The organism is Lacrimispora struthionigena, assembly GCF_048627165.1.
GTDB lineage: Bacteria > Bacillota > Clostridia > Lachnospirales > Lachnospiraceae > Lacrimispora.
The window spans coordinates 2,990,515-3,048,185 of the sequence record NZ_JBMBWP010000002.1; the positions used below are offsets into that span (position 1 = coordinate 2,990,515).

Annotated in this window: 58 protein-coding genes (1 of these 58 running past the window's edge); 40 read left to right on the top strand and 18 right to left on the bottom strand. The window is 41.9% G+C overall.

Annotated features, from left to right (window positions below):
- From ACOAOT_RS22975 to ACOAOT_RS23010, 8 genes are all read left to right on the top strand, one after another.
- Nucleotides 1–505: the final stretch of a carbon starvation CstA family protein gene (locus ACOAOT_RS22975; protein WP_420219071.1), read on the top strand. 1,202 nt of this gene lie to the left of the window's left edge; only the last 505 of its 1,707 coding nucleotides appear in the window; its start codon lies beyond the left edge, outside the window; it ends in the stop codon at nt 503–505.
- A gap of 182 nt (nt 506–687) precedes the next feature.
- Complete coding sequence (locus ACOAOT_RS22980; RefSeq protein WP_420219072.1) at nt 688–1,923, top strand: ammonium transporter; 1,236 nt, start codon at nt 688–690, stop codon at nt 1,921–1,923.
- 17 nt (nt 1,924–1,940) lie between these two features.
- A complete protein-coding gene (locus ACOAOT_RS22985; RefSeq protein ID WP_104437808.1) occupies nt 1,941–2,282 on the top strand; it encodes a P-II family nitrogen regulator in 342 nt (113 codons plus the stop codon).
- Between the two features lie 189 nt (nt 2,283–2,471).
- On the top strand, nt 2,472–2,876 hold the full coding sequence (locus tag ACOAOT_RS22990; protein ID WP_420219073.1) for a LytR/AlgR family response regulator transcription factor: 405 nt from the start codon (nt 2,472–2,474) through the stop codon (nt 2,874–2,876).
- A 112-nt stretch (nt 2,877–2,988) separates the two neighbouring features.
- Entirely contained in the window at nt 2,989–5,049 is a 2,061-nt protein-coding gene (locus ACOAOT_RS22995; RefSeq protein WP_420219074.1) for a DHH family phosphoesterase, read from the top strand.
- Nucleotides 5,049–5,495, top strand: coding sequence for a 50S ribosomal protein L9 (rplI, locus tag ACOAOT_RS23000; RefSeq protein WP_420219075.1), 447 nt, complete (start codon nt 5,049–5,051; stop codon nt 5,493–5,495). The genes ACOAOT_RS22995 and rplI overlap by 1 nt, the downstream gene beginning before the upstream one ends.
- An 11-nt stretch (nt 5,496–5,506) precedes the next feature.
- A complete protein-coding gene (gene dnaB, locus ACOAOT_RS23005) occupies nt 5,507–6,841 on the top strand; it encodes a replicative DNA helicase (protein WP_104437805.1) in 1,335 nt (444 codons plus the stop codon).
- 324 nt (nt 6,842–7,165) lie between these two features.
- Nucleotides 7,166–7,825 (top strand): helix-turn-helix domain-containing protein, encoded by a 660-nt coding sequence (locus ACOAOT_RS23010; protein ID WP_420219076.1) that lies wholly within the window; start codon nt 7,166–7,168, stop codon nt 7,823–7,825.
- A gap of 98 nt (nt 7,826–7,923) precedes the next feature.
- Here ACOAOT_RS23010 and ACOAOT_RS23015 read toward each other — a convergent pair whose 3' ends face one another.
- The 6 genes from ACOAOT_RS23015 to pflB form a co-directional block, all read right to left on the bottom strand.
- Nucleotides 7,924–8,640, bottom strand: coding sequence for a gamma-glutamyl-gamma-aminobutyrate hydrolase family protein (locus ACOAOT_RS23015; RefSeq protein WP_420219077.1), 717 nt, complete (start codon nt 8,638–8,640; stop codon nt 7,924–7,926).
- Between the two features lie 103 nt (nt 8,641–8,743).
- Nucleotides 8,744–8,914 carry a 4Fe-4S ferredoxin gene (gene fdxA / locus ACOAOT_RS23020; RefSeq protein WP_025231031.1) on the bottom strand — a complete coding sequence of 57 codons (171 nt, stop codon included), beginning with the start codon at nt 8,912–8,914 and terminating at the stop codon, nt 8,744–8,746.
- 95 nt (nt 8,915–9,009) lie between these two features.
- A complete protein-coding gene (gene pflA / locus ACOAOT_RS23025; protein ID WP_420219078.1) occupies nt 9,010–9,777 on the bottom strand; it encodes a pyruvate formate-lyase-activating protein in 768 nt (255 codons plus the stop codon).
- A 26-nt stretch (nt 9,778–9,803) separates the two neighbouring features.
- The gene (gene grcA3 / locus ACOAOT_RS23030) at nt 9,804–10,049 is read right to left on the bottom strand and encodes an autonomous glycyl radical cofactor GrcA3 (protein WP_277405684.1); all 246 of its coding nucleotides are present in this window, start codon (nt 10,047–10,049) and stop codon (nt 9,804–9,806) included.
- 48 nt (nt 10,050–10,097) lie between these two features.
- Entirely contained in the window at nt 10,098–10,334 is a 237-nt protein-coding gene (locus ACOAOT_RS23035; protein ID WP_170824368.1) for a hypothetical protein, read from the bottom strand.
- A gap of 12 nt (nt 10,335–10,346) precedes the next feature.
- The gene (pflB, locus tag ACOAOT_RS23040) at nt 10,347–12,407 is read right to left on the bottom strand and encodes a formate C-acetyltransferase (protein ID WP_420219079.1); all 2,061 of its coding nucleotides are present in this window, start codon (nt 12,405–12,407) and stop codon (nt 10,347–10,349) included.
- Nucleotides 12,408–12,658: 251 nt separating this feature from the next.
- On the opposite strand from pflB, the gene ACOAOT_RS23045 reads away from it, so the two are divergent.
- Nucleotides 12,659–12,859 carry a DUF1858 domain-containing protein gene (locus ACOAOT_RS23045; protein ID WP_420219080.1) on the top strand — a complete coding sequence of 67 codons (201 nt, stop codon included), beginning with the start codon at nt 12,659–12,661 and terminating at the stop codon, nt 12,857–12,859.
- A gap of 32 nt (nt 12,860–12,891) precedes the next feature.
- Here the strand turns inward: ACOAOT_RS23045 and ACOAOT_RS23050 are convergent, their stop codons facing one another.
- Together ACOAOT_RS23050 and ACOAOT_RS23055 are read right to left on the bottom strand one after the other, a co-directional pair.
- A complete protein-coding gene (locus ACOAOT_RS23050; protein ID WP_420219081.1) occupies nt 12,892–13,773 on the bottom strand; it encodes an AraC family transcriptional regulator in 882 nt (293 codons plus the stop codon).
- 89 nt (nt 13,774–13,862) lie between these two features.
- A complete protein-coding gene (locus ACOAOT_RS23055) occupies nt 13,863–15,185 on the bottom strand; it encodes an alpha-glucosidase/alpha-galactosidase (protein WP_420219082.1) in 1,323 nt (440 codons plus the stop codon).
- Nucleotides 15,186–15,302: 117 nt separating this feature from the next.
- Between ACOAOT_RS23055 and ACOAOT_RS23060 the strand changes: the two genes are divergently transcribed.
- The 12 genes from ACOAOT_RS23060 to ACOAOT_RS23115 all read left to right on the top strand — a co-directional run bounded on the left by ACOAOT_RS23060 (nt 15,303) and on the right by ACOAOT_RS23115 (nt 28,420).
- The gene (locus tag ACOAOT_RS23060; protein WP_420219083.1) at nt 15,303–16,106 is read left to right on the top strand and encodes an AraC family transcriptional regulator; all 804 of its coding nucleotides are present in this window, start codon (nt 15,303–15,305) and stop codon (nt 16,104–16,106) included.
- 147 nt (nt 16,107–16,253) lie between these two features.
- On the top strand, nt 16,254–17,609 hold the full coding sequence (locus tag ACOAOT_RS23065) for an ABC transporter substrate-binding protein (RefSeq protein WP_420219084.1): 1,356 nt from the start codon (nt 16,254–16,256) through the stop codon (nt 17,607–17,609).
- Between the two features lie 63 nt (nt 17,610–17,672).
- Nucleotides 17,673–18,578 carry a carbohydrate ABC transporter permease gene (locus tag ACOAOT_RS23070; RefSeq protein ID WP_420219085.1) on the top strand — a complete coding sequence of 302 codons (906 nt, stop codon included), beginning with the start codon at nt 17,673–17,675 and terminating at the stop codon, nt 18,576–18,578.
- An 11-nt stretch (nt 18,579–18,589) separates the two neighbouring features.
- On the top strand, nt 18,590–19,420 hold the full coding sequence (locus ACOAOT_RS23075; protein WP_420219086.1) for a carbohydrate ABC transporter permease: 831 nt from the start codon (nt 18,590–18,592) through the stop codon (nt 19,418–19,420).
- A 13-nt stretch (nt 19,421–19,433) separates the two neighbouring features.
- Nucleotides 19,434–21,650 carry an alpha-galactosidase gene (locus ACOAOT_RS23080; RefSeq protein WP_420219087.1) on the top strand — a complete coding sequence of 739 codons (2,217 nt, stop codon included), beginning with the start codon at nt 19,434–19,436 and terminating at the stop codon, nt 21,648–21,650.
- Nucleotides 21,651–21,826: 176 nt separating this feature from the next.
- Complete coding sequence (locus ACOAOT_RS23085; RefSeq protein ID WP_420219088.1) at nt 21,827–22,507, top strand: helix-turn-helix transcriptional regulator; 681 nt, start codon at nt 21,827–21,829, stop codon at nt 22,505–22,507.
- Between the two features lie 205 nt (nt 22,508–22,712).
- Complete coding sequence (locus tag ACOAOT_RS23090; protein WP_420219089.1) at nt 22,713–23,912, top strand: dicarboxylate/amino acid:cation symporter; 1,200 nt, start codon at nt 22,713–22,715, stop codon at nt 23,910–23,912.
- Nucleotides 23,913–23,941: 29 nt separating this feature from the next.
- The gene (sdaAB, locus tag ACOAOT_RS23095; protein ID WP_170822479.1) at nt 23,942–24,610 is read left to right on the top strand and encodes an L-serine ammonia-lyase, iron-sulfur-dependent subunit beta; all 669 of its coding nucleotides are present in this window, start codon (nt 23,942–23,944) and stop codon (nt 24,608–24,610) included.
- Between the two features lie 8 nt (nt 24,611–24,618).
- The gene (gene sdaAA / locus ACOAOT_RS23100) at nt 24,619–25,494 is read left to right on the top strand and encodes an L-serine ammonia-lyase, iron-sulfur-dependent, subunit alpha (protein WP_420219090.1); all 876 of its coding nucleotides are present in this window, start codon (nt 24,619–24,621) and stop codon (nt 25,492–25,494) included.
- Between the two features lie 155 nt (nt 25,495–25,649).
- Nucleotides 25,650–26,108 (top strand): MarR family winged helix-turn-helix transcriptional regulator, encoded by a 459-nt coding sequence (locus tag ACOAOT_RS23105; RefSeq protein WP_420219091.1) that lies wholly within the window; start codon nt 25,650–25,652, stop codon nt 26,106–26,108.
- Between the two features lie 8 nt (nt 26,109–26,116).
- Nucleotides 26,117–27,502, top strand: a complete 1,386-nt coding sequence (locus ACOAOT_RS23110) for an MATE family efflux transporter (RefSeq protein WP_420219092.1) — start codon at nt 26,117–26,119, stop codon at nt 27,500–27,502.
- A gap of 30 nt (nt 27,503–27,532) precedes the next feature.
- Nucleotides 27,533–28,420: an alpha/beta hydrolase fold domain-containing protein gene (locus tag ACOAOT_RS23115; protein ID WP_420219093.1), complete on the top strand. Its 888-nt coding sequence runs from the start codon at nt 27,533–27,535 to the stop codon at nt 28,418–28,420.
- Nucleotides 28,421–28,493: 73 nt separating this feature from the next.
- On the opposite strand, the gene ACOAOT_RS23120 is transcribed toward ACOAOT_RS23115, so the two are convergent.
- From ACOAOT_RS23120 to ACOAOT_RS23135, 4 genes are all read right to left on the bottom strand, one after another.
- A complete protein-coding gene (locus ACOAOT_RS23120; protein ID WP_349674361.1) occupies nt 28,494–29,213 on the bottom strand; it encodes an adaptor protein MecA in 720 nt (239 codons plus the stop codon).
- 502 nt (nt 29,214–29,715) lie between these two features.
- Complete coding sequence (locus ACOAOT_RS23125) at nt 29,716–30,300, bottom strand: hypothetical protein (RefSeq protein WP_420219094.1); 585 nt, start codon at nt 30,298–30,300, stop codon at nt 29,716–29,718.
- 133 nt (nt 30,301–30,433) lie between these two features.
- A protein-coding gene (locus ACOAOT_RS23130; protein WP_420215795.1) for an IS3 family transposase occupies nt 30,434–31,854 on the bottom strand; the annotation gives its coding sequence in 2 pieces (ribosomal slippage) (nt 30,434–31,368 and nt 31,368–31,854; 1,422 coding nt in all).
- A gap of 133 nt (nt 31,855–31,987) precedes the next feature.
- Complete coding sequence (locus ACOAOT_RS23135; RefSeq protein ID WP_420219095.1) at nt 31,988–32,326, bottom strand: sigma-70 domain-containing protein; 339 nt, start codon at nt 32,324–32,326, stop codon at nt 31,988–31,990.
- On the opposite strand from ACOAOT_RS23135, the gene ACOAOT_RS23140 reads away from it, so the two are divergent.
- Entirely contained in the window at nt 32,234–32,734 is a 501-nt protein-coding gene (locus ACOAOT_RS23140) for a sigma factor-like helix-turn-helix DNA-binding protein (protein ID WP_420219096.1), read from the top strand. The two genes, ACOAOT_RS23135 and ACOAOT_RS23140, sit on opposite strands and share 93 nt — an antisense overlap.
- A 915-nt stretch (nt 32,735–33,649) precedes the next feature.
- Nucleotides 33,650–34,852, top strand: coding sequence for a hypothetical protein (locus tag ACOAOT_RS23145; protein WP_420219097.1), 1,203 nt, complete (start codon nt 33,650–33,652; stop codon nt 34,850–34,852).
- 484 nt (nt 34,853–35,336) lie between these two features.
- Here the strand turns inward: ACOAOT_RS23145 and ACOAOT_RS23150 are convergent, their stop codons facing one another.
- Entirely contained in the window at nt 35,337–36,143 is an 807-nt protein-coding gene (locus ACOAOT_RS23150) for a VOC family protein (protein ID WP_420219098.1), read from the bottom strand.
- A 321-nt stretch (nt 36,144–36,464) separates the two neighbouring features.
- Here ACOAOT_RS23150 and ACOAOT_RS23155 point away from each other — a divergent pair, with 321 nt between their 5' ends.
- From ACOAOT_RS23155 to ACOAOT_RS23180, 6 genes are all read left to right on the top strand, one after another.
- Nucleotides 36,465–37,940 carry a serine/threonine protein kinase gene (locus tag ACOAOT_RS23155; RefSeq protein WP_420219099.1) on the top strand — a complete coding sequence of 492 codons (1,476 nt, stop codon included), beginning with the start codon at nt 36,465–36,467 and terminating at the stop codon, nt 37,938–37,940.
- A 6-nt stretch (nt 37,941–37,946) separates the two neighbouring features.
- Nucleotides 37,947–38,564, top strand: a complete 618-nt coding sequence (locus ACOAOT_RS23160; protein ID WP_420219100.1) for a hypothetical protein — start codon at nt 37,947–37,949, stop codon at nt 38,562–38,564.
- A gap of 34 nt (nt 38,565–38,598) precedes the next feature.
- A complete protein-coding gene (locus ACOAOT_RS23165) occupies nt 38,599–38,841 on the top strand; it encodes a hypothetical protein (RefSeq protein ID WP_420219101.1) in 243 nt (80 codons plus the stop codon).
- 202 nt (nt 38,842–39,043) lie between these two features.
- Complete coding sequence (locus tag ACOAOT_RS23170) at nt 39,044–40,705, top strand: glycosyl hydrolase family 18 protein (protein ID WP_420219102.1); 1,662 nt, start codon at nt 39,044–39,046, stop codon at nt 40,703–40,705.
- A gap of 32 nt (nt 40,706–40,737) precedes the next feature.
- Nucleotides 40,738–42,165 carry a metallophosphoesterase gene (locus ACOAOT_RS23175; RefSeq protein WP_420219103.1) on the top strand — a complete coding sequence of 476 codons (1,428 nt, stop codon included), beginning with the start codon at nt 40,738–40,740 and terminating at the stop codon, nt 42,163–42,165.
- 106 nt (nt 42,166–42,271) lie between these two features.
- Entirely contained in the window at nt 42,272–42,943 is a 672-nt protein-coding gene (locus ACOAOT_RS23180) for an N-acetylmuramoyl-L-alanine amidase (RefSeq protein WP_420219104.1), read from the top strand.
- A 64-nt stretch (nt 42,944–43,007) separates the two neighbouring features.
- Here ACOAOT_RS23180 and ACOAOT_RS23185 read toward each other — a convergent pair whose 3' ends face one another.
- The 4 genes from ACOAOT_RS23185 to asnA form a co-directional block, all read right to left on the bottom strand.
- A complete protein-coding gene (locus tag ACOAOT_RS23185; RefSeq protein WP_420219105.1) occupies nt 43,008–43,727 on the bottom strand; it encodes a hypothetical protein in 720 nt (239 codons plus the stop codon).
- Nucleotides 43,728–43,830: 103 nt separating this feature from the next.
- Complete coding sequence (locus ACOAOT_RS23190; RefSeq protein WP_420219106.1) at nt 43,831–45,060, bottom strand: sensor histidine kinase; 1,230 nt, start codon at nt 45,058–45,060, stop codon at nt 43,831–43,833.
- Nucleotides 45,061–45,107: 47 nt separating this feature from the next.
- Entirely contained in the window at nt 45,108–45,815 is a 708-nt protein-coding gene (locus ACOAOT_RS23195; RefSeq protein ID WP_420219107.1) for a LytR/AlgR family response regulator transcription factor, read from the bottom strand.
- Between the two features lie 23 nt (nt 45,816–45,838).
- Nucleotides 45,839–46,846: an aspartate--ammonia ligase gene (gene asnA / locus ACOAOT_RS23200; protein ID WP_420219108.1), complete on the bottom strand. Its 1,008-nt coding sequence runs from the start codon at nt 46,844–46,846 to the stop codon at nt 45,839–45,841.
- 172 nt (nt 46,847–47,018) lie between these two features.
- Between asnA and ACOAOT_RS23205 the strand changes: the two genes are divergently transcribed.
- The 11 genes from ACOAOT_RS23205 to trmL are packed head-to-tail and all read left to right on the top strand — an operon-like array spanning nt 47,019 to nt 56,164.
- Nucleotides 47,019–48,080, top strand: a complete 1,062-nt coding sequence (locus tag ACOAOT_RS23205; RefSeq protein WP_420219109.1) for an L-threonylcarbamoyladenylate synthase — start codon at nt 47,019–47,021, stop codon at nt 48,078–48,080.
- Between the two features lie 18 nt (nt 48,081–48,098).
- Nucleotides 48,099–48,593 carry a deoxycytidylate deaminase gene (locus tag ACOAOT_RS23210; RefSeq protein WP_104437732.1) on the top strand — a complete coding sequence of 165 codons (495 nt, stop codon included), beginning with the start codon at nt 48,099–48,101 and terminating at the stop codon, nt 48,591–48,593.
- 1 nt (nt 48,594) lies between these two features.
- A complete protein-coding gene (locus ACOAOT_RS23215; RefSeq protein ID WP_420219110.1) occupies nt 48,595–50,355 on the top strand; it encodes a B12-binding domain-containing radical SAM protein in 1,761 nt (586 codons plus the stop codon).
- Nucleotides 50,355–51,038 (top strand): endonuclease III, encoded by a 684-nt coding sequence (gene nth / locus ACOAOT_RS23220; RefSeq protein WP_420219111.1) that lies wholly within the window; start codon nt 50,355–50,357, stop codon nt 51,036–51,038. Before ACOAOT_RS23215 ends, nth begins: the two co-directional genes overlap by 1 nt.
- Nucleotides 51,035–51,742 (top strand): 3'-5' exonuclease, encoded by a 708-nt coding sequence (locus ACOAOT_RS23225; protein WP_420219112.1) that lies wholly within the window; start codon nt 51,035–51,037, stop codon nt 51,740–51,742. Before nth ends, ACOAOT_RS23225 begins: the two co-directional genes overlap by 4 nt.
- 15 nt (nt 51,743–51,757) lie before the next feature.
- Nucleotides 51,758–51,874, top strand: coding sequence for a synaptobrevin-B (locus ACOAOT_RS23230; RefSeq protein ID WP_420219113.1), 117 nt, complete (start codon nt 51,758–51,760; stop codon nt 51,872–51,874).
- Nucleotides 51,875–51,925: 51 nt separating this feature from the next.
- Nucleotides 51,926–53,416 (top strand): VanW family protein, encoded by a 1,491-nt coding sequence (locus tag ACOAOT_RS23235; RefSeq protein ID WP_420219114.1) that lies wholly within the window; start codon nt 51,926–51,928, stop codon nt 53,414–53,416.
- A 9-nt stretch (nt 53,417–53,425) separates the two neighbouring features.
- Nucleotides 53,426–54,001: an AIR synthase-related protein gene (locus tag ACOAOT_RS23240; RefSeq protein WP_420219115.1), complete on the top strand. Its 576-nt coding sequence runs from the start codon at nt 53,426–53,428 to the stop codon at nt 53,999–54,001.
- Nucleotides 54,002–54,015: 14 nt separating this feature from the next.
- On the top strand, nt 54,016–54,498 hold the full coding sequence (locus tag ACOAOT_RS23245) for an Lrp/AsnC family transcriptional regulator (RefSeq protein WP_104437725.1): 483 nt from the start codon (nt 54,016–54,018) through the stop codon (nt 54,496–54,498).
- Nucleotides 54,495–55,664, top strand: coding sequence for an aminotransferase class I/II-fold pyridoxal phosphate-dependent enzyme (locus ACOAOT_RS23250; RefSeq protein WP_349668691.1), 1,170 nt, complete (start codon nt 54,495–54,497; stop codon nt 55,662–55,664). The genes ACOAOT_RS23245 and ACOAOT_RS23250 overlap by 4 nt, the downstream gene beginning before the upstream one ends.
- Nucleotides 55,665–55,669: 5 nt before the next feature.
- The gene (gene trmL / locus ACOAOT_RS23255; protein WP_170821849.1) at nt 55,670–56,164 is read left to right on the top strand and encodes a tRNA (uridine(34)/cytosine(34)/5-carboxymethylaminomethyluridine(34)-2'-O)-methyltransferase TrmL; all 495 of its coding nucleotides are present in this window, start codon (nt 55,670–55,672) and stop codon (nt 56,162–56,164) included.
- Nucleotides 56,165–56,215: 51 nt separating this feature from the next.
- On the opposite strand, the gene ACOAOT_RS23260 is transcribed toward trmL, so the two are convergent.
- On the bottom strand, nt 56,216–57,634 hold the full coding sequence (locus tag ACOAOT_RS23260) for an APC family permease (RefSeq protein ID WP_420219116.1): 1,419 nt from the start codon (nt 57,632–57,634) through the stop codon (nt 56,216–56,218).
- Nucleotides 57,635–57,671: the final 37 nt, after the last annotated feature.

A 57,671-nucleotide genomic window follows, 5' to 3' on the forward strand; every position in this document is an offset into this window, starting at 1 on the left:
AAGTCTTGATTCTGTAGCCAGGGTTGGGCGAATTGCTTTCCAGGAATTTTTTGCTGATGATACGCCGCAGGAGGAAAGAAGCTCCTTAAATAAGCTCCTGACCAATAAGTACTTTGCAACAATTATTACCCTGATCTTATGTTATGCATTATCAAGAGCTGGTTACAGCAGTATCTGGCCGTTATTTGGTTCCGCAAATCAGCTGCTTTCCGCATTGGCGTTAATTGCATGTGCCGTGTTCTTAAAGAAAACCAGCCGGAAGGGCTTTATGCTGTGGGGACCTATGGTCATTATGCTGGGAGTTACTTTTACCGCTTTGGGTTTAAAAATTAAGGACTTAGTTTCGTCTCTGTCGGGTAAATTTGTATTTGGCAATGCACTTCAGCTTGTTTTTGCAGTATTGCTGCTTGTATTAGGAGTGGTTGTTGCCATAGAAGGTTTAAAAAAATTAGTTGGAAAAGAAACCGAAAATGACGCAAGTACTGGAGAAAATGTATTAGCTTAGAAACACTTCATAAAAATACCAATCCAACTTTAATAATTTACTTGACAAAACTAAAATCATGTATTAGTCTAGCAATGTAATTTATATAATTAACTCTAAGGCAAAGAAGCCATAATCAGTGCAGAGACGCACACGATTATGGCTTAATTTTTTTGCTCAAAATTAACGGAAGAGGTGTTTTTATGGATCATGGAGATATTTCTTGGATGCTGATCAGCTCCGCTCTTGTACTTCTAATGACCCCGGGACTAGCATTCTTTTATGGGGGTATGGTAAAACGGAAAAGTGTTGTAAATATGATCATGTCTTCTGCTATTATGATGGGAATCGGATCTGTTATGTGGGTTCTGGTTGGTTTTTCCCTGTCCTTTAGCGGAGATATTGGAGGCATCATTGGAAATCTTAACTGGTTCGGACTTAATTTCGATACCTTAACCGATGTGACTCTTCCTTACCCCAATACACTTATATTTGCTATTTTTCAGATGATGTTTGCAGTTATCGCTCCGGCACTGATCACAGGTGCAGTTGCAGAGCGTATGAAGTTTTCCTCTCTGGTTATTTTTATGGTGCTTTGGTCTCTTCTCATTTATTATCCCCTGGCCCATATGGTGTGGGGAGGCGGACTGCTCTTTCAAATGGGCTCTGTGGACTTTGCCGGAGGCGATGTGGTACATATCAGTTCCGGTGTAAGCGCACTGGTTCTGTCTATCATACTTGGAAAACGTAAGAATCTTGGAAAAGCACCTTATCATCCACACAATGTTCCCTTCGTGTTTCTTGGAGCCGCACTTTTGTGGTTTGGCTGGTTTGGTTTCAACGCAGGAAGCGCTTTGGGCGCCAATGAACTGGCGGCTCATGCTTTTATGACAACTAATACAGCGGCAGCTTCTGCCATGCTTTCGTGGGTACTGATTGAGGTGATAAAAAATGGCAAACCTACTCTGGTGGGAACGTCAACAGGGTTAGTAATTGGCCTTGTAGCAATTACACCGGGAGCGGGATTCGTTCCAATCTGGGCCTCAGTCATAATCGGAGCTCTGGTAAGCCCCATCTGTTATTTCTTCATCACCAGGGTAAAACCAAGATTTCAGTACGATGACGCTCTTGATGTATTTGGCTGTCATGGAATCGGCGGGATCTGGGGAGGAATTGCTACCGGTATTTTTGCAAATAAAGGCATAAATCCAGCGTTGCCATACAATGGGCTGGTTTACGGTGAGATTCAGTTATTCCTTCGCCAGATTGGTGCAATTGCAATTACGATCCTGATTGCAGTGGCAGGTACTCTGATTGCCGCAGGAATTGCCTCTGCCATAACCAAAGGAATGAAAGTCTCAGGAAGAGCTGAAATGACAGGACTTGATACCTCAGAGCATGGGGAGACCGCTTATCCTGCATTTAATGGTATGGATTAAGGAAGGGGGATTATAATATGAAGAAAATTGAAGCATTTATCCGTCCGGAAAAACTGGAAGATATCAAGGAAATTATGGACGAACTGAAATTAAACGGGCTCAGTATTATGCAGGTAATGGGCTGCGGAAATCAGAAGGGCTGGACGGAGTTTGTCCGTGGAGCAGAGGTGGATTATAATTTCCTTACTAAAATAAAAATAGAATTATTTGTAACCGACGACCAGTCGGAGGCTGTGATATCCGCAATTACCAGACGAGCTTATACAGGAGAGTATGGTGACGGTAAAATTTTTATATCGGATATACAGGATGCCATCAGAATCCGCACTGGAGAGCGGGGAGATGACGCAATTAAATAGTTGATTTTTTTGGGCAGTAAAGCTGGATTTTTTCGGTTTTACTGCCATTTTTTGTTAGAAACATTTTTTTATGGGAATGAATATGATAGATCGGGGTATATGCCCATTGAATTAAAACAGGATAATCGTTATAATTATCATATTTCCATAACGATTAAAAGAAATTATAAAAGAACCAGCGGAGGAGTTATGAGCATCAGGGTTGTAGTTGTAGATAATTCAGAGGAACTATTGTTGAAACTAACGGGTATTTTAAAAGATATGAGTGAAATTGAGTTGTGCGGAAGCTTTCCGGAGGCCATTACAGCAATGCAGTATATAAAGGATAATCCGGTAGATCTTGTTTTTTCGGATATTGTTATGCCGGATATCAGTGGCATTACGCTGGCCTCCAAGCTTTACGAACTCCCTGATCCGCCAGAAGTTGTGCTTCTGTCCGGAATCCCGGGGTTTTCACTGGAAGCATTTAAAATCCGTGTATTTGCATTTATTGTAAAGCCATACACAAGAGCGCAGATCAGTAAGGTAATACGCTTATATAAAGAGAAAAGGTCAGGGGCAGAGGCCGACAGTATGGCTGAAATAGCCAGATAGACTCAGGGGTTCGTGTCTTTCCCGTTTTTGCTTTTTAATGGACGAACCCTATATCCTATGTTATAATAGGAAGATAGTGAAAAAAGAACCTTTTTTCCATAAGGAGTTAAATATGAAAGAGAAGTTTAAAATAAAGGGACAGCTGGGGATCTACATGCAATGGCCTCTTTACTTAACCGGGCTGTTAATTGTTGCCAATGCAGTAATCGGTGCAGTGAGCGCAAAAGCAGGGATCATTATGGCTCTGTTTACGCTGATGTATGCAGGTATCGCCTTCTGGCTTTCTTTTTATAGAAAGAGACGTCTGCTAAGCGGTCTTGTGGAATTCTCTGCAGAGTACTCCTGGATGCAGAAGAAGCTCCTCAATGATCTTGAGATTCCTTACGCAATTGCAGATGAAAGCGGGAGAATTCTATGGGGGAATGACGAATTTTCCGTGGTTCTGGGAGAAGAGAAGCACATCAGGGCATCGAGAAAGAATTTAACCGGTATATTTCCTGAGATTACAAAAGATGTGCTAAAGCTGGCAGATGGAGCTGTAACACTTCATGGAGTATGCAATGACAGGAAGTACCAGATTCAGCTCAAAGCAGTGCATATGAACGATGCATCGGAACTGATGAGCGAAACTGAAGGAATGAATGATGCAGAACAGACGCTGCTGGCAGTTTATTTATTTGATGAAACAGAGATTCTCACATATAAACAGATGGTAGATGACCAGAAGATGGTCGCAGGTCTTATTTATCTGGACAACTACGATGAGGCACTGGAAAGCGTAGAAGAAGTACGCCGCTCTCTTTTAACTGCACTCATCGACCGGAAGATCACTAAGTACATCACCGCTATGAATGGAATTGTAAAAAAGCTGGAGAAAGATAAGTACTTTATTGCCATCAAGCAGTGTTACATTGCAGAATTGAAAGAAAACCGTTTCTCCATTCTGGAAGAAGTTAAGACCGTCAATATCGGCAATGAAATGTCGGTCACATTAAGTATTGGTCTTGGAATGAACGGAGACAGCTACTATAAGAACTTGGATTTTGCAAGAATCGCCATTGATATGGCACTTGGGCGCGGCGGCGACCAGGCAGTGATCAAGGATGGAGAACGAATCCAGTACTTTGGAGGAAAAGCTCCCCAGGTAGAGAAGACAACCCGTGTAAAGGCCCGTGTAAAGGCACATGCACTGCGGGAACTGATGGAAACGAAGGACAGAATCCTAATTATGGGACACCGCCTGACCGATATCGATTCCTTTGGCGCTGCCGTTGGTATCTACCGGATTGCGACTGCCATGGACAAAAAGGCTAATATTGTTATTAATGAAGTTACCACTTCCGTCCGTCCCATGAAGGACCGGTTTGTGGGAAATCCGGATTATCCGGAGGATTTATTTTTAAAAGGTGATGCAGCAGCCAGTCTGGTTGATGCCAATACCCTGCTTGTTGTAGTAGATGTGAACCGTCCGAGCATTACCGATGAACCCCAGCTCCTTCGTATGGTGAAAACCATCGTGGTTCTGGATCATCACAGACAGAGCAGTGAGATCATTGATAATGCGGTTTTATCTTATGTAGAGCCGTATGCCTCTTCCGCCTGTGAGATGGTAGCTGAGGTGCTTCAGTACATTGCCGATGGAATTAAGATCAAATCTGCGGAAGCAGATGCTCTATATGCAGGAATTGTAATTGATACCCATAATTTCACCAATCAGACAGGTGTAAGAACCTTTGAAGCAGCGGCCTTCTTAAGAAGGAACGGTGCAGATGTTGTCCGTGTCAGGAAGCTGTTCCGGGATGATCTTGATGATTATAAGGCAAAAGCGGAAGCAGTGAGAGAGGCCGAGATCTTTGAAGGAAACTTTGCTATCAGCACATGCCCCTCTGAGGGAATTGACAGCCCAACCGTAGTAGGCGCACAGGCAGCCAATGAACTGTTAGATATATCGGGAATTAAGGCCTCTGTGGTTATGACAGAGTATAACAATACGGTATATTTAAGCGCCCGTTCCATTGACGAAGTCAATGTACAGGTGATGATGGAGAAGCTTGGCGGCGGCGGACACAGAACCATTGCAGGTGCCCAGCTTGCCGGTGTAAGCATAGAAGAAGCAAGAAACCAGGTAAAAGCGGTTATTAAAGAGATGTTAGAGAAGGGAGACATATCATAATGGATATTGTATTATTAGAAGATGTAAAAGCACTGGGAAAAAAGGGACAGATCGTTAAGGTCAATGACGGATATGCAAGAAATTTCATTCTCCCTAAGAAACTGGGAATGGAAGCAAATACAAAAAATTTAAATGACTTAAAGCTTCAGAAAGCCAATGAAGCCAAGATCGCAGCAGACCAGCTGGAAGCAGCAAGAGAGCTGGGTAAGAAGATTGAAGAAGCTTCCATTACCCTGACTATTCGTGCAGGGGAAGGCGGTAGAGCATTTGGTTCCGTATCTGGTAAAGAGATTGCCCAGGCGATCACAAACCAGCTTGGATTTGATATTGATAAGAAGAAACTGGTTCTTCCTGAACCGTTAAAGACATTTGGTACCCATGAGGTTCCTGTTAAGCTTCATAAGGATGTAACTGCGAAATTAAATGTTAAGGTAATAGAGAGCTAGGAGGCACAGATATGGATGAGGCCCTGATCAAACGGATACTCCCTCACAGCATTGAGGCAGAGCAGTCCGTCATCGGATCCATGCTGATGGATCGGGATGCGATCATTGCTGCTTCCGAGATCGTTACAGCAGGAGATTTTTATCAGCACCAGTATGGCGTCATGTTTGAGGCCATGCTGGAGCTTTTTAATGAGAATCTGCCGGTGGACTTAATCACTTTGCAGAACCGTTTAAAGGAAAAAGATGTTCCCCCTGAGGTATCCAGCCTGGAATTTGTAAGAGACATCATTACAACGGTTCCAACCTCTGCGAATGTAAGGTCCTATGCTAAAATAGTGAGGGACAAGGCTGTATTAAGGCGTTTGATAAAGATAAACGAGGATATAGCCAATACCTGTTATGCAGGAAAGGAACCGCTGGAAGATATTCTGGCTAATACAGAGAAGACCATATTTAACTTACTCCAGAACCGTAATTCCGGAGATTTCGTACCCATTCGCCAGGTAGCCATGAATGTACTGGAGAAAATTGAGGAAGCCTCCAAGAATCAGGGAACCGTTACTGGAGTTCCAACCGGTTTTATTGATCTGGATTATAAGACTTCCGGACTTCAGCCGTCTGATTTCGTTCTGATTGCGGCCCGTCCTTCTATGGGTAAGACTGCTTTCGTATTGAATCTGGTAGATCACATAGCTGTGAAGAAGGGACTTCCAGCCATGGTATTCAGTCTGGAGATGTCAAAGGAGCAGTTAGTAAACCGTATGCTGGCCATGGAGTCCAATGTAGATTCCCAGAAGTTAAGGACAGGAACGTTATCGGATAGTGACTGGGATGCGGTAGTGGAAGGAATCGGGGTAATAGGAAATTCCAAGTTAATTATAGATGACACCCCTGGAATTTCAATTATGGAGCTACGTTCCAGGTGCAGGAAGATGAAGTTAGAATACGGGTTAAGCGTAGTGATTATTGACTACTTACAGTTGATGAGCGGAAGCGGAAAAGGCGGAGAGAACCGTCAGCAGGAGATATCCGAGATCTCCCGATCATTAAAAGCCCTTGCAAGAGAGTTAAGTGCTCCGGTAATAGCGCTATCCCAGTTGAGTAGAGCCTGTGAGACAAGGCCAGATCATCGGCCGATGTTGTCAGATTTGCGAGAATCGGGAGCGATCGAGCAGGATGCCGATGTGGTTATGTTTTTGTATCGAGATGATTATTATAATAAAGATACTGATATGCCGAATATAGCTGAGGTAATTATTGCAAAGCAGAGAAATGGTCCGATAGGAACGGTGAATCTGGTTTGGAGACCGGAGTATACGAAGTTTGCAAACATGGCCCGGCAATGAGCAGGATAGAAAAAGGGGTAGGCCCACTCTCAGAAACAAATGCATTTGTTTCTGAGAGTGGGCCTACCCCTTTTTCTATGGAGCGAACGCTCCCCATCTGGTAGAAAAATTGTTTCACAATTTTTCTACCAGATGGCCCCTGCGGCCTCCCGTCCCCCCCATCCCTTTATCTTTTTCTTTATCTTCCCGTCCCCCCCCCCTCGAAAAATCCCCTCACCCCATAAAAAAAATTTCAACATCTTATTCATAATCCGTATCATACCAGCATAAGATATAAATAGTAAGGTTATGAAAACTAAACGAACCAAAGGAGAGGATATAGCTATGGCTGAGATACATTACTTAATATCGGATGCATCAAAAAAGGTTGATGTAGAATCCCATGTCCTTAGATACTGGGAGGACGAGCTAGAGTTAAACATTCCCAGGAATGAAATGGGACACCGGTATTACACCGAAGCACACATCCGTTTATTCAAGCAGATCAAGGACTTAAAGGAAAAGGGATATCAGTTAAAAGCCATTAAGACAGCGCTTGAAAAAGTCATTGGGGACGGGAAGGATCCGGTTATACCTGATGAGTTATTGGAGGGGCAGATGACCCAGGAATTAAAAGACAGTGGATTAGCCGGAGAAGACGGCGAGTCAGGCCTGGAGGTACATAACACAGCACAGGTCTCTATTGCACAGGGAAAGATGGAACAGTTTCAGGAAATCATGAATCACATCATTGGACGTGCGTTGGAGTTAAATAATGAGCAGTTGAGCCAGGATGTCAGCAATCTGGTCAATGACAAGGTCATTAAGGAAATGGAGTACTTAATGAACCTGAAAGAAGAAAAAGAAGAAGAGCGCTACAAACAGTTGGACGAGCTGCTTCGTACCTATCAGAAAGATAACAAAGGCCGTGCAGAAGCTGCAGCATCCAAGATCCCCTTCTTCAATCGCAAAAAGAAATTTGGTCGAAACGGAAAAAAGTTATAGCATTCTCTCACTTTCAGATAAAAAGAGCCGAGAAGCGGCTCAGGCAAAAAATCCGCAGTTGCCACTGAGAGTGTAAACTGCGGATTTTTTAGAACGTCTTAATTCTCAGAACAAGCTTCTACAAACCTCTTAAAAAGCCGAAAAGCTTCCTCATTCTTTTCCCATAGATATTCCGGATGCCACTGAACTCCAACAAAGAAGGGATATCCAGGCATTTCCATTGCCTCAATCAAACCATCCGGCGAGTAAGCCGATGCAATCAGTCCCTGCCCCAAATCCTTAACCGCCTGATGATGCATGCTGTTCACCCGTAATGTATCCATACCAGCGATTTCCCTCAGCATCGTTCCCTTGTTCAAAGAAACCGTATGGCTGGGCATATGATATGCAAATGGCTGCGTATGTGCGATAGGAAAATCCGATTTTGTCATAGAAAAAATATCCTGCCAGATCGTCCCGCCCATGGCGATATTCAACACCTGAATCCCTCTGCAAATTCCAAGAACCGGTTTTTGTTTCTCCAGAACAAATGGCAGCAGCCCAATCTCCATCCGATCCCTTGCCTCCGATACATTTCCGCAATGTACCTGAGTTTCTTCACCAAACAAAAACGGATGAACATCCGGACCTCCAGTAAACAAAAATCCATCCAACTCATCAGTCAACTGCTTCAGTTCTTCCTCATCCGCCTCCAGCGGTATAACAACAGGAATCCCCCCCGCAGCCTTTAAAGCACGTAAATAGGTAGGTCTCATCTTAATATCATTATTATCCGTATCGTGGGCAGGCGTCAATCCTATCAGCGGTTTTCTCATACTAACTTCCTTTCACAACTAACATCAGTGATAATAAAAAGATATGAAAATCAATAACAAAATGCCCCTCCCTTACGGAAGAGGCATATATGTATTCAAATAATTAAGCTTCAGAAATAGCTCCTGTTGGGCATACACCTTCACATGCGCCGCAATCGATACAAGCATCTGCATCAATAACAAACTGAGAATCACCCTGGCTGATAGCGCTTACTGGGCATTCGCCTTCGCATGAACCACAACTAACACAAGCGTCACTAATAACACGTGCCATGATAAATAACCTCCTTATATTCTATACATTTTTCTATATTTTATACTATTAATAAAATTTAATCAAGTAGAAAATGTAACAATTAATGTTTAATTTTAGGAGCAATAGGGATCAGGCGCATCAGTGCGGGCATCCCTGATTCCGGTAAGAATGATCTTCTTAGCCGATAGAGCATCTTCCTTTGATAAAGGTGGAACGCCTTTCAGCGGATAATCCATCCCCATACTTTCATATTTCACCTTTCCCATATCATGATAGGGAAGGACATCAAGGGCCTTCACGTTTTTTAATTGTCCGATAAAGCGACCAAGATGGTATAAATCTGCGGCTTCGTCTGTGATGCCGGGCACCACCACATGACGGATCCAGACAGGAATTTCTTTTTCATCAAGATAGCGGGCAAAATCCAGAATAGCTGCATTGGAATGACCAGTTAAGGGTTTGTGTCTGATATCATTAATCTGCTTGATATCCAACATGACCAGACTGGTTGAAGCAAGAAGACGGTCTATTTTCCTTAAATATTCTTCATTGCCTCTATTAAATGTCACTCCAGAGGTATCCAGACAGGTATGAATATCCTTTTTTCTTGCTGCCTCAAACAGCTGGGTAAGAAAATCCAGCTGCATCAGCGGCTCACCGCCTGTGGCTGTGATACCTCCGCCCCGGTAAAAATGCCGGGACGACTCATATTGCTTTAATATTTCCTCAACTGTCATCAGACTGCCGCCTGCCAGCTCCCAGGTATCCGGGTTGTGGCAGTACTGGCAGCGCATGGGGCAGCCCTGAAAAAATACCACCATGCGCACGCCTGGACCGTCGACGGTACCAAAACTTTCAATGGAATGGATACGTCCTGTCATAAGTGCTTCGCCTTCTTTTCTGATTGTTACATATTGCTGTGGAATGTACGGGAGATAACCTCATCCTGCTGTTCTTTTGAAAGCTTGATAAAGTTAACTGCATAACCAGACACACGAACGGTCAGCTGAGGATAGTTCTCCGGATGCTTTTGTGCGTCCAGAAGAGTATCCTTTGTAAAAACGTTGACATTTAAGTGATGTCCGCCTTCTTGTACATAGCCATCTAATAAGTTTACGAGATTGTCAATTTGAGATGCACTGATATTTGCCATTGTATTATCCTCCTTATGTGTTTTCGTTCATTTGTTATTCCTGACTGTCTATAGCTCATCTTCTTCCCGGTCCATGCCCTTAAACAGGGTAGGAACGCGGCAGGCTACATCGCCTTCGGCACAGTCAAGAGAATTGGTAGTAGTAATTGTTTTTGCCATAGTCTTATGGGCATTTACGGTACCGTCCTCAGCTACAAGGATATTCATATGACCGCCGTTGTTGGTCATAAAGGAATCCAGCATTGAAACGATATCATCAATTTGTTTTTCATTCGGATCTGCCATAACAGCCACTCCTTACTTCTGGTCCTCGTTTAAAGCCAGCTCAAGATCCACTTCCAAGTCTCCGGTGAAGATCTTATCCTCTTTACCAAGAGCTCCTGGTACGATTGAGAAGGTGTTGGAGATACCATCCTGAGCGTCCTTAAATGGAAGCTTGGCCACAGATGCCAGAGATGCGACAGCACCGTGAGTATCTCTTCTGTGCATTGGGTTTGCACCAGGTGCAAACGCTTCACCCTTCTTACGTCCGTCAGGTGTTGCTCCTGTGTTTTTACCATATACTACATTGGAAGTAATTGTCAAGATGGAAGTTGTAGCAATTCCTCCGCGGTAAGTGTGATTTGACTTCACAAAGTTCATGAAGGTGTGTACCAGATCATTTGCAATCTGATCCACGCGGTCGTCATTGTTTCCGTATTTCGGGAAATCTCCCTCAATTTCATAATCCACAACAATACCATTCTCATCACGGATTGTTTTCACCTTAGCGTATTTAATAGCGGAAAGTGAGTCGGCTACAACGGAAAGACCAGCGATTCCGGTTGCAAACCAACGGGTTACTTTTTTATCATGAAGAGCCATCTGAATGCGCTCATAACTGTATTTGTCGTGCATATAGTGAATGATGTTTAACGCGTTTACATAAACATTTGCAAGCCACTGCATCATATCCTTATAAGCATCCATTACTTCATCATAATCTAAATACTCAGAAGTAACAGGACGGTATTTCGGGCCTACCTGTTTCTTTGTGATTTCGTCCACACCGCCGTTGATGGCATATAAAAGACATTTTGCCAGGTTGGCGCGTGCTCCGAATAACTGCATTTCCTTTCCGACTCTCATGGAAGATACACAGCAGGCAATGGCATAGTCATCACCGTGGGTAACTCTCATTAAATCATCATTCTCATACTGAATAGAAGAGGATGCGATGGAAGTCTTTGCGCAGAAACGCTTAAAGTTATCAGGAAGCTTTGTGGACCAGAGAACTGTTAAATTAGGTTCTGGTGCAGTGCCCAAGTTCTCAAGTGTATGAAGGTAACGGAAAGACATCTTTGTTACAAGAGGACGTCCGTCAATACCCACACCACCGATAGACTCTGTTACCCAGGTAGGATCTCCTGAGAAAAGCTCATTGTATTCTGGTGTACGGGCAAACTTCACAAGACGAAGCTTCATAATGAAATGATCAACAAATTCCTGAACTTCTTCTTCTGTGTAAGTGCCTTCTTCCAAATCTCTCTGAGCATAAATATCAATGAAAGTAGAAGTACGTCCAAGGGACATGGCAGCACCGTTCTGTTCCTTAACTGCAGCTAAGTAAGCCAGGTAAGTCCACTGAATTGCTTCCTTTACATTCATGGCAGGTTTTGAAATATCAAATCCATAAATAGATCCAAGTTTCTTTAATTCCTTTAAAGCACGGATCTGCTCGGATAATTCTTCTCTTTCACGGATTATTTCAGAATACATGGTAGAACGGGTTGTGTCCTTCTGTTCTTCCTTGTCTTCGATCAGGCGGTCAATTCCGTAAAGAGCGACTCTTCGGTAATCACCGATAATACGTCCGCGGCCGTAAGCATCCGGAAGTCCGGTGATGATGTGGCTGGAGCGGCAGTTACGCATTTCTTCTGTATAAGCATCAAAAACGCCTGCATTATGAGTCTTTCTGTGAACGCTGAAAAATTCTTTTATTTCCGGATCAATGGTATAACCATTGTCTGCACAAGCCTTTTCTGCCATTCGGATACCACCATAAGGCTGCAGGGAACGTTTAAAAGGCTTATCTGTCTGGAAGCCAACAATTGTTTCTTTGTCCTTGTCTAAATATCCCGGGCCATGAGAAGTAATAGTGGAAACCAGCTTTGTATCCATATCAAGGACACCGCCTGCTTCACGCTCCTGTTTGCTTAATTCCATAACCTGTGCCCACAGCTCCTCTGTCTTTTTGGTGGGTCCTGCAAGGAACGTATCATCCCCATCATAAGGGGTATAGTTCTTCTGAATAAAGTCTCTGACATTAATCTCGTGTTCCCAGATGCCGTTGTTAAAAGCTCTCCATTCCGGTCTCATTTGTTTGTACCTCCATAAAAAATCTTTATAATAAGTGTCATTTATAAATAAGTGTCATCAAAGGTTATAATTCCTAGGACCTTTGTATGAATACATTATATATGAATACTGTATACAATGTCAATAGCGCTTATTGATAAATTTTTCTATAAGCGTTTTAAAGAAAAAAGGAAATGAAACCCTTGCTAATTGCATGAAAAAGTATTATATTATAAAAACAGTATGTACAATTTAATAAGGAGGGATACAAGATGCAGATTGATAAAAATATGCTGATCGGAGCATTACTTGATATGGATGACAATATTGCACCGATGCTTATGCGTGCAGGTATGCATTGTCTTGGCTGCCCGGCATCTCAGGGAGAGTCTTTAGAGGAAGCTTGTCAGGTTCATGGAATTGACTGTGATGTTCTGGTTTCTCAGATTAATGAAGTCATAGCAGACAGATAGAGTAAAAGGAGGCGATCCCTGGATCTGCCTCCTTATTTTTCACATTTTATATCTTTTTTCTCTTCCCGGTAATGTCTGGGACTCACACCATATTCCTGTTTGAATATCTTTGAAAAGGTCAGTGGATTATCGTAACCGATGCTGGTGGCAATTTCCTGTATGGATCTGCAGGTGCCGGCAAGTTCCTGGGCAGCAATGTTTAAACGGAATCTCATTAAGTACTCCTGAGGAGAGACTTCCAGCTTCTTTTTAAAAATTGATGTTAAATAAGAGCGGTTAATTCCGATATAATCTGCAATATCCTGAACTTTAATACGATCATAGTTCATCTTAATATACTGAAGGGCATAATCCACATAAGTATCAATGGAATAGTCATACTGATTCCTGCTTGTACGCAGGCTGCTTTGTGTGTCAATCAGCGTGGACAGAATCTCATACAGATATCCCACACGCTTAATTTCATTGGCAAAGGTCAGCTGGTTGGTATCCAGCATCTTCTGTATCATGGGAAGATAGCACCGGTTGGGGATCTGGGAATGGATGGCACAATGATCGTTTAACAAACCTGCATAACCTAAATAGGCTTCTGCCATGGTACCGTCAAAAGTGATCCACATATACTCCCATGGGTTTTCATAGTCGGCATGATATTGAATCGGCTGTCCTTTTGGGATCAGAAATATATCATCAGCCGCCAGCTCATAATGAGTGCCTCCCGTCTCCAGAACACCCGCTCCCCCTAAAACAAAGTGAAGGTGATATTCGTTTGGAATCTTATGATTGTAGGTATATCCGGGAGGACACTGCTGAATGCCGCAGTGAACCAGATACAAATCATTGGTTTGTCGCTTGATGTTTCTTAAACAACGGAATCCCGCCACACTTTTATAACTCGTCTGTTTTTCAGTCAATGCTATGCCCCCTCAATCGGATACTGATTATTCATATCTATTATACAGGAAGCAGATTTCACATGCAAATCTTATTTGTGGAAGAAATGTCATCGGTACATACTCATGTAGTCACCGTGTGCATCAATCAGTTCATCAACCATAGCCCGGATATCCCGGATACTAAGTTCAGCGCTGGTATGGGGATCCAGCATGGCAGCCTGGTAAATCATTTCCCTGCTTCTAGTTCTTGCAGCCTCCACGGTGATCAACTGAGGATTAATATTTGTCATATTCATGGCAGCCAGCTGGACTGGAAGACGGCCAACATGGCAGGGAGTAATACCGCTTCCATCCACCAGGCAGGGAACTTCCACACATGCATCAGATGGAAGATTTTCAATCAGCCCCTGATTTAAAACATTTCCGCCGATTTTATAAGGCTGATTGGTTATAATCGCCTCCATAATATAGGAAGCATACTCCAGAGAACGTGTATGAGTAATGGCTCCGTTATTTAAAATGGATTTTTTCTCTTCTTCCCATTCATTAATCTGCTTGATGCAACGTCTGGGATATTCATTTAAAGGAATATTAAATTCTTCAATCAGCTGTGGGTAGCGGGATTTAATAAACAGGGAATTATACTCTGCATTGTGTTCGCTGGATTCGGTGCAATAATACCCCAGATTTCGTATGTATTCAAAGCGTACCATATCCTTGTGGCCGCCAGCCTGATTCATCTCAAAAGCCTTCTGCCGGATGGCCGGATAGAGATCCTCCCCGTTCCTGTCATGAATATTTAAAAGCCAGGCCATATGATTAATTCCGGCAATCAGCTCGGTCCGCCCCTCCAGGCGGTCTTCCATATCCAGTTCTTTTAACAGATTTTCCGAACAGACCTGTACACTGTGACACAAACCAATGGTTTTAACTGAGGTATACCGCTGCATAAAACCAGTCAGGATTGCCATGGGATTGGTATAGTTTAAGAACCAGGCATTGGGACAGACCTCCTCCATATCTCTGGCAAAATCCTCCATAACCGGAATCGTCCTTAATCCCCGCATGATCCCGCCGATTCCCAAAGTGTCTGCAATGGTCTGGCGCAGGCCGTATTTTTCCGGTATTTCAAAGTCAGTAATGGTGCATGGATCATATCCGCCAACCTGGATTGCATTTACCACGAAGGTAGCACCAGACAAAGCGTCTTTTCTGTTTTCCGGTCCTAAATAGGTGTGAATATCTGCCCTGCCCTCATTCACATTTTTGTTGATTGCACTTAAAATAAGCTGTGAGTCCATAAGCCTTACGGGATCAATATCATACAAGGCAATTTCGGCATCCCGCAGTGCTGGTGTACACATGCAGTCACCCAGGACATTCCTTGCAAATATCGTACTTCCAGCTCCCATAAAAGTTATTTTAATCATCGTTTCTCCTCCTTGTTTTTCTTGTCTGTCTATTAAGGTTATTGTATAATCACACTAGATAAAAAGATAGGAAGTTTGTTTCTAAAAATTGTCGTTTTGTTGCATGGAGGTTTTAGAATGAATCAATCACCAAGGGAACTGACCATCTATTACTGCGGTCGGGAAAAATGTGCACCCGGTCATTTTTTCGGACCTGCCGTCCGTAAGCACTACCTCCTTCATGTCATATTGAAAGGAAAGGGGATTTATCGCGTTGCTGACAAACAATACAGGCTTTCAACGGGGGAAGCTTTCTTAATTAAGCCCCAGGAAGTAACGTATTATCAGGCAGATGACAAAGATCCCTGGGAATATGCCTGGGTGGCATTTTCCGGAAATGAGGCAGAACGTCTGGTTTATGAATACCGCAAAGAGGAATCAGGATACTGCTATCGTTTTACAGATGGAAACCAGTGGAGGGAAATTATACTGGCACTTGTAAAATCTTTTTACGGAACAGCTCATAACATGGACGAGCTGAGGGGGTATCTTTATCTTTTGTTTTCCCGGTTTCCAGGTAATACAAAAGAGTCAGATCTATTTGAAAAAAGTTATCTTGAGCAGGCAGAAACTTATATCCGGCATAATTACAGTTATCCCATACAGATTGCGGATGTAGCAAGATTTATTGGCATTGACCGGACTTATCTTTACCGTATTTTTATGAAACACAAAGGGGTATCACCCAAACGCTATCTGACCCAGTACCGGGTCTTTGAGGCAAAAAGGCTTTTAGAGGATACCTCATTAAGTATAACCGAAACAGCCCTTTCCTGTGGTTTCCACGATGCCTCGGTTTTCTGCAGATGTTTTCAAAAAGCAGAGGGAGAATCTCCGCTCCGACACAGGAAGCAGTTTCACGAGGCTGATGAAGGAATGTAACAAAACGCCATATAAAAATCACATTAATCTATGTAAAATTAACAAAGAACAGATTATAATTAGGTCTATAATAACAAAAAGCAACAAAAATGTATTGGGTAAAATTTTTGTAACTATTGAAAGTGACAAATTATGGGAGGTAACAGAATGAAACGGAGATGGGGATTACCAGCAGCAGTGGCAGTAATTGCAGCAACCGCACTGATTGGATGTACGGGTCAGCAAAGCAGTAGCCAGACAACAGCTGCAGCATCACAGGAGACGAAACAGGAATCAAAGCAGGAATCAAGTGCCGCAGAGACAGAGAAGGAAAAAGCAGGCTCTTCCGGTACCCTTACTGTTGCGATCTGGGATAAAAACCAGGAACCAGGTCTGACAAAGATCATGGCTGATTTTACAAAAGAAACGGGAATTAAAACACAGATACAGGTAACACCATGGGATCAGTACTGGACCATGCTGGAAGCGGGTGCTACGGGAGGTTCCCTTCCTGATGTATTCTGGATGCATTCCAATGAAATCGCACGGTACTCAGAATATGAGATGCTTTTGGACTTAACAGACCGGATCAAAGCAAGTAAAACCCTTGAGATGGATAAATTCCCAAAAGAAATTGTAAACATCTATAACTGGCAGGGCACCAAGCAGTATGCAGTACCAAAAGACATAGACACAATCGCTCTCTGGTACAATAAAACCATGTTTGATGCAGCTGGAATCTCATACCCAAGCAAGGACTGGACCTGGGATGATTTTGCAGATGCAGCGAAAAAGCTTACCAAGGCAGATGGCAGCCAGTATGGGTTTGCAATTAATCCCACCAACGATCAGGCAGGCTGGTGCAACCCGGTTTACGATATGGGTGGCTACGTAATCAGCGAGGACAAAAAGTCTTCCGGATTTACACAGCCGGGAACCATAAAGGCTCTGACATTCCTTACCGACCTTATGAAAGAAGGGTATGCACCTCCTTATGAGGTAATTGCAGAGAATAAGGAAGAAGCATTATTTGAAGCAGGCAAGGTAGCGATGATTACCCAGGGTTCCTGGATGCTTTCAGAACTTTGCAACAATGATTACGTAAAAGCAAACTGTGATATTGCAGTTCTTCCAAAGGATAAAACCACAGGAAGACGTGCGTCGATCTATAATGGTCTTGGCTGGGCAGCATCTGCTAATACCTCCATGCCGGAAGAGGCCTGGAAACTGATTGAATACATGGGTTCCAAAGAAGCTCAGCAGAAACAGTCTGACCTTGGAATCGTAATTTCTGCTTATCAGGGGACCACGGCTAACTGGGTTAAGGCATACCCCAGCTTTAATTTACAGGCATATCTGGATATGATGGATGATCTGGTTATTCGTCCATACTCCAAATCAACGGTTGCATGGACCAACATGATTCATGAAAAACTGATTGATGCATGGACTGGAAAGAAGAGTGTAGAAGATGTCTGCAAGGATATTGATAAGGAAATGAATGCCATGCTGGCGGAAGAATAGGTATGGTCGGGGAGGCAGATATAACGGATGCCTCCCCTTTTAACGAATTTGCGGAGGGACTGCATGAACAGAGAAAAAACGGTATCAAGACGGGAAAAAAGTGAATTTTTGTGGGGCTGGCTGTTTCTGCTGCCTACCATGACAGGCCTCATAATTTTGAATATTATACCAATCTTTCAGACAATCTATCAGAGTTTCTTTAAAACTGGAGCCTTTGGTAAGGGAAATGTATTCATAGGGCTTGGTAATTACAGCAAGCTTTTACAGGACGGTACAGTCTGGCAGGCTCTTTGGAATACCTTTAAGTATGCGCTTGTTGAAGTGCCATTTTCCATTGCCATCGCGCTGGTGCTTGCTGTTATACTGAATGGTAAAATAAAAGGCCGTTCAATCTGGAGGACTATTTATTTTCTGCCTATGGTCGCTGCTCCTGCAGCAGTAGCCATGGTCTGGAGATGGCTTTATAATTCAGAATTTGGTTTGATTAACCACCTTTTAAATCGAATCGGACTTTCCTCTGTGAACTGGATTTCAGATCCTGGAATCGCTTATATTTCCGTAGCTATCGTGGGAATCTGGTCGGTGATCGGATACAACATGGTTCTGTTTTTTGCCGGTCTTCAGGAGATTCCAAGAGATTATTATGAAGCAGCGGAAATCGACGGAGCCGGAGGTGTGAAACAGTTTTTCTATATCACCCTTCCCCTGATTTCCCCCACCATGTTTTTCGTGACTGTGACCAGAGTAATTGGAGCCATGCAGGTATTTGACAGTATCTATATGATGATGGAAAAATCCAATCCGGCACTGGTAAAAACCCAGTCTCTGGTTTATCTTTTCTATAAATACTCCTTTGTTGAGGGAAACAAAGGATATGGTTCCGCTATTGTCATGCTGCTGCTATTAGTAATCATGCTCATTACAGTAATCCAGCTTCTTTGCCAGAAGAAGTGGGTTAATTACAACTAAGGGGGAGAATGATGGATAAGAATAGAAGATTTAAGTCAGTACTGCAATACTTTGTGCTTGCAGTGGGTTCTGTTGTTATGCTGGTTCCTTTCTTATGGATGATTCTTACGGCTTTTAAATCAGCGTCTGAAGCGACGCAGATGAATCCATTTATCATCTTTCCTTCTGTCTGGAGAAAAGATGCATTTTTATCTGTAATGAGTAAAATGAATTTTTTAAGGCTGTACTATAATACACTGGTTCTTATTATAGAACGTGTAGTCTGTGCTGTGCTTACAGCTACCATGGCAGGATATGCCTTTGGAAGACTTCATTTCAAAGGAAAGAATCTTGCGTTTTCCCTGGTATTATTCCAGATGATGGTTCCATCCCAGATATTTATTATTCCACAATATCTGATGGTAGGCAGGCTGGGCTTGTTAAATACCTCCTTTGGTCTCCTCTTCCCGGGACTGGTTACAGCGTTTGGAACCTTTCTGCTTCGTCAGGCTTATATGGGGCTTCCTGCATCGTTAGAGGAGGCGGCGAGACTTGACGGCTGCAACATTGGTCAGGCATTCTTGTATGTAATGGCACCGCTTACCAAATCATCTATGGTAGCACTTGGAATTTTCACCGCATTGTTTGCTTTTAAGGAACTGATGTGGCCTTTGGTCGTCAATACAGAACAAAATACCATGCCGCTATCTGCAGCACTTGCAAAGCTGCAGGGTCAGTTTGTGACCAACTATCCGGAACTTATGGCAGCTTCTTTGCTCGCCTGCATTCCCATGGTTATCATTTACCTGATTTTCCAGAAACAGTTTATTGAAGGAATTGCAACATCAGGAGGAAAATTATAAAGGAGTTTACACTATGCCAATCATTTATCATCAACAAGCAAAAGAGTTTCATCTGTATAACCAGTCTGTCAGTTATATCATTCAGATAATGGGAAACGGCCAGCTGGGCAACCTGTATTATGGGAAACGAATCAGGGATCGGGAGTCATTTGAGTATCTTTTTGAAACAGGTGAGCGGCCTCATGCTGCAATCAGCTGCCCTTATCCCGTCAATTTATGCCTGCAGTATACAAAACAGGAGTATCCGGCATATGGAACCGGAGATTACCGGTACGGTGCGTACCGTGTAAAGCAGGAGAACGGCAGCAGGACTACAAACTTTACTTATGCTGACCATAACATTTGCAACGGCAAGCCTTCCATTGAACCTCTTCCCTCAACCTATACGGAAGATGATTCAGAAGCATGCACGTTAACAATCCGGCTTCACGATGATCTTATTGATACAGATTTAATCCTCACTTATACCATATATGAAGAACGTCCGGTGATAACAAGAAATGCCTGTTTTACACATAACGGAACTGAGGAAATTGTGCTTTTAAATGCCATGAGTGCAGCAGTTGATTTACCGGAATCAAACTATGATATGATTCATTTATCAGGTGCCTGGTCCAGGGAGCGGTATGTAAAGAGGCGGCCGCTGGAACAGGGAATTCAGTCTGTCTACAGCATGCGGGGAATCAGCAGCGCGGAACATAATCCCTTTCTGGCACTGGCAGAAAAGACCGCCACAGAAGAAAGCGGAACAGTTTACGGATTCAGTCTGGTCTACAGCGGAAGCTTTCTTGCCCAGGCAGAGGTCTGCTCCCATGATACAACCAGGGTTTTAATAGGAATTCATCCGGATACTTTTGAATGGCCTTTAAAAACAGGGGAATCATTTCAGACACCGGAGCTTGTTATGGTATACAGCGATCAGGGACTGTCTTACATGAGCCAGGTATACCACAGACTTTACAGAACCAGACTTGCCAGAGGATACTGGAGAGACCGGGAACGGCCCGTGCTTTTAAATAACTGGGAAGCCACCTATATGAATTTCAACGAAGAGAAGATTCTTTCCATTGCAAGAAAAGCAAAGGAAACAGGGGTGGAGCTGTTTGTGCTTGATGACGGCTGGTTTGGCGACCGCAGCGACGACGACCGCAGTCTGGGGGACTGGTATGTCAATAAGGAAAAGCTGCCGGGAGGCATATCCGGGTTGTCAGAGAAGATCGAAGCCATGGGGCTTAAGTTTGGTTTATGGATTGAACCTGAGATGGTCAATAAAAACAGCAGATTCTATGAGGCCCATCCAGACTGGATTATATCCGCTCCAGGGCGTTATGAAACACCCAGCAGACAGCAGCATGTCCTGGATTTTTCCAGAAGTGAAATTGTGGATTCCGTTTACCAGATGTTAAAAGATGTGATAGAAGGCGCAAAAATATCTTATATCAAATGGGATATGAACCGTTATATTACAGAATGCTTTTCACGGGGCGCAGGTAAGGATGAGCAGGGAATGGTGATGCATAAATACATTCTTGGAGTTTATGATCTTTACAGCCGCTTAATTCATGATTTTCCACAGATTTTGTTTGAGTCATGTGCCAGCGGAGGAGCCAGATTTGATCCGGGATTGCTTTATTACGCACCTCAGGCGTGGTGCAGTGATAATACAGATGCCATTGACCGGTTGAAAATTCAGTATGGAACCAGCATGGTTTACCCTGTGTCCAGTATTGGAGCTCATATATCAGCTGTTCCCAATCACCAGATTCACCGGATTACACCTTTGAAAACCAGGGGAAATGCAGCTTTCTTTGGTGCCTTTGGATATGAGCTCGATTTAAATCATTTAAGTGAGGAAGAAGTACAGCTGGTAAAAGAGCAGATTGATATTTATAAAAAGAATCGGAAACTTTTGCACCAGGGTACCTTTTACCGGCTGAAAAGTCCGTTTGAGGGAAATGATACTGCTTGGATGGTAGTATCTGAGGACCAGAAACAGGCAATTGCCGCTTATTATCAGACCTTAAACCCGGCCAATGCAGGATGGCTTAGATTAAAATTTGCCGGACTTGGTGAAGATGTGCTTTATCAGGTGACTGTTGAAGGCGATACTGGGGAGTATTATGGAAGTGAGCTGATGCATGCGGGACTTCCCATAAACAGAAACCGTTTCTTTAAGGAAACAGGTGATTTTGCTTCCCTCCTTTTCTTTATGAATGAAAAAATAATATGAGTAAAAAATATTTAAATATAAAGTCCGGATCCCATTGGTTCGGACTTTATTAATGTAATATTTTACATTATTTTATCTGTAATCTAGTGAAAATGTTGAAAAATATTTCAGCGCATGCTATAATTCTATAAAAATTATGGGTGTTTCCTCATATAACTGAAAAGAGGAGGGTTTCAATGAAGGATTATAATGTGCATTTGACGTTGATTGATCGGATTATACTTGATTCCTATAAGGTTTTACTGGAAGGGCTGGCGGATTATCTGGGCAGTGGTTATGAGATGGTGTTACACAGTCTGGAAGATACGGAGCATTCGGTAATTAAAATCATAAATGGCCACCACACCGGTCGGACAGAGGGGATGCCTATTACGGATCTGGCACTCCAGATGCTGGAGCAGATTAAAAAAGAAGGAGAAAAAGGTTCTATCTCTTATTTTACAAAGAATAAGAAGGGAGAACCCTTAAAATCAACCACAATTGTAGTGAGGGGAGAGGAGAGCCGGATTATCGGTCTTCTTTGCATCAATTTCTATTTAAATACTAATTTTTCTGAGATTCTATCCGGATTTATACCGGACATTACATCCCGTGCCCAGGTAAAGACTGAGACATTTGCCAGTAATCTGGACGAACTGATTTACAGTAAGGTTTCGGAGGTGCGTAACGAGGTGATGGAGGACGACCAGATTCTGCCTTCTCTTAAAAATAAAGAGATTATCAATATACTGTGCCAGCAGGGGGTTTTTACTTTAAAGGATGCGGTGGTTAAAGTTGCGGAGTATCTGGACATTTCTAAGAATACCGTATACATGCATATTAGAAATGCCGGAGTTGTTACGGATAAAGAAAAATGAGCAAAATTTATTCGGGGTATCATAAAGATTAGAGAAATGTCCTGCATTGTTTGTTAAAATAAACAAAAAATAATGCAGGACATTTTATTTTTTGCCGTATCACACAAAAATATTGCATTTATTAAATTTTTATGATAAAATAAATTACACTGATACGAAGAGAAGTAAAAAATATTTTATTCACCAATGAAAGGGAGGTATTGAAATGGAAAAAAGTAAAAAGAAACTTGGACTTGTACCCAAATTAATCATTGCCATCATCATCGGAATTCTGTTGGGACTGTATTCTCCAAGCTTTGTCATCTCCATTTTAATTACAGCAGCAGATTTATTTAAACAGTTTTTAATGTTTATCATTCCGCTGATGGTTGTTGCATTTGTAACTATGGGTATTGCAGATTTGTCACAGGGGGCAGGTAAGCTTTTAGCGTTTACAGCGGGAATATCCTATGCATCTACGCTGATTGCAGGAAGTGCTGCATATTTAGTAGCCAGCAGCTTTTTCCCAACTTTTGTAAATGAGGAAGTGGTTTCCAAAGTTGCCGCTGCCAGTGACAGGGCCATAGAAGGGTATTTCTCCCTGACCATCACTCCTCTGCTTGAGACTACGGCAGCAGTTGTATTGGCATTCGTTCTGGGTGTATCAATCAGTACAATGAGAGGAAAAGAAATTGGAGACACGCTTTATAATGTATTTAAAGATTTATCTGAAATTATAACGAAGGTATTAAACCGCATCATAATTCCGCTTCTTCCTATGTATATCTGCGGTACTTTTGCAAAGATGACTTATCAGGGAACTACATTTGCAATTATGTCCGTACTTTGGAAGGTATTCCTTGTTGTTATAATTCTGCATCTTCTTTACCTTTTAATTGCATTTACATTTGCAGGAACCGTAACAAAACGTAATCCTATTACCATGATGAAGAATCAGATTCCAGGATATTTAACGGCTATCGGTACCCAGTCTTCAGCTGCTACCATTCCGGTTAATATTAAATGTGCGGAAAGCAACGGAATTTCCGAGGAAATCCGTAACTTCGTAGTTCCGTTATGTGCCAATATTCATATGGCAGGTTCCATGATTACCATTACCTGCTGCGTGACAGCAACTTTATTAATCTACGGAATGCCTCATGGTTTCCTTACACTGTTTCCATTTATCTGCGTTCTGGGAGTTGCGTTAGTTGCATCTCCGGGAGCTCCGGGCGGTTCCATCTTTATAGCCACTCCATTTTTCCCTATCGTGGGAATTCCGGCAGTGGGAGATATTGCCAGCCTTTTACAGGCGATGTATATTGCACAGGACAGCTTTGGAACTGCATGCAATGTATCCGGTGATAATGCAATTAGTGCACTGGTAGAATCATACTACCGCAAATACATTAAAAAAGACAAGTAGAATTACACGCTTTGAAAGGAGCAATTAATATGCCGTCAATCAGTATATTTGATGTGATCGGTCCCAATATGGTTGGACCGTCTAGCTCCCATACGGCAGGAGCCGTAGCCATCGCACTTCTGGTAAAAAAACTGTTTCCTGGCACTGTGAAAGAGGTTGAATTCGTATTATACGGTTCCTTTGCCAGGACTTACAAGGGGCACGGTACAGACCGTGCCCTGCTGGGAGGAATGCTGGGATTTGAAACTCACGATTTGAGAATTAAGAATTCTTTTCAACTGGCAGAAGAACAGGGACTTATATATTCTTTTGTTACCAATGAAAAAGAAACGGAAGTTCATCCGAATACCGTTGAGATCCATTTAACCGGCACAGATGGGGCTTTTATGTCCGTAAGAGGAGTTTCTATCGGCGGCGGTAAGGTAAAAATTGTTAAAATCAATGGTGTCGATGTTGATTTTACAGGAGAGTACTCCACTCTGGTAATCCGGCATTTGGACTATCCCGGGATGGTGGCCTATATCGCTACCTGCTTAAGTGAAAGAAATGTAAACATTGCATTTATGCGTTTGTACCGGGAAAAGAAAGGGGCTACTGCCTATTCTGTAGTGGAATCAGATGAAGAGATTCCCCAGGAGCTGCTTGAAAAACTGCGGGAACATGAAAAAGTTGAAGATGTAATGCTGATTCAGGTTTAGGAGGAGCTATGGATTTTATTTCAGGACAAGAATTACTGCAATTGTGCGAAGAGAACAACTGCCCGATTTCCGATATCATGATTCAACGTGAAATCAGTGAATATGGCGCCTCTTCGGAAGAAATAATGGGGCGAATGAAGGAAGCTTATCGAATCATGAAAGAAGCCTGTCATAAGCCATTAGACGAACCGGTTCCCTCCATTGGAGGCCTTATCGGGGGAGAGGCAAAAAAGGTAAGGGACAGAAGACGTCAGGGAAAATCCATTTGTGGAAGTATGCTTTCCAAAGCAATTACTTATTCTCTTGCGGTTCTTGAGGTGAATGCTTCCATGGGTCTGATCGTGGCAGCGCCAACAGCCGGAAGCTCCGGAGTCCTTCCCGGCCTTTTACTGGCTTTGGAGGAGGAGTTTTCCCTTGATGATGAGCAGATCATATCCGGTCTTTTTACAGCAAGTGCCATCGGGTATCTGATTATGAGGAATGCTTCCGTAGCGGGTGCTCAGGCTGGCTGTCAGGCTGAAGTGGGTGCAGCCTCTGCCATGGCGGCAGCAGCAGCAACCGAAATTATGGGCGGAACTCCACAGCAATGTATGGATGCAGCCTCGGCTGCACTTGTTAATTTGCTTGGTTTAGTCTGTGATCCGGTAGCAGGACTGGTGGAATGCCCCTGTCAGAGCCGTAATGTAATCGGCGCTTCCAATGCCCTGGTCTGTGCGGAAATGGCCCTGTCCGGGATCCGGCAGCTAATACCATTTGACCAGATGGTGGATACCATGATGACGGTTGGACGTTCTATTCCATTTGAATTAAGAGAAACGGCACTGGGAGGGTGTGCAGCAACAGAAGCTGCCTGCGCCAGGACCTGCCAGATCTTTAAAAATTAAGAGAAATAGTATAAGAGAAAAGGATCGGTCTTTAAAGCTGATCCTTTTCTCTTTTCCAATTATTATTTTGCCAAAATAAAATAGTTGCGAGTGCAACTATTTTGTGATATGCTGTTTTTGAATTATTTTGTATATACGTGTTTAAACACCAGGAGGTGAATGAATTGGATAAACACAGAGATATCGGAAAATATATTTCCATCCTCCAAAGGCTGAATAATATGTTTTACGCAAACCGATTATCTTCTTTTCAGATAGGCTGTGGACAACAGTTTTTTTTATTGCAGATTTTTAATCATCCAGGCATGAATCTTCATGAACTGGCATTAAACGGAAATTATGATAAGGCGACAGCCACACGGGCAGTAAAAAAGCTGGAAGAAGAAGGCTATGTGCGGACGGAAACGGAAGAAGAGGACAAGCGGATACGGAGAATCTATTTAACTGACCAGGCGAATCCGGTTGTAGAAAAGACCCAGGAGTGTGTAGATGAATGGGCAGAAATAATCTTAGAAGGACTTACAGGCGCAGAGCGCATAGAAGCAGAACGGCTGCTCATCCGCATGGCGGATAATGCACATCGCTTTAATAGCAGGCAAAAAGGAAAGGAATGACATAATTTATGGAACACAACAAGATAAATCAGGGGGGAAATCCCCTGGGCTATAAACCAATCGGACATCTGCTGATGCAGTTTGCTCTTCCTGCGATTATCGCCATGCTGGTAAACTCAGTTTACAACATCGTAGATCAGATATTTATTGGACAGGGAATCGGTTATTTGGGAAATGCTGCGACTACCATTTCATTTCCCATTGTCACTATCATTTTAGCAGTTTCAACCCTCCTCGGAGCGGGAGGAAGTGCTTATGCCGCCATTAAGCTTGGTGAAAAGAAGGAAGAAGAAGCAGAACGAACTCTTGGTACTGTAACCATTCTTACTCTGGTAGCAAGTGCTATTGTAGTGGCTGCTGGTTTTATATTTCTGGATCCAATGTTAAGGCTTTTTGGTGCAACGGATAATACCATGGTTTATGCCAGAGAGTATACCTCCATTATGTTAATAGGTACTCCGTTTAATATGCTTGGGGTAGTACTTAGCAACATGGCAAGAACTGATGGCAGTCCGTCTGTCGCTATGTATGCCATGCTGGCCGGCGCATTTTTAAATACAATTCTGGATCCAGTTTATATTTTTGTTTTCCACTGGGGCGTTACAGGAGCAGCCATTGCAACCATTACTTCCCAGATCATTTCAGCGGTTGTTTTAGTCATGTATTTTGTGAAAAAAGGCAAAAACATGCGTTATCGCAAAAGCATCCTGCGTGTTGATCCGCAAATATGCCGTCTGGCACTTCCACTTGGAATCTCCAGCGGTATTACACAGATTGCATCAACTATATTACAGGTTGTCATGAATAATTCTCTGGTGTATTATGGTAATCAGACGGCTGTTGGCGGCGATGTGGCTCTTAGCGCCATGGGAATTGTTAATAAGATCGGTATGATTTTAGTCTCCATCTGCCTTGGAATCGGAATTGGGTCACAGCCTATCTTTGGGTTTAATAAAGGTGCAAACCAACCAAAGCGGGTGAGAAAAACATTTGTGGTTGCTGCAGCTGCAGCAACCAGTGTGGCAGTGTTCGGCTGGCTGATCTGTCAGCTCTTTCCGGGAGCCATTTTAAGTCTGTTCGGAACTGAGGATCCTCAGTTTAGCATGTTTGCTGAGCGGTGCTTAAGGATATACATGCTGGGAATATTTGCAGCAGGCTTTCAGGTTGTCAGCACAAGCTATTTCCAGTCAACGGGACAGCCTTTAAAAGCATCTATTTTGTCCATGCTTCGCCAGCTTTTATTATTAATACCGCTGATTTTAATTCTGCCTCTTCAATTTGGCCTTTCCGGGATTTTGTATGCTGGGCCTGCCGCAGATATCATTTCAGCAATAGTGGTCAGTCAGTTTATCGTTCATGAGTTAAGGCAATTAAACAAAGCCTGCAAGGCTTGATGAGTTTTAAGCGGAAGGAGAACGACAGCCGTGAGCCTGAAGATACGAATGACAAAATTTTTAGCAGGATTTGGTAATGCAGAAAAAAAGATGGAAGCGGAGCTTCTGGCTCCGAAACGAGGCGGCAATGTCATTGACCGGGATCATTATAATAAAAAGATCCAGGTGAAGGAGTGGAGTGTGGATGGCTTTAAGGGAGTCACGATCAACGGCAGCTATACCAGCCAAAAGCATATATTAATGCTGCCGGGCGGTGCATATTCCCTGGAACCTTCCAGCCGTTATCTGGAGCTATCAGAATATTTTGCTCTATCCCATCAGATGAAGGTCACGATTCCCTTCTGTCCGCTGTCACCGGAATATACAGCTTTAGAAGTACACCAATATCTGCTTCATGTTTACAGCCGTCTCATTAAGGAGTATAGGGAAGATCAATTCTTTTTTTGGGGAGATTTTTCAGGAGGCGGTTTGGCACTTTCCTTTTTACAGGAGCTTCGGGATAATAAGAATTTACCACTTCCGGTTAAAACTGTGGTAATTTCGCCGTGGCTAGATATCACTCTGGATAATCCATTGATTAAGATAGCGAAAAAGGCAGATGTTCTCCTTCCGGTAGAAATGTTAAAACAAACGGGAATCCGTTACCGGGGCTCCCTGGCTTCCGATCATCCCTTTGTTTCTCCTATCTACGGAGACTGGGACAATCTGGGTAAAATTCTGATATTTTCTGGAACGGAAGATATTATGACCCCGGATTGTGATTTACTTGCAGAAAAGGCGGGCAGTTTTAAGGGAACCGAGCTGATTTATAAAAAAGGAGCTGGCATGTTCCATAATTGGATTTTAACACCCTGCAGAGAGACAGATGCAACATTAGATTTAATTGCTACTTATTTTCTTGATGAGGGGGAAATTTAAAAATGAGGTTCGACCCATGGCGGGTCGAACCTCATTTTGGCTTGTGATGAAGTACTATGAACAAAGGAACGGATTAAAGTTGTGCAAGTGACTGAAGGGCATTCCCCTCAACCAGGACCTCGTAATGTTCCTTGTAGTACGCTTCGGAGGCGTAATCCTGATGAATCTTGGATCCGTACTCTGCAAGTAGATTGCATACCCGGCTGAAGTCCAGAGACTTCTCAGGTGTGTTACGTATTACCAGATAATACTGTCTGGTATTTGGTTTTTTATATAAAGTATTCCTGCCATCATAAACCTGTCCGATGATCTTTGCAGCATCAGAAATTTGATCCAGACTCTGAAAACAGTAGATTCTTACTGAGGAAGCGGTTGATTGTTCTTTTGGTTTCTCTTCTTCCGGCTCTTCTTTTTTGTCTATTCCCAACAGATTTAACAGACCATCAGCACCTTCTAAAAGCTCACTAGCCAGATCTGCAGGCATGGAATCTAAATCCTCGTCTGTTGTTGGTGAAAATTTTGCAAACCTTGTATCTAATTCTTCCGGGTCATCAATTTTAGTGATTACTAACATCACGCTTTCGTTGGATAACGGAATTGCTTCTACCATGAGAGGAATGTCTTCAGCTTCAAATCCCACTTCGTTAGAGGCTTTTTGAATCATCTCGCGGAACAGGTTGCGGGCTTTTTCACTGCCGTAGGCAAGTTCGCCTAAATTAAGGTTTCGGACGCTTAAATCAAAGCTGGTAAGCGTACAACGGATCTGATTTTCATTGATACGTTCTATCTTCATAGGATCACTTCCTGTTCTTTTTAAAATGGTGAATATTTTTTACATACTTCCTCAACATAACTATACTATATATTATAGCAAAAAGGCAATTACTATGTGAAAAAATTTATATAAATTTAAGGTTTATATGCAAAAATACGGGTATCCTATCTAATTACTGGGATTTATCGGTTTGTATTTATCGCGTGATACTAATATGATACTATTTCCTGTAATTTCTCTGCAACTTCGATGTGGCGATTTGAATATAAGTGTCCATATACATTATTTACCATGTCTATCGTGTCACCGCTCCGCTCCGCTATAAGGTGTGGAGAAAATCCCAAATCTATGAGCATGGAAACATGGCTATGACGAATATCATGTATCCGTATGAATTTTACTCCTGAAATTTTGCAAATAGAAACCATCTGATAGCGGAGCCATTCGGGATAGAAATGGAATAGCCTGTCCCCTGGTTTAATGCTATAAAATCGTTCCATATATTATCTTTATGGAGTAATTAATTATTTTCTAAAACCTCTTCAATACAATGAAGAATATATTCGTCAGGATTATCATGTAAAAAAACTACTATAAGATATATTACTCCTACCACAAAAAGACAAAATAATATAAAAACTTTAAAATCATAAAAATCCTCCTGTTTTGCATTATCTGGTATCAGCGATACTAATAGAGCCATACCTGCTAAAAATGTGCCTATGCTTCCATTCAAGCTATCAATTAAACTTTTCCCTTGACCAGATTTTAACTTTAAGTGAAGTGCTTTCAACTTATCTAATTCATACGTATTTAACACTGTTATTAATATTTTATATCTTTGGTCTCTATCATCATTAATTTTACAAATCCTACGGGCTATATCATATATGTCATTATTTCTGATTCTCTTTTCCACCGTTGAAAAATATATAGGTAAAACTATTAGGATTGCTAAAGCAAGAATAGCTATATGAAAACTTCGATCACTCCTATTAAAGCAGTAAATAGCAAGTGAAATTGCTCCTACCATTAAGCAAATTTTTGATTTAAGCATAGTCCTATTATAATATTGATATCTAATTTCGTCTAAAATATCATTCATTAGTATTTGTTCCTTGTTTATTTTTATATAATCATATACCATAATTATCCAAAAGAAAAGCACCCAGTTTTGAGGTGACCCCTAAAAGTTAGACTTTATGGCGAGGTGGATTTTTCCGCTTCGCCTTTTTCTTTTATGCTGCCAAGAGGCTGAGTCTGTATTGCACAGGACTCATCCATCCTAGTTTCTCTTTAATTCGTTTCTCATTGTAATACTTGATAAATTTTTCTATTTCACTTTTTAGTTCTTCGAAACTATAATACACAACACCATAATAAATTTCTTGTTTTAAAAGTCCGAAAAAGTTCTCCATAACAGAATTGTCGTAACAGTTCCCTTTTCGTGACATACTCTGAAAGATTCGTTCTTCTCTGAGGCGATGAGAGTATGCTTTCATTTGGTAAGCCCAGCCTTGATCTGAATGAAAGGTTCTGCGATATGGGCAATCAGATGTTATTTTTATTGCTTCATTTAATGCATTCATTACATTAACAGCCAATGGATGTTTATCAATAGCAAAACTTAAGATTTCACCATTACACATATCCATAAATGGATCCAGGTACAGCTTATGCATTGCCATATGTCCCTTGCAATCGACTTCATAGTATTTAAACTCAGTAGTATCTGTCGTAATCTTCTGATGAGGTATAGAAGTTTTAAATCGTCTCCTGATTCTATTGGGTGCTACAGTTCCAACTTTCCCTTTGTAAGAACTGTATTTACGGCTCTTTCTGGTAAAGGAGAATACCTGAAGATTAAGCTTTTGCATAATTCTCTGTACTTTCTTCTTGTTAACCGTAAATCCTTGATTACGAAGTTCTCCATACATACGACGGTATCCATAATCTTTGTTATTTTTATGAATTTCTAAAATTTTATCTTCAAGTTCCTGATTAGGATTTTCTCTATCAAATCTTTTTTGCCAATACATATAAGTTGCTTTTGGAAATCCAATAACTGCGAGAATGTCTTTTAGTCTGTATTCTCCTCGGAGGCTGTAGACGATTCTCGCTTTTCTTTCAGAAGAGCTTCCTCCTCTAAACGCAGCCTCCTCAGTTCTTTTAAATAAGCATTCTCAATCCTAAGTTTTAGAAGTTCGTCCTCAAGTTGCTTTACATGTTCAGCACTAGTATCAACTGGAGTAATCTCAGTAGGCTGAATATCTTGTTTTCTTCTAAATAAATCCAATGATTTCTTACGTCCCTTCTTCTTTGGTCTCAAAGCATCAGGACCGGCAATTCTGTAATCATTTACCCACTTTGCAATTAATGCATTATTGTTAATTCCTTCAGAAAGAGCCAGCTCTTGATATGAAACTTCACTTGATAAGTATAACTCTACCACACGAAGCTTATATTCAAAAGAATAACTCTCATTTTTTCTAGAACGAAATAGTCCTTCATCACCAAATTTCTCGTAATAATGAACCCAATTTAAAACTTGACGCCTATTCGTAACTCCAAACTTCTCAGCTAGAAACGTATATCCACCTTTTCCTTGTAGATATGCATCAACCACCTGTTTTTTAAATTCAAAACTGTATTTTGACATAATAAAACCGACCTCCAATCGTTAGATTCTAGGTCTAACTTTTGGGGGTCGGTTCATTTCCCAGGTGCTCCCTCTCATTCCTTTACTTCAATATATGCCTTTTTAAACTGCTCTTCCTGGTTCCTGGCAACCTTCAGACTTTTAACCTCTGGCCGGAGCCTGTCCAATATTCGTTTAAGCTCCTTCGGCCCAAGCTTCCCATATTCGCTATACAGACGTTTTTATGGATATCTCTAACCTGATCTATACTTAAGCCCATGTGGGCGGCTGTCTCGGCTTCTGATGGCTCCCGTCCATATTCTTTCATGAAGGAATCATAAAGCCGCTTATACTGCCGTAAACGTGCCTGACTCTGAAAGGAAAGCCGCAGGACGCGCCTGTGAAGGGATATGAGGAGGAAGGGCTCACTGTGATTGAGGGCATAGCTTACGGGGAGGATATGGAAGGGGATGCGCTTGATCGGCTGCAGCATGAGCAGCTTAAGTCTGTACTATGGGAATGTGTGGACAGCTTACATGGTCGGCAGCCAGAAGTGATCCGGAAGCGGTATCAGGACGACATGAGCATGAGAGCGGTCGGGAGAGCATACGGCGTTTCCTGTGAAGCGATCCGTCAAGATGAAGCCCAGGCCATGAGGGAGCTGCGAAAGCCCAAAAACTCAAAAAGGTTAAGGCAGTTTTTACCGGAAGAAGATCGCATCTATAGCATGGGGCTTGTTGGGAATAGTGTGGATCGGTTTAACCGGACCTGGACCAGTTCCACGGAACGAGCGGTCATTGTAAGGGAAGAATTGGTGGAGCGCGTGGAAGAGCATAAACGGTGGTTTGAGGAGTTGCGACGGTCGCAACAGGCCAGGAAGGAAAGAAGTGCTGCATTGTAAAGGGGCTTCACTTAATGAATACCCCTTTCTTCCGATCTGCAGATTTCACAGGTCGGGCGCTTATTTTATGCCCCCCCCGTTTGCCTTTGATGGCGAACCTGAAGTAGGGTTCAACATGATGTAGAGCCCCAGGCTTTCAACATTAGTGTTGAATGGGATAACAGATTGAGACTCCTTCCGTTCGTCATGGGGACGAACGGAAGGAGTCTTTTAAGGGTTGTTATGGGGGAAAGGGTCGGTACTTTGTACCGATCACAGCCGGATCATGCTATTGTAGCTGATGGGAGATTACAGGAGGTTTTCGTCTTGAAGTACTAAAAAGACATTTGTCCCCATCAAATAGCAAGAATCAAATAAATGTTGTGTGCTTTGGGAATGTATGGTAATATGCTACCAGGAGTAACCGAATACAGGGTGGAACCTTCCAGCTTTTATGTCTTTACGTCATAACGAGATGGGAGGTGGTGTCGGATATGTTTTCATTTGCAGACGTGCTTTTATTTGCAACCTTTATCTTGGCATTGCTGACTTACATAGATAAGTTAAAAAAATAGCCTACCCTGCTGCGAACAGGATAGGCGGTGTCCGTTAGGACATTTGCTTTGTCTGGGAGCTTCCACCTTGTGTGGCGGTTACTCTTTGTAATTCTAATATAACATATTTAATGCTTTTAATCAATATATCTATATTAACTTATGTAAAGAAAAAAATAATTTTTGTAATTTTATTCTGGAACTAAAACCCAACTACAAAATTGATAATGTATTTGAATAAGATATAGGTGGACACTGGCATTCCGAGCCCTGCCTTTTCAGATAACAGAGATTAATGCACCTGTCGATAGATGGGTGTTTTCTTTTGTTAAAATCCGGTGTAATATGTAAGAGAGTATAAATTTAGATTTAGGGGGACTCTATGAAAGAGGATAAATTAATCGAAATAATGAATTCAAAAACTATTTTTGCAGAATGTGATTTTGATAAATATAATTCGAAATGTAGACTTATCACAAATGTAGGAAATGGGACATTAATATATGTATTAAATGAAAATACAAAAGAATGGGATAGTTGCATAAATGAGCTTTATAAAAGTCTATGTAAAGTAGAAAAGGACGTTTCACTTCAAGAATTCAATGATCATATACATAAATTATTAATAAAAAATGAATTCAATGATTTTGAGAGTATTAAAAAATATTATGAAAAGCATCCTATGAAAGAGTATAATTTTATAAAGGTCGCTTTTGGTATAACTATTAATGATGTCGATTTTAAAGAATATAAAGGGATAACATTAATAAAAAAGGATTTTATTGAGGAATATATAAAAAAGAATGTATTAAATAGTGATATGGGTTCTCATTTTTATAAAGAACTTAAAACAGACGATGATGTAGTGTATATGAATATAAAATGCGTAGCAAAAGATAGCAATAAAGCAATAGAGTATGCGAAAGAAAGGTTCAAACTAATTGATAATTATTTAAGATTTATGCTAAAATTTAGTAATTCAGATGAAATACGATTTGGATTTTATAATCTAAATCATGAGTCTACGTCCGGTATGTATGGTTATAACAATGATATGTTTATTTCAATGTCTGAGCAAAAGGATAGTATGTGCATAGATACGTTTTTAAATTATTTATTTGAAACTGATTTGTCAGACAAAGTATGGGGATTATTGGAAAAGCAAAACCTAAATGATATGGAAATGAGGATAAAAGAGGCTATAATCTGGTTGTCAGAAGCTACTCATCAAAATGATGATGGGATTGCATATATGCAGTGTTTTTTAGCATTAGAGGCTATATTGATGGAACAAGATGGTTTTATAAATAAAAGTATTACTGCCCAGATTAGTGAGTATGTAGCATTTTTACTGGGGATAGAGAGAGAGGAAAGAATAAAAATTGAAAAGGAAATGAAAGAATTGTATTCAATACGTTCTTCAATAGCTCATGGTAAAAATAAAAAGGGTATAGATCAAGAATTAAAAAGAATATTTATGATTGTAAAATTAATTGTTTTAAGATTTCTTAATGATAAAAGATTAATAAAAATATGTAATATAAAAGAATTAAGAGAACTTATTACGAATTTAAAATTTAAATAATTTTCCTCTTAAGTTGTTAAATTATATAGTCGAGAAATAGTGGCAAGTATCCGGTATTCTAGGCTCGATTTGTGATACTAATATGATACTGTTATTTTTAGCAAAGATATCAAAACAAACATACATTCTGATTTTTATGACCAGAATACGAGGAAATTCAACCTTTTCACCATGGACAATCCCCCATCTTAAATTTAAGGTTTATATGCAAAAATACGGGTATCCTATCTAATTACTGGGATTTATCACTTTGAATTTATAGCATATTCATTTTGGCATTACTTACATTCGTTTTTACGTTTAGTAAGTAGCAATACATAAGAAAAACCACCCTGATACTTGACCTGTACGGGTGGCTTCTCTATCCTAATTCGGGTCAACCCCTTGTGGGCGATTGTTCCTTTTGTATTTCTAATATAGCATATATTCTAATTAGTATCAATATAAACTTATGTTTATGGACTGCGTAAATTTATCTTCGGATTTAATGCTCTGAATTTTTGGTGAAGAGGATAAACGGTGTAATGGCGGCTGATTGTTTTTTATTTTTGCTTTGATGATTACAGGAAAGAATGATATGATTAATTCCATCTTTATGATTTTCAACCAAATTGATAGAAGTCTTTTGAACCGGGAACAAACAGCTGCGGCCATTTTTCCCCAGCGTTACGGGAGGTTCAATTCCGAGAAGCAGGGTATATTCCTTGTATGCTTTGTTCCATTCACTGGTTGAGATCATAATTTCCTGGATTGCATCTGCTCCGTTGGCATGAGAGGTGTCTTGCATTTCAATAATTGGAGATGGATGATATTCACTCATCAAAAAGGGCAGACGAATACTTTCTGGACAACAGAGTGTCCAATTGAGCTTAATTCCATGGTGATCAGTCCTGGATTTTGGACGTGGTTTAGATAATTTTAGGCCATTTTTAAGAAGCTTATATATATTTTCCTGATACTGTGCGCCGGGTACAGAATCCAAAGCATAATCTTTTAATCCCTCCTGTCCCGGAAGGTAGCGTGCAAGACGGCTGGAATAGGCTGGGTTCTTTAATCCAATAATTTTAACCATAAATCTAAGAAGTATGTTTATGACGCTTCCGTGATTTGTGGAGAACAGTTCCAGAAAAGAACCATCTTTTAAATAAATCAAAGCATTATGTGTCTTACCAGGAACACCTCCCGGTACTACTTGAAACCCCATTTCCCGATATTGCCGGATGGCTGTATCAAGGTGGGGGACTTGAATTAACACATGCCCGATTTTAAATGGGATGTTTTCATTTTTCACAAATAAGACCTCCTGATTTGGGCTTTGGTTAGATACGGCTAACTAAAGCGGAAATAAAAGACCGCCAATAAAAGACGGCAACTTTAAAAGTTTATAATGCTAGTATATAATTTAAATATAAATTATCACTTCTTTTGTTGGTTGTCAATTAAAACAATTTCATTTTCCATTCTCAGTTGTACTGTGACACTATATTTATAAGGGTAGAGGGGCGAGGATTTGCTTTCTGAATTCTTATAAATAGAAAAGAAAATGTAAAAAAATTATAAAAAGGTTGAAAAACGAAGAATATTATATTACAATATTTCCCAAGAGATGATATTGAACAGGCACAAGGAGGTGATTTTAGTAAGCACCGTTCTGTTCGGTAAATATCAACTATGCGGTATCTTGGGAACCGGTCGGGAAGGAACAGTTTTTCTGGCGGTTCATCTTGGGCTTGAAGAATACAGGGCAGTGAAACGTGTATCCAAAAGCTTTCTCAATTATGAACAATTCAGGCGTGAAGCATTGATTTTAAAAGAGCTGCGCCATCCTGGTATTCCCATTTTATACGACGTAGAAGAAGATGAAAGTTACAGTTATTTAATTGAAGAGTATTTGGAAGGAGATTCCTTATATGATCTTGTGAAAAAACAGGGTCATCTGTCGCGGGAGCTGACCATTTTCTATGGAATTCAGCTTGCCAGCATCATTAATTACCTGCATCTCGCAGGAACAACCCCTATATTACATTTAGATTTACAGCCGAAAAACCTGTTATTATGCCATGATACCATAAAACTCATTGACTTTGGACTGGCTGCATCGTTAAAAGAAGCAAATAAACCGGGAGAACGTTATGGTACGGTGGGCTGCGCTGCACCGGAACAATATGAGGCAGAAGCAGTGCTTGATGAAAGAACAGATATTTATGCCATTGGCACGATCCTATGTTATCTGTACACTGGGGAATTTCCCAAACTGCCTTTTATACCAGCATCGTCCATGCACCCGGGGCTGGCATCAGTTATCGAGCAATGTATCTGTAAAGAGAAGGAGAAAAGGTATTCAACGGCACAGGAGCTTTTGGATCAGCTCCGTCACTTAAAAGAAACGGAAACGGATGCAAAAAAACGTCTGCAATCATCATCTCTTACAATTGCTCTTTCAGGGAGTAAATCTGGGGCAGGAACAACCCATATTGGAATCGGCCTGTCTGTCTACCTTAAAAATCAAGGAATTCCCAACTTAATGGAAGAAAAACAGGACTCTTTTATGGGTTCCAGTCTTTTTAAATTCACGAAAGCAAAGCGTGACAGCTATGGGTTGCTGCATTACAGAAACTTAATTATAAAGCCATATTATGGTGCAGGAGTGAAATTAAAGGATCCACACTTTCGTGTGCACCTGATGGATTGGGGAGAGAATTTAAGCCAGGCGCTTCATATGGTACCTGATGCTGTAATACTGGTGTGTGATGCCAGTATATGGAATCAGATTCATGCTTTTAAAGCTGTGGAAGAATTAACAAGATCCGGCCTCCCCTATGCAGTCATATACAATCATTGGGCGCATGATAAAAAAATCAGTATCCCAAAAGGTGCACAGGCCTCCGTCTTTTTTCGAGCCCCATTTTTCTCTGATCCATTTACAGTCAGTCATGAACTGGAGACTTTTTATCAGGCTGTTACCAATGTAATCATGGAGGAAACCCAGGGAGGAGGAAAAAGATGGGATTTACCAGTTATGCGCTGGGGGAAAAATGTGATGAAAAAACTAAGGATAAGGGAGCGCTGTCTGCCAGGAAAGGGTTAAACTTCTATGAAGAGATTTGCAAAAAGAGGCTGGAAACGGGGTAATCCGTTTGGTAAAGTCCAGACCCCTGAATTAATAGGTATTATTGGTACCGGAAGAGGGAATGGAGTGACTCATTTTTCAGTCATGACAGCCGGATATTTATCTGGTGTGATGAGAATGCGGTGTGCAGTTTTGGAGTGGAATCATCATGAGTCCTTTTCGTGTATGGGAGCTTCCTGTTCCGGTGGAAAAACAGGTGAAAACCCGTTTCGGGTTCTGGAGACAGATTATTTTGGAAAAGCGGGGATTGATACACTGTTGTTGTGTAAAAAGTCCGGCTATCATGCTGTAATTGTGGATTATGGGACTGCAAAGGAAGGCAATCTGGAAGAGTTTTTTCGATGCAGCAGGCAATTTGTAATAGGAAGTCTTAGTGAGTGGCAGATTGGTGAGTTTCTTGAATTTGAAAAGAGGGGGATAAAAACGGAGAAAAGCTGGAACAGCCTGGTATCATTTGGCAGTGAAGAAGCAAGAACAAGTCTGGAAAAAAGATTAAAGATTCCGGTGAGAAGAATTCCCTTTTCTATCGATCCATTTTCCATTACTTCTGAGACGATCAGTTTTTACGAGCAATTATTTTAAAAAACAAAAGATAAAATGGCGGGGAGATAGCAATATGAGTAAAGAAGACAGCAGTATATGGAAAGAAGGTAAAAGAGACCAGTATCTGGAAGGACTGAAAAAGTACAGAAATAAGGGGGTTCCCATTGTGATTGACGGCGAAGAACTGCCGGAGACAGACTGGGGAAGAATATTTGAAATAAGGGAGGATGACAGCTTTTATATGGCAGACTATGTTCCTAATGAGAATACCGGTAAACTGCAGGAAATCAGATTTGACCGTGTCTATAACCGGTAATTTCAGGGAACATGGTATCAGGGGCGCGTTGGCGGATTCCATCTTCAGCCCGGAGAGAATGAGTTTATGCGCGTCAGGGAGGGACAGGGGAATCAGAATGTAATGAAAATGTAAATTCCAAAAAGAAAGAAGTATGATATAATCTAGAAGATATTACAGAAATGAGTTCATAAGATATGATCCATAAGCAGGAGGAAAACAGATGAAGAGGAAAGCAGTGCCGGTTATGGTGGCGCTGGGATTGATTTTGCTGGTTCTGGCCGGTTCTTTCGGAGTCCGGTTTTTGGAACGGTATATTCCATCCAGTGAGCAGGCAGATTTGACTGAGATTTTTGGGGTCACAGGGGATGAGGTAGCGGTTTTTTTTAATGAAAATCTTCAGGAAACCAAAGGTCTTTTTGCAGAGGATCAGACTTATCTACCCATCAGTTGGATTAATGAAAATTTAAATGAGCGTTTTTACTGGGATAACAATGAGAAGCTGCTTGTGTATACGCTTCCGGATTCCATTGTTTATGCAGACCAGAATACAAAAGGTTCTTCCGGAAAATCACTGATTCTGGAGAAAGGGGATACTGTGTATTTATCCCTGGGCCTTATTGCTAACTATACAGATGCTGAGTTTACCGCATATGATTCAGCTGTAAATAAGCGGGTGTTTATTAATAATGACTGGACGGATAAAGAACGGGCTACCGTTGTTAAAGACGGTAATGTGCGTATCAAGGGCGGAGTCAGGAGTCCCATCGCAACTCATGTGAATGAGGGGAGCAAAGTGACGGTTCTGGATTCCATGAACAAATGGGATAAAATCAGGACAGAGGACGGTTTTATTGGCTATGTAGAACGCAGACGTCTTGGAGAGTCGCAAAAAGAGGCTTCCGTAAGTACTTTTACAAAGCCGGTTTATAAAAATATAACCATGGATCAGCCGGTTTGCCTGGTATGGCATCAGGTTACCTCGGCAGAGGGAAATTCTACCTTTGACAGTCTGATTGCCAATACCTCAGGGGTTAACGTGATTTCACCAACATGGTATGAATTAAGTGATAATGAAGGTGGTTTTCATTCCCTGGCAGATGCGGGGTATGTAAAAAAGGCTCACGACAAAGGATTGAAGGTCTGGGCACTGATTAATAACTTTAGTTCCGATGTGAATACGGAGATCCTGATGTCTAAAACATCAACAAGGAAGAAACTGATTGATAGCCTGATGGCAGAGGCAAAGACCTATGGATTTGACGGCATTAATCTGGACTTTGAAGGCATAAAAGAGGAAGCGGGTCCCCATTACATTCAGTTTATCAGAGAGTTGTCCATCCCATGCAGAGAGAAGGGGCTTGTCCTGTCCGTGGATAATTATGTGCCCGTTGCAGGAAACGAGTTTTATAACCGGAAGGAGCAGGGGATTGTCGCTGATTATGTGATCATTATGGGTTACGATGAACATTATGCAGGCGGAGAGGCCGGATCTGTGTCCTCTATTCAATATGTAGAAGATGGAATAAAGAATACGCTTAAAGTTGTTCCCAAGGAAAAGGTTATTAATGGTATTCCTTTTTACACCAGAATATGGACGGAAGGAACAGATGGAAAGACTTCATCCTCTGCCATTGGTATCGCAAAATCCAAAGAATGGGTTACGAAAAATGATGTAAAACTGTACTGGCAGGAAGAGTTGGGACAGTATTACGGAGAACTTCAGACAGAAGAAGGCAAAAAGACCGTGTGGCTTGAGGAAGAACGTTCCATCGGTCTGAAGATGAATTTAATCCGGCAGTATGATCTGGCAGGTGTGGCATGCTGGAAGCTGGGATTTGAGCCGGCTGATTTGTGGGATGAAGTACGGCTTGACAAGGAATAACAGAAGAAAGGGATAAGCAGGAAGGTCAGTTTATGAAAAAAAGGGTATTATTGGCAGCATTGGCGGCTGCAATTTGTGTAACTTCAGGCTGCTCTTTAAAAAAAGGAGCACAGGAACTTACGCAGGAAGAGAGTACGGCGCAGCCGGAGACAACCGTTACGGGGGTACAGACACCTTCCACAGCACAGGTTCCTGAAACCTCCAAGGAATCTTCGCCAGAACAACCCCAGGCACTTGAGGAAGGAACCGCCAGGATTATAATAGCTACAGATATTCATTATCTGGCCAGAGATTTAACCGATATGCAGATGAGCTATGAATATACGGCTGATCACGGAGATGGCAAAGTAATGAAATATATCTGGGAAATTACAGATGCGTTCATTGAAGAAGTAAAAGCAGAAAAGCCGGATCTGGTAATATTGGAGGGAGATTTAACTTATAACGGAGAGCGGGATAGCCATATAGAACTTGCCAGTAAACTGGAGGCCATAGAAGAAGCGGGAATTCCTGTAATTGTTATTCCTGGAAACCATGATATTAATAATCCTGATGCCAGTCGGTTTGAGGGAGAGTCCATACATAGTACGGAAAGTATTACACCAGAAGAATTTGAAGAGATATATGACGAATATGGATATAGTGAGGCGGTGAGCCGGGACCCGGCTTCCCTAAGCTATGTATACCAGATCAATGATAAAACCAGAGCTCTGATGCTTGACAGCTGCCAGTATGATCCCAAGAACCTGGTCGGCGGCATGATAAAGGATGATACATACACCTGGATTGAGGAGCAGATGGAAGAGGCTTGGAACCTGGGGATGAAAGTGATTCCTGTGGCCCATCATAATTTACTTGATGAAAGTGAAGTTTATCTTCAGGATTGTACCATTGAGCACAGTGAACAGCTCATTGATCAGCTGGAGAGCTGGGAAGTTCCTTTATTTTTAAGCGGACATCTTCATGTACAGCATTACAAAAGATCCCATGGTGATTCTGGAATTTATGAAATAGTGACAGGCTCTTTGTCTACCCCTCCATGTTTGTACGGAATATTAGAGTATGGACCGAAAGGAACCTTTAACTACCATACGAAACCTCTTGATATGAAAGCCTGGGCGGAGAAAACAGGTAATAAGGACAAGAATCTGTTGAATTTCAGTAATTATGGTAAAAAGTATCTGAGTAAGGTATTTTATAATCAGGCTCAGGATGAGTTTAATAGCTTAAACACCCTTCAGAGTCTGACGGAAAGTCAACGGGATATGATGGCTAAGGTATACGCAGAATTGAATTCTGCGTGTTATGAAGGTAAAGTAGCGGATATACGTGAGAAGGTTATGGCAAAAAAGGGATATAAATTGTGGCAGGAAGAGGGGTATCCCAGTATTTTATCCCAGTATCTGGAGTGGATCACTGCAGATGGCGGCAGAGATTATAACACATTAAGCGTTAAATAAAAGGAAAGTCACTTGTACCGGTTCTTTTTTAATTCACCAAAAAGTATAATTCATTAAGAACGTGAATCGGGTAAAGAGCGTGAAATTAAAAAAATGGGAACCGTTCATGGCGGTGATTTTGCTGATATTGGTTTATGTTATATCGAGCCAGGCGGGAAAGATGGCAGCAGTAAATAACGCCCCATCTGCACAAAAGAATCGGCCTGTGGTAGTAATTGATGCAGGCCACGGGGGGAATGATCCTGGAAAGATCGGGATTGACGGTACTCTGGAAAAAGATATTAATTTGCAGATTACCATGAAACTGAAAAAGTATCTGGAAGCATCGGATGTGGATGTTGTTCTTACCAGAGATGATGACAATGGACTGTATTCAGCCAGGGACAACAGAAAAAAGATGGCGGATATGACCAAACGGTGTGATATCATCAATAAAACCAAGCCTGCATTGACTGTAAGCATCCATCAAAACAGTTATCACCAGGAGGAAATCTCTGGAGGACAGGTGTTTTATTATAAAAAGTCAGAAAAAGGGAAGAAACTTGCTGAAACCATACAGGAACGGTTCGATTTTTTGTTGGGGGATAAGAATACAAGGCTTGCAAAACCCAATGATAATTATTACCTTCTTCTACATGTGAGGACACCGATTGTAATCGTGGAATGCGGATTCTTAACCAATAGCAGGGAATCAAAGCTTTTGAATGATGAAGATTATCAGGACCGGGTAGCGTGGACCATACATATGGGAATCATGAGCTATCTAAATAATAACTAAATATATAAAGAACAGGAACCCTTGATTTACAGGTTCCTGTTTTTGTCTTTAGATGGAATCAATGTTATTCAGACTGGATATCGGTATCTTTCTCAGTTTCCGGTTCCATTTCCGTTTCAGTGTTCTCTGCAGCGCTATTTGACAGCACGGCAGCAGTCTCATTAACTTCTCCAATTTTTTCAGAAGCTTTTGCTACTAATTGATCAGATCTGCTTTGAAGTCTGGATGCAGCCTCGATTTTTTGATCTGTATTTCCGTAACCTTGTTTAATCTCACTTTTTAAGACATTGATTTTTCCATCAATCATGTCTTTCGCAGATGAGATTATTTCTGCCTGTGATACACCGGATGATAATTTTGTGATTGCACTCATCTGCTCAGCCTGCGCATCTTCTTTAGTTTTTGGTTTTTTATAAATTTTACCGGTATCATCTTTGGAATCAGATTCCGATTTATCTGATTCATCCGCCTGAAGCTGTGCAATCTGATCATCAATGGCTTTTAGCTGTTGCTCAAATTCTTTCAGTTTATCATTCATGCTTTCTGAGCCGTTTGCCTGATCGGAGTCCAGCATCGACTGTTTTTGTTCCATAATCCTTTGCTTCTGATCCATCAGCTGCTTCAGCATACTTTGTTTTTTCCCGGCAGGAGAAATTGATACTTCATCGGTTTTCTTGTTTTCCTTACTTTTGCCGTATATTGCCTCATATTTATTGTCAGCAGAACGGTTGATGGAAGCAATATTTATTTTTGCCGGCTGGTTTCCCATTTTACCAATATACATCTCATACCCTCCTTTTGTACTGATTATTTATTCGGCAGATAGAGGGGGGAATATAATTATTTTGGCGCAGAAGGGAAAGATTACGGTATAAACGGTCTTTCTGTCAAAGAGATGGTGGAAAAAGCGGAATCATGACACAAAAATGAAATAGCTCCTCTGAGACTGACATGTCCATAGTTCCATTACAGCGTTCAACTGCATCCCGAATGTTGGATAAGCCGATTCCATGAAGATGGGGGTCTTCTTTTGAAGACTGGAAAGGGCTGATACCTGGGCTTACAGTATGTGGGACCGGATTGGTTATTTCTATCATAAGAAAGGAACGCTGGACACAGGAAACTGCTGTTATCACTGGAAGATCATTGCGGTGGGTTATTTTTTGGCAGGCTTCCAGAGCGTTATCCAAAGCATTGCTTAAAATAATACACAGGTCAGAAGGATTGATCAGATCGGAGGAGGGAAAATTGAAATCGGTATCCAAACGAATCTCCCATGCTCTGGCAAGCGCAAGCTTTTCCCTGATAATTGCATCTGCATAAGCATTGCCAGATGAATAATCGGGATAAAAAGTATTAAACGTTCCAGTTATACAATCCAGGTAATTAAAAGCCTCTTCATTCTTATTCATGGAGAGGAGATTCCTTAAGCACAGCATATGGTTCTTAAAGTCATGGCGAAAACCGGACAGCTGTTTTTCCTCACCCTGCCATGCTGCAATTTGTTTTTCCAGCATTGAATTTTTCTCGTTTGCAAGGTGTAAACTTAGTTTCCGGTCTGCATAGTAAGAGGAAAAAGTAATTAGTGAAACGCCGCCAACTGCAACAGCGGTTGCAATCATGTTTGATAACAGAGTGTTGTTGTATTGGATGTGGTTCCATCCGTAATAAATAACGGTCTGTCTGGTGAAGAAGCATAAGATCAGAAGAAACAGGTTTTCTGACATTGTAATATCATTATAGAGATTACGGCATTTTCTGCCCACCCATTCCAGTATGCCTGCCATAAGCAGACTGGTTAATATATCACAAAGTTTATAAGCCAAATCATAAGCAGATGGATCATAAATGATATATCTGCTTATAAATTGAGTCATAGGCAAAAAAACAAAATTACATGTATACCCCAGCCCGTCAGTGAAAATAGCTAACATTACCTTTTTCGCGGCACTGGCCTGGAATAATACCCAGATCATGATCAGGGATGTGATTAAATAAAACAATTCCTGTGGAAAGATCAGGGCAAGTCTGCAATTAATGTTGATAAAGTTGGAGGCCATGGAAAAAAAGACAACTCCAATAAAGGTTAAAAGCTTGTGAAAACGGCATTTTAACATCTTACTCAAGAAACGATATTGGACGTAAGCGGTAAAAGTAAGAAGAATTATAACAATACCTCCTTTTTCATATATTTGAGGAAGGTACTGGAAAAATCCTGATATTTCCGTTTACTAACCGGAATTATTTCTCCGTTGGCAAGATAAAGATCCATTCGGTCAAACCGGACAATATAATCCATATTAACTATGTAACTTCTATGGCACCGGAAGAAACGGGCGGGTAGATTCTTTTCAATGGATTCCAGCTTACCAGAAACTTCGGTGGTATTAGTTTGGTTGTGAAGAGTAAGTGTTTTATTATTTACTTCCAGATACATAAGATCAGAGCAGGAAATACATATGGTGGATTGTCCTGATTTTATTATAATGGGAGGTTCTTTTAAGAGATTAAGCTGTTTGATTATATGATCCAGCACGTGATAAAGCTTTTGCCCGCTTACTGGTTTGATGAGATAATGGGAGGCATCCACATCAAAGGATTGAAATACATATTGTTTATAAGCAGTAAGAAATACCAGCTTTGCCCTGGTATTGGTCTCTCTGATTTTACGGGCAGTATTCAGTCCGGATTCTTCTCCCATCTTAATATCCAGAAAAATAAGGTCAGGCACAGCTTTGGAGGACAGAAGCTCTGTTCCTGATGTAAAAAGGAAAAGCTGGAAGGGGATATTCCGTGTACGAAAATACCCTTCCAGATTATTTGTAAATCCATGCATAAACTCTGCCTGGTCATCACAAAGAAATACGTTCATTGCATCCACTTCCTATGTAAGAATTAAAGCAAAAATATATTGTTCTTTCTGCACTCTTTGCGCATTTCGTCTGGCCAGATACTGGCCTGAACTTCCCCAACGTGTGCCCGGTCTAATAATAGCATACAAAGGCGTGACTGTCCGATTCCTCCGCCGATGGTATAGGGGAGTTCTCCGTTTAGAAGCATTTTATGATAAGGAAGTTCCTTGCGGTCTTCACACCCTGCCTTCCTTAACTGTTCTGACAGAGCTGTTTCATCTACGCGGATTCCCATGCTTGAGATTTCTAATGCACAGTTTAAATGCTGGAACCAGAAGAGAATATCGCCGTTAAGCTGCCAGTCATCGTAATCAGGTGCTCTGCCATCGTGAGGTTTTCCGCTGCCTAATTTATCTCCGATTTTCATGAGGAAGACACAGCCGTGCTCTTTTGTGATGGCATTCTCCCGCTCCTTGGGTGACAGTTGTGGATAGAGGTCTTCCAACTCCTGGGAGGTGATGAAAGTAATGTCATCAGGAAGGGCTTTGACTGCCTGGGGATATTTGTACCAGACTTCATGTTCCATGTGTTTGATAATCTTGAAAATAATTTTCACGGTCTCTTTTAATGTATTTTCGTTTCTTTCTTCTCTGGTAATTACTTTTTCCCAATCCCACTGATCCACATAACAGGAGTGAAGATTGTCTAGTTCTTCGTCTCTTCGGATGGCATTCATATTGGTGTAAAGTCCTTCTCCTGGCTGAAAGCCGTATTCGTGGAGTGCCATACGTTTCCATTTGGCAAGGGAGTGTACCACTTCCATGGTTTCGCCGGGAACTCCTGAAAGATCAAACTGCACCGGGCGTTCTACACCATTTAAATTATCATTTAATCCGCTGCTTCGTTCTACAAATAAAGGGGCGGAGATTCTCTCTAAGTTCATCTCCTTGCCCAGTTCCTTTTGAAAGGTGTCTCTTATGTATTTAATTGCTTCCTGGGTTTCCCGGACAGAGAGCCTGGGATCATAGTTTTTGGGTATAATCAGTTCCATGTTTTTCTCCTCTTTTAACGTATACTGTTATTATGGTATCATTGATAGGAAAAACTTACAACTGCTATTTGTATAGGGCTTTAAAAGCCCGTTTTGTCGGGGGTAAAAGCATTGCATGAGCCTTTACGCTGTGATATGATAAATGGAAGTGAAAAGAAAAGAGCAGAGAGATATGAATACGAAACGAATTATATTAAAAGACAGAGAGAACCCGGATTCAGAACAGTTAAAAGAACCGGCGAAAATATTAAGGGAAGGCGGTCTTGTGGCATTCCCAACCGAAACTGTGTATGGACTTGGGGCCAATGCCTTAAACGAAGAGGCGGCAAAAAAGATCTATGAGGCGAAAGGAAGACCATCGGACAATCCTCTCATTGCCCACATTGCAGATTTTGACGATCTGCTTCCCCTGGTGACCAAAGTCCCTGAGGCAGGCAGAAAGCTTATGGAAGCATTCTGGCCCGGCCCCCTTACGCTGATTTTTCCCAAAAGCAGTCTGGTTCCTTATGGAACGACCGGCGGACTTGATACAGTAGCGGTTCGAATGCCTGCTGACCCTGCAGCCAGCGCGCTGATCCGTCTGGCAGGAGTTCCCATAGCAGCTCCCAGCGCCAATACATCCGGGCGCCCCAGTCCTACCACCGCAGACCATGTATGGCAGGATATGAACGGAAAGATCCAGATGATCGTTGATGGCGGTGCTGTTGGGATCGGCGTGGAATCCACCATTATTGACGTTTCGGGAGATGAACCCATGATACTAAGACCAGGTGCAGTTACCCAGGAGATGGCATCTGCAGTTTTAGGAAAAGAGATTTGTCTGGATCCTGCTATTATCTCAGGCCCGTTAAAAGCCGATGTAAAACCAAAAGCACCGGGAATGAAGTATAAGCATTATGCACCTAAAGCAGATCTTACTCTGGTTGAGGGAAATACAGAAGCTGTGGTTTCTGCCATTAATAAACTGACAGAGGAAAAGCTGGAGGCAGGATACCGGGTAGGTGTGATCTGTACCGATGAGACATCAGATCTTTATCCGGGAGGTATTATAAGGAGTATCGGCAGCCGTCTGAAAGAGGAGTCTGTCGCTCACAATTTATATGCAGTACTACGGGAATTTGATGATTTAGATGCTGACTATATATTTTCTGAGAGCTTTTCCAGAAGTCATCTGGGACAGGCAATCATGAACCGGCTGACTAAGGCAGCCGGTTACCACATTATTAAAGTTTGACAGGGAGGAGCAGGAAGGATGACTGGAAAAAGAGAAGATTATATTACCTGGGATGAGTATTTTATGGGAGTGGCTGTTTTGTCAGGAAAACGATCCAAGGATCCAAGTACTCAGGTAGGAGCCTGTATTGTCAGTCAGGATAATAAAATTTTATCCATGGGTTATAACGGATTTCCACTTGGGTGTTCCGATGATGAATTTCCATGGGGAAGAGACAATGAGGCAGAGGATCCCTATAATGCCAAATATTTCTATTCCACTCACAGTGAATTAAATGCTATTCTTAATTACAGGGGAGGAAGTCTGGAAGGCTCTAAACTTTATGTAACCCTTTTCCCCTGTAATGAGTGTGCAAAGGCAATCATACAGTCGGGAATAAAAACAATTGTATACGGTTCGGACAAGTATGCCGGAACACCAGCGGTGAATGCTTCCAAGCGTATGCTTAATGCGGCAGGAGTCCGCTATTATCAATATCAGCCATCCGGCAGAAAAATAGAGATCGAGGTTTAATATGAAGTTTTTACTGACGGCGCTGAATGCCAAATATATTCATTCCAATCCTGGAGTTTACAGTTTGAAGGCTTATGCCCAGGCGTGGCTGAAAGAGCCGGAACTTAGCGACGGAAGGTTTGAGATAGAAATTGGGGAATATACCATTAATAATCAGATGGATGAAATATTGAGTGATATTTATAGAAGAAAACCGGATGTAGTGGGATTCTCCTGTTACATCTGGAATATTTCCTATATTTTAGAACTGGTACGGGACCTTCCGAAAGTTCTCCCTCATGTGGAGATCTGGCTGGGAGGTCCTGAGGTGTCTTACGATGCCGCCCGGATTTTAGAAGAAGAACCACACGTTTTCGGTATTATGATGGGAGAAGGGGAAGAAACCTTTAAAAAAGTGGTCAGTTGTTATCTGAATCAGCAGAGAGGAACTCCGGGGTGGGATCAGACAGCCTTTCAGGAGATAGATGGAACTGCTGTCCGGGATAAAGATGGACTACCGGTTATCAATCCTTTAAAATCCCCGGTTGATTTAAACAAGATTCCATTTCTGTATGAGGATATGGCGGGGTTTGAAAATCGTATTGTTTATTATGAAAGCAGCCGTGGATGCCCGTTTTCCTGTAGCTACTGCCTTTCCTCTGTTGACAAGTCTGTCCGGTTCCGTGATACGGATCTGGTGTTAAAGGAACTGGATTTTTTTCTTCAGAAAAAAGTTCCACAGGTGAAGTTTGTAGACCGAACCTTTAACTGCAGCAGGAATCACTCGTATCGCATCTGGGAGTATTTAATTGAACATGATAACGGGGTGACTAATTTTCATTTTGAAATTTCTGCTGATTTACTAAATCAGGATGAATTACAGCTGATGTCTCGCATGAGACCCGGACTGATCCAGTTAGAGATCGGGGTGCAGAGTACCAATGAATCCACCATTAAGGAAATACACCGGAGTATGGATCTGTCTGTATTAAGGAAGAATGTGGAGATCATAAACAGCTATGAAAACATACATCAGCATCTGGACCTGATTGCGGGACTTCCCTTTGAAAATTATGAAAGCTTCCGACGTTCCTTCAACCAGGTTTATGGTATGAAGCCGGAACAGCTTCAGTTGGGATTTCTAAAGGTATTAAAGGGTTCCTATATGGCACAAAAGGCACAAGATTATGAGATTCATTATAAGGAAAAGCCTCCCTATGAAGTTTTGTCTACCAAATGGCTTGACTATGGTGAGGTTCTAAAACTAAAGGGACTGGAAGAGATGCTTGAGGTATATGGCAACAGCGGTCAGTTTCAAACGACAATAGAAGAATTTCGTAAAGAATTTCATACTCCTTTTGATATGTTTGAGTCATTGGCTGAATATTATGATAAACAGGAATTGTCAAAGCTGAGCCACAGCCGAATGGCCAGGTACGAGATATTAGAGACGTTTATCAGCCTCATGGTTCCTGACAAACAGTCTTATTACAGAGATCTTCTGGTGTATGACTTATATCTGAGAGAAAACTTAAAGAGCCGTCCTGCTTTTTCTGCTGATCAGGAGCCTTATAAAGATCAGGTAAAAGCATTTTTTGCAGATGAGGCGGTTCAATATCGTTATTTAAAAGAAGGTTATGAAGGATTTGAAGCCAGGCAGCTGATCAAGATGGCTCATGTGGAGGTATTTCATGATGGAAGAGCGGTTCTTTTTGATTATAAAAAAAGGGATGTGCTTACCCATAATGCAGCAGTCCATGAGCTTGGTATATGGAGGAGATGATGGCTAAAAAAGAGACAAAAGCAGAAAAAAGAGCCAGAGTAACCAGAGTTCTAGATGCTCTTGACCAGGAATACGGAACAGAATATATCTGCTATTTAAACCATGAAACGCCATGGCAGCTGCTTATTGCAGTTATTTTAAGTGCCCAGTGTACCGATGCCAGAGTCAACATGGTGACTGCAGATTTATTTCAAAAATACGATTCACCGGAAAAATTTGCAAATGCTCATTTAAAAGAGCTGGAACAGGATATCCACTCCCTTGGATTTTTTCACATGAAAGCCAAAAATATTATTTCCTGCTGTACGGATCTGGTGGAAAAGTATGGAGGCGAAGTCCCAAAGACCATGGAAGAGCTGACTGGGCTTGCAGGAGTTGGCAGGAAAACCGCCAATGTAATACTGGGCAATATTTATAACCAACCCAGTATTGTGGTGGATACCCATGTAAAGCGGATATCGAAAAAACTGGGGTTTGCCAAATCAGATGACCCGGAAAAAATTGAATATGAATTAATGGAGATACTGCCAAGAGATCACTGGATCCTGTGGAACATCCAGATTATTACGCTGGGGAGATCCATCTGCATTGCAAGAAGTCCCAAATGCAGAGACTGCTTCCTAAAGGAGCTGTGTCCCAGTGCTGTAACAGGGGAAATTGAGGAGAGGAAGAACAAAACGTGATATCATCTTATGTTGCCGTGGATTTAGAAACGACCGGTCTTGACCCAAAGCGGGATAAAATTATTGAAATCGGAGCAGTGCGGGTGACAGATGGAAAAGCAGAAGACACATTTGAATGCTTTGTAAATCCTTACCGCAATCTGGAAGCGCATGTGATTACCCTGACTGGTATTACGGACAGTCAGCTGGAGCCTGCTTCAGGCATCGAATCCATAATTGGCCATTTCCTTGATTTCGCAGGTAAACTGCCGATTCTGGGACATCATATCATCTTTGATTACAGTTTTTTAAAACGTGCAGCAGTAAATAAAGGATTAAGTTTTGAACGGCAGGGAATTGATACATTAAAGCTTGCAAGAAAATTTATGCCGGAAGACAGATCAAAAAGTCTTTCTGCCGCCTGCGCTTATTTCGGGATAGAAATAAAACAGAGCCACCGTGCCAGATTTGATGCCATTGCAGCTCATGAGCTCTATCAGACAATGAAAAGGGAGTTCGGTGAAAGGAATCCGGAAGTCTTTGACTCTGTCCCCTTGATTTATAAGGTAAAAAAGGAACAACCGGCGTCAAACCGGCAAAAAGAACACTTGCAGGATTTATTAAAATATCATAAAATAGCTTTATCTGTGCAATTGGATCATTTATCCAGAAATGAAATATCCAGAATTACGGATAAAATCATCGCACAATATGGAAGAATATAAGAGAGGTGATACAAAATGATTAATTTTAACAATAAGAACAACAAGAAGTTTATGTCAGTGGTTTTAATCGGAGTTGTAGTTTTACTGATTATAGCAATGGTACTCCCAATGATGTTAAGTTTTATGAGATAGTTTTTATCTGACAAAACGTCAGGCGGAAACAGTAGAGTAAGAGGATTGAATATGAAAAAGAAAACTTTGTCCATATGCCTGGCAGCCTCCATGCTGGCAGTGGGAATCGGATTTTTCTCACCAGCATACGTGATGGCTGATACGCTTCCGGACGGTATCTATGTCGGAGAATATAATCTGGGCGGTTTGACAGAGGAAGAAGCCGGGCAGAAGGTTCAGGGCCTGGTTAATGAAATGGAAAATCAGAAAATCACACTGGTTGTGGACGGACAACCGGTTGATACGACAGCTAAGGATCTGGGATTTCATTGGAGCAACCCGGAAGCGGTTTCTCAGGCAGCATCCTCCTGGCAGGGGGGGAATTTATTAAAACGATATTTAAATAAAAAGGATATCGAACACAATCCAGTCATCATTCCTTTGGAAACTTCTTTGGATGATGGCAGGTTAGCGTCATTTGTGGCCGAAAAATGTGCACCTGCAGTGGCTGAGCCAAAGAATGCCTCCATTGTCCGCCAGAACGGAGCATTTACAGTCACACCTTCTGTGATTGGAAAAACAGTGGATGTGGAAGCCACAAAGCAGGCTCTTAATGCCGCGTTTGCAAATGGTTTAAAAGAGCCGATCACTGTTAATGCAGTTGTTGCCGAAGTAAAGCCGGCCATTACAACTGAAGATTTATCTACCATTCAGGATGTACTTGGAACCTTTTCCACCAATTTCTCATCAAGCGGTGCTTCCAGGTCCAAAAACCTGCAGGTTGGTTCCGGAAAGATAAACGGTCATGTGTTAATGCCTGGAGAGACCCTGTCCGGTTATGACTGCATGCATCCCTTTACGGTTGATAATGGTTATGCCACAGCTGCTGCTTATGAGAACGGTCAGGTGGTCGACAGTGTGGGAGGCGGAGTATGCCAGATTGCCACTACCATTTATAATGCTGCACTCAGAGCAGAGTTAGAGATCAGTCAGAGACAGAATCACTCCATGGTGGTAAGCTATGTAAAGCCGTCGGAGGATGCGGCAATCGCAGGAACCTATAAAGACATTAAATTTACCAATAATTACAGCACACCTATTTATGTGGAAGGCTATACTTCAGGAAAGACTCTTACCTTTACCATATACGGAAAAGAGACCAGACCAGCCAACCGGACCTTTGAATTTGTATCAGAAACACTTAGTGTCACTGATCCGGGGGCTGCAAAAGAGGTTGTGGATCCTGCCATGCCCCCTGGATCCAGAAAGCAGGTTCAGTCTGCTCATACAGGAATGAAATCAAGACTCTGGAAGATTGTGTATGTAGATGGTGCAGAACAAAGCAGAGAGATACTTCATACGGATACCTACAATCCCTCCAAGGCAATTATAAAGGTGGGTCCGGCAGCACCTGCAGTTGCAGAACCATTACCAACCCATCCATCTGAGATTTCTGATATTATTACACAGCCATCTGAGGAAACAACTCAGGAGCCGGTTTCCGCGGCAGTACCTGAATGGGAAGATGCTGTGGATAGTCCGCAAGTGGGACCGGGAGAATAAAAACAGAACATGAGACGGATTGAAAGAGAAAATACAGGAACGATGAGACCGGGGCAGGATCTTGTGGCAGCAGGATATGCTGGATTAGCCGGAACGTTAAAAATAGTAAGTGAAAGAGAGGGAGAACTGCATCAGTGGTTCTCCTCGCAATATATTGACCAGATTTTAACCGGAGATTTTTTATTACCGGTAAATGCTCCGGAATTTTTTAAGAATCTGGGGGCTACGGAATGGGAGCCGGTCCTTGAGGGAGGAATACTAAAAGCTCTCTGGGATATATCCGGCGCCTATATGACTGGAATTTCTTTTGACCTTCATAAAATTCCAGTAAGGCAGGAAACCATAGAGGTCTGTGAACGGTACGACTTAAACCCATACCGTCTTTATTCAGAGGGCTGCTTTGTGCTGGCGGCGGATAACGGAGGAGATCTGGTATCTGCCTTAAAGGGGCATGGAATGAAAGCGGCAGTCATTGGGAAAGTAACAGATGGAATCAAACGGATTATTGTCCATGAAGACGGAAACGGCTATCTTGACCGACCTTCAGAGGACGAACTATATAAGGTGTTATCTCAAAACAGGTAAATCGGAGGTAGGATATGAGAGAAAAGATACTGGCAATTATTGAAAAAAACAGCAGAATTGATTTAAAGGATCTGGCGGTTCTACTTGGAGAAAGTGAGGCAGCCATTGCAAACGAGATTGCCGAAATGGAAAAGGAACATATCATCTGCGGATATCACACCCTGATTAACTGGGATAATACCAGCGATGAAAAGGTGGTTGCGTTGATTGAGGTTAAGGTAACGCCCCAGAGAGGTATGGGTTTTGACAAGATCGCAGAACGTATTTATCAGTACAGTGAGGTAAATGCAGTTTATTTGATGTCAGGAGCCTTTGATTTTACCGTATTTATCGAAGGAAAGACCATGAGAGCAGTTGCCCAGTTCGTATCTGAGAAACTCTCCCCCATGGAATCCGTGCTCAGCACAGCCACCCATTTTGTTTTGAAAAAATATAAAGATCACGGGACGGTTCTTGCGGAAGAGACACAAGATGAAAGGATGCTGATTACGCCGTGAGAAACCCATTATCAGACCGTATAACAGAGATTCCCTCTTCGGGAATCCGTAAATTTTTTGATATTGTAAGTGAGATGAAGGATGCCATTTCTCTGGGTGTAGGCGAGCCTGATTTTGACACGCCATGGCATATCCGGGAAGAGGGTATATATTCACTGGAAAAAGGACGGACATTTTACACCTCCAACGCTGGTTTAAAAGAGCTTAAGACGGAGATCTGCAGCTATTTAAGCCGCCGCTTTGAAGTTACATATGATCCTGATCATGAGGTGATGGTAACGGTTGGCGGCAGCGAAGCCATTGATATTGCACTCCGTGCCATGTTAAATCCAGGCGATGAGGTGCTGGTTCCCCAGCCCAGCTATGTTTCCTATGTACCTTGTACCATTCTGGCCAATGGAGTTCCGGTGATCATTGATCTGGAAGCAAAGGATCAGTTTAAGCTGACAAAGGAAAAGCTTCTGGAGAAGATCACACCAAAGACAAAGGTTCTCATTCTTCCGTTTCCAAACAACCCCACAGGGGCTGTCATGGATGCCAGAGAGCTGAAGGAAATCGCAGACATTGTAATTGAGAAGGATTTATTCGTTATCTCTGATGAGATCTATGCAGAGCTTACTTATGGCGGAGATCACTCCACCATAGCAGCTTTTCCTGGGATGAAAGACAGAACCGTTTTAATTAATGGATTTTCTAAATCCTACGCCATGACCGGCTGGAGGCTAGGCTATGCCGCTGCACCCAGAATGATTTTAGAACAGATGTTAAAGATCCACCAGTTCGCCATTATGTGTGCGCCTACCACCAGTCAGTATGCAGCAGTTGCTGCGCTGCGGGACGGCGATAAAGATGTGGCAGTCATGCGGGAATCCTACGATCAGAGAAGGCGTTATTTAATGCATGCGTTTCAGGAGATGGGACTTGAATGCTTTGAGCCCAACGGTGCCTTCTATACGTTTCCATGCATTAAACGGTTTGGTATGACCTCCGATGAATTTGCCACCCGGCTTCTGATGGAAGAAAAGGTAGCGGTTGTTCCCGGAACTGCATTTGGAGACTGCGGAGAAGGATATCTTCGTATTTCCTATGCGTATTCCTTAAAGAACCTAAAAGAGGCTTTAAGCCGTATGGAACGCTTTATTAAAAGACTGGATGGAAAGGCGTAATCACTATGAATATTGTACTATTGGAACCGGAGATGCCGGCGAATACAGGGAATATCGGTAGAACCTGTGTGGCCACGGATACCAGGCTTCATCTGATTCAGCCTTTGGGTTTTAAGCTGAATGATAAACTGATCAAAAGGGCCGGACTTGATTACTGGGATAAGTTAGATGTTACTGTGTACAGTGACTATCAGGATTTTTTAGACCGGAATCCGGGAGCAAAAATCTATATGGCCACTACCAAGGGACATCATGTTTACTCAGATGTAAAATATGAACCGGATTGCTTTCTCATGTTTGGAAAGGAAAGTGCCGGAATACCAGAAGAGATTCTTGTGGACAATGAGGATCGCTGTGTGAGAATTCCCATGTGGGGCGATATCCGTTCCCTGAATTTATCTAATTCTGTTTCCATTGTTCTTTATGAAGCTTTGAGGCAGAATGGATTTGATCGTATGACCATGGAGGGAGAGCTGCATCATCTCCATTGGAAAGAATAATAAAAATACGTCTTGGCCGTTGGCAAAGACGTATTTTTTTATGATAAGGAGTTAGTTTACGATCAGGGAGGGGGAGGTCTGCCCTTCCTCAACCTGGTTTTCCAGTTTCACATCATTTATATCATCCAGAGAAACGGGACGGAATGCATCAGCCTTTTTTACAATTTTTACCCAGAAGAAAGCGAAAAGTAAGGTAATAATAAGCAGTACAAAATATATTTTATAGATAAATATCCGGGCATCTCCTTCTGCAATATGCCAGATCATATAAACGTCTCCGATGATACAGATAATCTGAGGTATTCCCCATAATGTAAACCGTTTATCTCTTCCAGGTGCATTGGGATAACGCCTGCGCAGCACCAGGACGGTAAGATTGACCAGGATATAGGAGGTGAGCCAGAAACAGGAAGCAGCAAGCAGGAAATTGGTTAAACCGGAATAGTTTGCAATACCGCTCACCAATATAAAAGAGATGACTCCTGTCATAAGGAAAAGTCCTGGTGTGGGAGTTCCGCTTTTATTTTTTTTGCTAAAATAAGATGGCATTAAACCGGCATCAGCCATGCCGCTTAAGATTCTGGTAACACTACCCAGTACAGTATTGATGGTACTGACCCCGGCAAGTATGGTGATAAGCCCCATCCAGTAGCTGCCGGCTTTTCCCATAACCCGTTCTGCGAAGATAATATGAGGCATGCTGCTGGAACGCAGTTCTTCCAGTGAAACGTAGTTTCTCATACCGGTGCTTAATAAACTCTGAACAATAAAAAGAAGACATACGCCAAGGATCATGGCAAGTGGAACATCCCGTTTTGGATTTTTTAAATCCTTTGATACCGGAATGACAAATTCAATTCCGATAAACATCCAAAATGCCAATGCAGTGAGAGACAGGATTCCTGAAAATCCTGTTACAACAGGAGGAGTCTGTGCGCTGGGAGCAAGGGGAGTACCCACTCCTAATTTAAATGCACTGATGACTCCCAGAAGTATAAGGGAACCGATGAGTGCTATAACAGTTAAATTTTGTATTTTAGCAAAGATATCAACTCCCAGATAATTGACAATGGTTAAAAAAGCAAGAAGGGACAGACTAATTACCAGTACAGGAACTCCTTTTAGAAAGGTTTCCTGAATGACCAGTCCGCACATGGCAAGTTCTACGGAACCAGCCAGCATATTGGTAATAACATAGGCGGAAAGATTGGAAACAATGGATGGAACAGGTCCCAGTCCCGCCAGCGTATACTGCCCCAGTCCGCCTTCAGCCTCCGGCATTAAATTGTGAAGTTCACGAAAAGAAAGTGCAAGAAGAATATTTAAGATTACAACAACAAACATTGCAATAATAAAACCCTTTCCGGCAAGTCCGGTACCAAGTCCCAGTGATAACAGACAGCTGGTTGCCACGATTAATCCAACACATACAGAAACTGCGCTTCCAAGTCCCATTTTTTTATTGTTCATATAGCTCCTCCTTTATGTGGTCAGTGAAGTAAAAAAA

Excerpts from the sequence above, each read along its gene's own strand:
- ACOAOT_RS22980 (WP_420219072.1), top strand. The coding sequence starts at position 688 with ATGGATCATGGAGATATTTCTTGGATGCTGATCAGCTCCGCTCTTGTA.
- ACOAOT_RS22985 (WP_104437808.1), top strand. The coding sequence starts at position 1,941 with ATGAAGAAAATTGAAGCATTTATCCGTCCGGAAAAACTGGAAGATATC.
- ACOAOT_RS22990 (WP_420219073.1), top strand. The coding sequence starts at position 2,472 with ATGAGCATCAGGGTTGTAGTTGTAGATAATTCAGAGGAACTATTGTTG.
- ACOAOT_RS22995 (WP_420219074.1), top strand. The coding sequence starts at position 2,989 with ATGAAAGAGAAGTTTAAAATAAAGGGACAGCTGGGGATCTACATGCAA.
- rplI (WP_420219075.1), top strand. The coding sequence starts at position 5,049 with ATGGATATTGTATTATTAGAAGATGTAAAAGCACTGGGAAAAAAGGGA.
- dnaB (WP_104437805.1), top strand. The coding sequence starts at position 5,507 with ATGGATGAGGCCCTGATCAAACGGATACTCCCTCACAGCATTGAGGCA.
- ACOAOT_RS23010 (WP_420219076.1), top strand. The coding sequence starts at position 7,166 with ATGGCTGAGATACATTACTTAATATCGGATGCATCAAAAAAGGTTGAT.
- ACOAOT_RS23015 (WP_420219077.1), bottom strand. The coding sequence starts at position 8,640 with ATGAGAAAACCGCTGATAGGATTGACGCCTGCCCACGATACGGATAAT.
- fdxA (WP_025231031.1), bottom strand. The coding sequence starts at position 8,914 with ATGGCACGTGTTATTAGTGACGCTTGTGTTAGTTGTGGTTCATGCGAA.
- pflA (WP_420219078.1), bottom strand. The coding sequence starts at position 9,777 with ATGACAGGACGTATCCATTCCATTGAAAGTTTTGGTACCGTCGACGGT.
- grcA3 (WP_277405684.1), bottom strand. The coding sequence starts at position 10,049 with ATGGCAAATATCAGTGCATCTCAAATTGACAATCTCGTAAACTTATTA.
- ACOAOT_RS23035 (WP_170824368.1), bottom strand. The coding sequence starts at position 10,334 with ATGGCAGATCCGAATGAAAAACAAATTGATGATATCGTTTCAATGCTG.
- pflB (WP_420219079.1), bottom strand. The coding sequence starts at position 12,407 with ATGAGACCGGAATGGAGAGCTTTTAACAACGGCATCTGGGAACACGAG.
- ACOAOT_RS23045 (WP_420219080.1), top strand. The coding sequence starts at position 12,659 with ATGCAGATTGATAAAAATATGCTGATCGGAGCATTACTTGATATGGAT.
- ACOAOT_RS23055 (WP_420219082.1), bottom strand. The coding sequence starts at position 15,185 with ATGATTAAAATAACTTTTATGGGAGCTGGAAGTACGATATTTGCAAGG.
- ACOAOT_RS23060 (WP_420219083.1), top strand. The coding sequence starts at position 15,303 with ATGAATCAATCACCAAGGGAACTGACCATCTATTACTGCGGTCGGGAA.
- ACOAOT_RS23065 (WP_420219084.1), top strand. The coding sequence starts at position 16,254 with ATGAAACGGAGATGGGGATTACCAGCAGCAGTGGCAGTAATTGCAGCA.
- ACOAOT_RS23070 (WP_420219085.1), top strand. The coding sequence starts at position 17,673 with ATGAACAGAGAAAAAACGGTATCAAGACGGGAAAAAAGTGAATTTTTG.
- ACOAOT_RS23075 (WP_420219086.1), top strand. The coding sequence starts at position 18,590 with ATGGATAAGAATAGAAGATTTAAGTCAGTACTGCAATACTTTGTGCTT.
- ACOAOT_RS23080 (WP_420219087.1), top strand. The coding sequence starts at position 19,434 with ATGCCAATCATTTATCATCAACAAGCAAAAGAGTTTCATCTGTATAAC.
- ACOAOT_RS23085 (WP_420219088.1), top strand. The coding sequence starts at position 21,827 with ATGAAGGATTATAATGTGCATTTGACGTTGATTGATCGGATTATACTT.
- ACOAOT_RS23090 (WP_420219089.1), top strand. The coding sequence starts at position 22,713 with ATGGAAAAAAGTAAAAAGAAACTTGGACTTGTACCCAAATTAATCATT.
- sdaAB (WP_170822479.1), top strand. The coding sequence starts at position 23,942 with ATGCCGTCAATCAGTATATTTGATGTGATCGGTCCCAATATGGTTGGA.
- sdaAA (WP_420219090.1), top strand. The coding sequence starts at position 24,619 with ATGGATTTTATTTCAGGACAAGAATTACTGCAATTGTGCGAAGAGAAC.
- ACOAOT_RS23110 (WP_420219092.1), top strand. The coding sequence starts at position 26,117 with ATGGAACACAACAAGATAAATCAGGGGGGAAATCCCCTGGGCTATAAA.
- ACOAOT_RS23120 (WP_349674361.1), bottom strand. The coding sequence starts at position 29,213 with ATGAAGATAGAACGTATCAATGAAAATCAGATCCGTTGTACGCTTACC.
- ACOAOT_RS23125 (WP_420219094.1), bottom strand. The coding sequence starts at position 30,300 with ATGAATGATATTTTAGACGAAATTAGATATCAATATTATAATAGGACT.
- ACOAOT_RS23135 (WP_420219095.1), bottom strand. The coding sequence starts at position 32,326 with ATGCTGCAGCCGATCAAGCGCATCCCCTTCCATATCCTCCCCGTAAGC.
- ACOAOT_RS23145 (WP_420219097.1), top strand. The coding sequence starts at position 33,650 with ATGAAAGAGGATAAATTAATCGAAATAATGAATTCAAAAACTATTTTT.
- ACOAOT_RS23160 (WP_420219100.1), top strand. The coding sequence starts at position 37,947 with ATGAAGAGATTTGCAAAAAGAGGCTGGAAACGGGGTAATCCGTTTGGT.
- ACOAOT_RS23165 (WP_420219101.1), top strand. The coding sequence starts at position 38,599 with ATGAGTAAAGAAGACAGCAGTATATGGAAAGAAGGTAAAAGAGACCAG.
- ACOAOT_RS23170 (WP_420219102.1), top strand. The coding sequence starts at position 39,044 with ATGAAGAGGAAAGCAGTGCCGGTTATGGTGGCGCTGGGATTGATTTTG.
- ACOAOT_RS23175 (WP_420219103.1), top strand. The coding sequence starts at position 40,738 with ATGAAAAAAAGGGTATTATTGGCAGCATTGGCGGCTGCAATTTGTGTA.
- ACOAOT_RS23180 (WP_420219104.1), top strand. The coding sequence starts at position 42,272 with ATGGCGGTGATTTTGCTGATATTGGTTTATGTTATATCGAGCCAGGCG.
- ACOAOT_RS23185 (WP_420219105.1), bottom strand. The coding sequence starts at position 43,727 with ATGTATATTGGTAAAATGGGAAACCAGCCGGCAAAAATAAATATTGCT.
- ACOAOT_RS23190 (WP_420219106.1), bottom strand. The coding sequence starts at position 45,060 with ATGTTAAAATGCCGTTTTCACAAGCTTTTAACCTTTATTGGAGTTGTC.
- ACOAOT_RS23195 (WP_420219107.1), bottom strand. The coding sequence starts at position 45,815 with ATGAACGTATTTCTTTGTGATGACCAGGCAGAGTTTATGCATGGATTT.
- asnA (WP_420219108.1), bottom strand. The coding sequence starts at position 46,846 with ATGGAACTGATTATACCCAAAAACTATGATCCCAGGCTCTCTGTCCGG.
- ACOAOT_RS23205 (WP_420219109.1), top strand. The coding sequence starts at position 47,019 with ATGAATACGAAACGAATTATATTAAAAGACAGAGAGAACCCGGATTCA.
- ACOAOT_RS23210 (WP_104437732.1), top strand. The coding sequence starts at position 48,099 with ATGACTGGAAAAAGAGAAGATTATATTACCTGGGATGAGTATTTTATG.
- ACOAOT_RS23215 (WP_420219110.1), top strand. The coding sequence starts at position 48,595 with ATGAAGTTTTTACTGACGGCGCTGAATGCCAAATATATTCATTCCAAT.
- nth (WP_420219111.1), top strand. The coding sequence starts at position 50,355 with ATGGCTAAAAAAGAGACAAAAGCAGAAAAAAGAGCCAGAGTAACCAGA.
- ACOAOT_RS23230 (WP_420219113.1), top strand. The coding sequence starts at position 51,758 with ATGATTAATTTTAACAATAAGAACAACAAGAAGTTTATGTCAGTGGTT.
- ACOAOT_RS23235 (WP_420219114.1), top strand. The coding sequence starts at position 51,926 with ATGAAAAAGAAAACTTTGTCCATATGCCTGGCAGCCTCCATGCTGGCA.
- ACOAOT_RS23240 (WP_420219115.1), top strand. The coding sequence starts at position 53,426 with ATGAGACGGATTGAAAGAGAAAATACAGGAACGATGAGACCGGGGCAG.
- ACOAOT_RS23245 (WP_104437725.1), top strand. The coding sequence starts at position 54,016 with ATGAGAGAAAAGATACTGGCAATTATTGAAAAAAACAGCAGAATTGAT.
- trmL (WP_170821849.1), top strand. The coding sequence starts at position 55,670 with ATGAATATTGTACTATTGGAACCGGAGATGCCGGCGAATACAGGGAAT.
- ACOAOT_RS23260 (WP_420219116.1), bottom strand. The coding sequence starts at position 57,634 with ATGAACAATAAAAAAATGGGACTTGGAAGCGCAGTTTCTGTATGTGTT.